The organism is Massilia sp. NBRC 108631, from assembly GCF_059704565.1.
In genome coordinates, this window is sequence record NZ_BAAKJE010000077.1 from 1 (window position 1) to 47,577 (window position 47,577).

The 47,577-nt window shown below is 66.4% G+C and carries 39 protein-coding genes; 9 read left to right on the forward strand and 30 right to left on the reverse strand.

Features of this window, described 5'->3' with window-relative positions:
* The 8 genes from AC6H42_RS09925 to AC6H42_RS09960 all read right to left on the reverse strand — a co-directional run.
* The coding region (locus AC6H42_RS09925; RefSeq protein WP_497547929.1) for a CHASE3 domain-containing protein at positions 1-884 on the reverse strand (884 nt) is incomplete at its 3' end.
* A 117-nt stretch (positions 885-1,001) separates the two neighbouring features.
* The gene (locus AC6H42_RS09930) at positions 1,002-2,234 is read right to left on the reverse strand and encodes an argininosuccinate synthase (RefSeq protein WP_057155222.1); all 1,233 of its coding nucleotides are present in this window, start codon (positions 2,232-2,234) and stop codon (positions 1,002-1,004) included.
* 87 nt (positions 2,235-2,321) lie between these two features.
* Positions 2,322-3,248, reverse strand: coding sequence for an ornithine carbamoyltransferase (gene argF / locus AC6H42_RS09935; protein ID WP_057155223.1), 927 nt, complete (start codon positions 3,246-3,248; stop codon positions 2,322-2,324).
* 374 nt (positions 3,249-3,622) lie between these two features.
* Entirely contained in the window at positions 3,623-3,868 is a 246-nt protein-coding gene (locus AC6H42_RS09940) for a hypothetical protein (RefSeq protein WP_157200918.1), read from the reverse strand.
* Positions 3,869-3,955: 87 nt separating this feature from the next.
* The gene (locus AC6H42_RS09945; protein ID WP_497547930.1) at positions 3,956-6,820 is read right to left on the reverse strand and encodes an ATP-binding protein; all 2,865 of its coding nucleotides are present in this window, start codon (positions 6,818-6,820) and stop codon (positions 3,956-3,958) included.
* Between the two features lie 94 nt (positions 6,821-6,914).
* On the reverse strand, positions 6,915-7,853 hold the full coding sequence (gene rsgA, locus AC6H42_RS09950; RefSeq protein ID WP_057155228.1) for a ribosome small subunit-dependent GTPase A: 939 nt from the start codon (positions 7,851-7,853) through the stop codon (positions 6,915-6,917).
* Complete coding sequence (locus AC6H42_RS09955; protein WP_057155230.1) at positions 7,850-8,200, reverse strand: 4a-hydroxytetrahydrobiopterin dehydratase; 351 nt, start codon at positions 8,198-8,200, stop codon at positions 7,850-7,852. Before AC6H42_RS09955 ends, rsgA begins: the two co-directional genes overlap by 4 nt.
* 11 nt (positions 8,201-8,211) lie before the next feature.
* A complete protein-coding gene (locus tag AC6H42_RS09960) occupies positions 8,212-9,480 on the reverse strand; it encodes a M48 family metallopeptidase (protein ID WP_057155232.1) in 1,269 nt (422 codons plus the stop codon).
* 47 nt (positions 9,481-9,527) lie between these two features.
* On the opposite strand from AC6H42_RS09960, the gene orn reads away from it, so the two are divergent.
* Both orn and AC6H42_RS09970 read left to right on the forward strand, forming a co-directional pair.
* Entirely contained in the window at positions 9,528-10,112 is a 585-nt protein-coding gene (orn, locus tag AC6H42_RS09965; RefSeq protein ID WP_056397682.1) for an oligoribonuclease, read from the forward strand.
* Positions 10,113-10,119: 7 nt separating this feature from the next.
* Entirely contained in the window at positions 10,120-10,578 is a 459-nt protein-coding gene (locus AC6H42_RS09970; protein WP_497547931.1) for a heme-degrading domain-containing protein, read from the forward strand.
* 9 nt (positions 10,579-10,587) lie between these two features.
* On the opposite strand, the gene AC6H42_RS09975 is transcribed toward AC6H42_RS09970, so the two are convergent.
* The 4 genes from AC6H42_RS09975 to AC6H42_RS09990 form a co-directional block, all read right to left on the reverse strand.
* Complete coding sequence (locus tag AC6H42_RS09975; protein ID WP_057155236.1) at positions 10,588-10,992, reverse strand: hypothetical protein; 405 nt, start codon at positions 10,990-10,992, stop codon at positions 10,588-10,590.
* A gap of 82 nt (positions 10,993-11,074) precedes the next feature.
* Positions 11,075-12,451 (reverse strand): DUF1501 domain-containing protein, encoded by a 1,377-nt coding sequence (locus AC6H42_RS09980; protein ID WP_497547932.1) that lies wholly within the window; start codon positions 12,449-12,451, stop codon positions 11,075-11,077.
* A 48-nt stretch (positions 12,452-12,499) separates the two neighbouring features.
* Complete coding sequence (locus AC6H42_RS09985; protein ID WP_497547933.1) at positions 12,500-13,771, reverse strand: DUF1800 domain-containing protein; 1,272 nt, start codon at positions 13,769-13,771, stop codon at positions 12,500-12,502.
* A gap of 173 nt (positions 13,772-13,944) precedes the next feature.
* Complete coding sequence (locus AC6H42_RS09990) at positions 13,945-14,643, reverse strand: UPF0149 family protein (protein WP_057155241.1); 699 nt, start codon at positions 14,641-14,643, stop codon at positions 13,945-13,947.
* An 86-nt stretch (positions 14,644-14,729) separates the two neighbouring features.
* On the opposite strand from AC6H42_RS09990, the gene AC6H42_RS09995 reads away from it, so the two are divergent.
* The 3 genes from AC6H42_RS09995 to AC6H42_RS10005 all read left to right on the forward strand — a co-directional run bounded on the left by AC6H42_RS09995 (position 14,730) and on the right by AC6H42_RS10005 (position 19,050).
* Positions 14,730-15,728, forward strand: coding sequence for a serine/threonine protein kinase (locus tag AC6H42_RS09995; protein ID WP_497547934.1), 999 nt, complete (start codon positions 14,730-14,732; stop codon positions 15,726-15,728).
* A gap of 102 nt (positions 15,729-15,830) precedes the next feature.
* Entirely contained in the window at positions 15,831-16,586 is a 756-nt protein-coding gene (locus tag AC6H42_RS10000; RefSeq protein ID WP_497547935.1) for an SDR family oxidoreductase, read from the forward strand.
* Between the two features lie 121 nt (positions 16,587-16,707).
* Positions 16,708-19,050: a coiled-coil domain-containing protein gene (locus tag AC6H42_RS10005; protein ID WP_057155245.1), complete on the forward strand. Its 2,343-nt coding sequence runs from the start codon at positions 16,708-16,710 to the stop codon at positions 19,048-19,050.
* 121 nt (positions 19,051-19,171) lie between these two features.
* Here the strand turns inward: AC6H42_RS10005 and AC6H42_RS10010 are convergent, their stop codons facing one another.
* Together AC6H42_RS10010 and AC6H42_RS10015 are read right to left on the reverse strand one after the other, a co-directional pair.
* A complete protein-coding gene (locus tag AC6H42_RS10010; protein WP_057155247.1) occupies positions 19,172-19,549 on the reverse strand; it encodes a DUF8785 domain-containing protein in 378 nt (125 codons plus the stop codon).
* 37 nt (positions 19,550-19,586) lie between these two features.
* Entirely contained in the window at positions 19,587-20,618 is a 1,032-nt protein-coding gene (locus tag AC6H42_RS10015) for a DUF475 domain-containing protein (protein WP_057155249.1), read from the reverse strand.
* A gap of 137 nt (positions 20,619-20,755) precedes the next feature.
* On the opposite strand from AC6H42_RS10015, the gene AC6H42_RS10020 reads away from it, so the two are divergent.
* The 4 genes from AC6H42_RS10020 to AC6H42_RS10035 all read left to right on the forward strand — a co-directional run bounded on the left by AC6H42_RS10020 (position 20,756) and on the right by AC6H42_RS10035 (position 27,335).
* Positions 20,756-21,202: a divergent PAP2 family protein gene (locus AC6H42_RS10020; RefSeq protein WP_057155251.1), complete on the forward strand. Its 447-nt coding sequence runs from the start codon at positions 20,756-20,758 to the stop codon at positions 21,200-21,202.
* Positions 21,203-21,357: 155 nt separating this feature from the next.
* Complete coding sequence (locus AC6H42_RS10025) at positions 21,358-22,530, forward strand: efflux RND transporter periplasmic adaptor subunit (protein ID WP_057155252.1); 1,173 nt, start codon at positions 21,358-21,360, stop codon at positions 22,528-22,530.
* A 3-nt stretch (positions 22,531-22,533) separates the two neighbouring features.
* A complete protein-coding gene (locus AC6H42_RS10030) occupies positions 22,534-25,746 on the forward strand; it encodes an efflux RND transporter permease subunit (RefSeq protein ID WP_057155254.1) in 3,213 nt (1,070 codons plus the stop codon).
* 176 nt (positions 25,747-25,922) lie between these two features.
* A complete protein-coding gene (locus AC6H42_RS10035; protein WP_497547936.1) occupies positions 25,923-27,335 on the forward strand; it encodes an OmpP1/FadL family transporter in 1,413 nt (470 codons plus the stop codon).
* Between the two features lie 80 nt (positions 27,336-27,415).
* Here AC6H42_RS10035 and AC6H42_RS10040 read toward each other — a convergent pair whose 3' ends face one another.
* The 16 genes from AC6H42_RS10040 to AC6H42_RS10115 form a co-directional block, all read right to left on the reverse strand.
* Complete coding sequence (locus tag AC6H42_RS10040; protein ID WP_497547937.1) at positions 27,416-27,733, reverse strand: hypothetical protein; 318 nt, start codon at positions 27,731-27,733, stop codon at positions 27,416-27,418.
* A 138-nt stretch (positions 27,734-27,871) separates the two neighbouring features.
* Positions 27,872-28,804: an NAD(P)H-hydrate dehydratase gene (locus AC6H42_RS10045; RefSeq protein ID WP_497547938.1), complete on the reverse strand. Its 933-nt coding sequence runs from the start codon at positions 28,802-28,804 to the stop codon at positions 27,872-27,874.
* Positions 28,805-28,809: 5 nt separating this feature from the next.
* Positions 28,810-29,571, reverse strand: coding sequence for a histidine phosphatase family protein (locus AC6H42_RS10050; protein WP_057155262.1), 762 nt, complete (start codon positions 29,569-29,571; stop codon positions 28,810-28,812).
* A gap of 71 nt (positions 29,572-29,642) precedes the next feature.
* Positions 29,643-31,055: an L-cystine transporter gene (locus tag AC6H42_RS10055; protein WP_057155264.1), complete on the reverse strand. Its 1,413-nt coding sequence runs from the start codon at positions 31,053-31,055 to the stop codon at positions 29,643-29,645.
* A 71-nt stretch (positions 31,056-31,126) separates the two neighbouring features.
* Entirely contained in the window at positions 31,127-31,924 is a 798-nt protein-coding gene (locus AC6H42_RS10060) for a hypothetical protein (protein WP_497547939.1), read from the reverse strand.
* Between the two features lie 103 nt (positions 31,925-32,027).
* A complete protein-coding gene (locus AC6H42_RS10065; RefSeq protein ID WP_057155268.1) occupies positions 32,028-33,470 on the reverse strand; it encodes a sensor histidine kinase in 1,443 nt (480 codons plus the stop codon).
* A 49-nt stretch (positions 33,471-33,519) separates the two neighbouring features.
* A complete protein-coding gene (locus tag AC6H42_RS10070; protein ID WP_057155270.1) occupies positions 33,520-34,953 on the reverse strand; it encodes a sigma-54-dependent transcriptional regulator in 1,434 nt (477 codons plus the stop codon).
* 36 nt (positions 34,954-34,989) lie between these two features.
* A complete protein-coding gene (locus tag AC6H42_RS10075) occupies positions 34,990-36,204 on the reverse strand; it encodes an ABC transporter permease (RefSeq protein ID WP_057155272.1) in 1,215 nt (404 codons plus the stop codon).
* A complete protein-coding gene (locus AC6H42_RS10080) occupies positions 36,204-37,442 on the reverse strand; it encodes an ABC transporter permease (protein WP_497547940.1) in 1,239 nt (412 codons plus the stop codon). The genes AC6H42_RS10075 and AC6H42_RS10080 overlap by 1 nt, the downstream gene beginning before the upstream one ends.
* 9 nt (positions 37,443-37,451) lie before the next feature.
* Positions 37,452-38,117 (reverse strand): ABC transporter ATP-binding protein, encoded by a 666-nt coding sequence (locus AC6H42_RS10085; protein ID WP_497547941.1) that lies wholly within the window; start codon positions 38,115-38,117, stop codon positions 37,452-37,454.
* Positions 38,118-38,126: 9 nt separating this feature from the next.
* Positions 38,127-39,371 carry an efflux RND transporter periplasmic adaptor subunit gene (locus tag AC6H42_RS10090; RefSeq protein WP_057155276.1) on the reverse strand — a complete coding sequence of 415 codons (1,245 nt, stop codon included), beginning with the start codon at positions 39,369-39,371 and terminating at the stop codon, positions 38,127-38,129.
* Between the two features lie 186 nt (positions 39,372-39,557).
* Positions 39,558-40,976 (reverse strand): glycoside hydrolase family 19 protein, encoded by a 1,419-nt coding sequence (locus AC6H42_RS10095; protein WP_497547942.1) that lies wholly within the window; start codon positions 40,974-40,976, stop codon positions 39,558-39,560.
* 93 nt (positions 40,977-41,069) lie between these two features.
* Positions 41,070-43,391 carry a chitinase C-terminal domain-containing protein gene (locus tag AC6H42_RS10100; protein WP_497547943.1) on the reverse strand — a complete coding sequence of 774 codons (2,322 nt, stop codon included), beginning with the start codon at positions 43,389-43,391 and terminating at the stop codon, positions 41,070-41,072.
* Between the two features lie 19 nt (positions 43,392-43,410).
* A complete protein-coding gene (locus AC6H42_RS10105; protein WP_497547944.1) occupies positions 43,411-44,430 on the reverse strand; it encodes a cupin-like domain-containing protein in 1,020 nt (339 codons plus the stop codon).
* A 19-nt stretch (positions 44,431-44,449) separates the two neighbouring features.
* On the reverse strand, positions 44,450-46,135 hold the full coding sequence (locus AC6H42_RS10110) for a glycosyl hydrolase family 18 protein (protein WP_497547945.1): 1,686 nt from the start codon (positions 46,133-46,135) through the stop codon (positions 44,450-44,452).
* A gap of 256 nt (positions 46,136-46,391) precedes the next feature.
* Positions 46,392-47,577 (reverse strand): hybrid sensor histidine kinase/response regulator (locus AC6H42_RS10115; RefSeq protein WP_497547946.1); only part of this gene is annotated, 1,186 nt, incomplete at its 5' end.

Consider the following 47,577-nt stretch of genomic DNA (forward strand, 5'->3'; position numbering starts at 1 on the left):
CCCGTCAGGTCGCCGGAGGCGGCCTTGGACACCACTGCCAGCAGCGCATCGACCTTGGCGCGCAGCAGGTTGGTGTCGGCCAGTTCCCTGGCCTGGCTGTCCTGGATGGTTTGCGCCATGCGGTTGAACTCCGTGCCCACCTCGCCCAGTTCGTCGTTCGACACCACCACCACCCGCGCGGACTGCTCGCCGGCGGCGATGCGGCCCACTGCCTGCATCAGCAGGCCCAGTGGCGTGAGCAGGGCGCGCAGCAGCAGCCAGCCGATGCCGATGGCCAGCGCCACGGCCACCGCGCCGCCGCCGCCCAGCAACCAGGCCTGCGCCTGCTGCATCTCGCGCGCGTCGGCGGAGCGCTGGGCCAGCAAACGGTTTTCATCGGCGGACAGGTCCGCCAGCAGCTTGCGCACGTCGGCAATCACCTTGGCGCCGTTCAGCACATCGGCCGCCGTGGCCACCTGCTGCGACACGCCCACCTGCTTGTTCAGCGCACGCCGTTTATCGAGCAGCGGATGGATCACGTTCTGCACCCAGTCCTCGGCCATGGGGCCGATCTGCTTCAGGCGCGCCTGCTGCTGCGGATTGTCCTGCGTCAGGACCAGGGCGCGCGCCACATGGCGCCGCATGGCTTCCTCTTCGCGCGGGATGATCTGCACCAGGCTCTCGTTCCCGGTCAGCATGAAGCCGCGCGTGGAGTTCTGGATCTGCAGCACGGCGTTGGCGATCTGGTCGGCCTCCAGCAGCACTTCCAGCGAATGGCGGTCCCACGCGTTGGCGGCGGCCAGGCGGCTGAACTGGTTGTAGGAGAGCCCGAGCAGCAGCAGCAGGGTGGCGACGATGGCGCCGAAACCGGCGGTGAGCTTGGTTTTTATGCGCATGTCTTTCATGGGTTCTCCCGGCGGCGATATGGCAATGTAGCACCCTCGGCCGGAAAAACAAAACGGGCCGCACATGGCGGCCCGCTCGGGTACAGCGCCGTGACAGCGCCGGTACAGCCTATCGTATTACTGGCCGCGCTTCAGGCGGGCGTTGGCGGCGATGCGCATGCGCAGCGCGTTCAGCTTGATGAAGCCGCCGGCGTCGGCCTGGTTGTAGGCGCCGCCGTCTTCGTCGAAGGTGGCGATGGTCATGTCGAACAGCGAATCGGTCTTCGAATCGCGCGACACGACAATCACATTGCCCTTGTACAGCTTGACGCGCACCCAGCCGTTCACGGTGGCCTGGGTGTGGTCGATCAGGGTCTGGATCGCCACGCGCTCAGGCGCCCACCAGTAGCCGTTGTAGATCATCGACGCGTAGCGCGGCATCAGGTCGTCTTTCAGGTGGGCCACTTCGCGGTCCAGCGTGATCGATTCGATGGCGCGGTGCGCCTTCAGCATGATGGTGCCGCCAGGGGTTTCGTAGCAGCCGCGCGACTTCATGCCGACGTAGCGGTTTTCCACCAGGTCCAGGCGGCCGATGCCGTGCTTGCCGCCCAGGCGGTTCAGTTCCGTCAGCACGGTGGCCGGCGACATGCGCACGCCGTTCAGGGCCACGATGTCGCCCTTTTCGTATTCGATGTCCAGGTATTCCGGCTGGTCGGGAGCCGCTTCAGGGCTCACGCTCCAGCGCCACATCGATTCCTCGGCTTCGGCGCTCGGGTTTTCCAGGTGGCGGCCTTCGAAGGAGATGTGCAGCAGGTTGGCGTCCATCGAGTACGGCGCGCCGCCGTTCTTGTGCTTCATGTCGATGTCGATGCCGGCGTCTTCCGCGTACTTCAGCAGTTTTTCGCGCGACAGCAGGTCCCACTCGCGCCATGGGGCGATGATCTTGACGCCTGGTTTCAGCGCGTAGGCGCCCAGTTCGAAACGCACCTGGTCGTTGCCCTTGCCGGTGGCGCCGTGCGAGATGGCGTCGGCGCCGGTCTCGTTGGCGATCTCGATCAGGCGCTTGGCGATCAGCGGACGCGCGATCGAGGTGCCCAGCAGGTATTCGCCTTCGTACACGGTGTTGGCGCGGAACATCGGGAACACGAAGTCGCGCACGAATTCTTCGCGCACGTCGTCGATGTAGATGTTCTCAGGCTTGATGCCGAACTTGATCGCCTTGGCGCGTGCCGGCTCCAGCTCCTCGCCCTGGCCCAGGTCGGCCGTGAAAGTGACGATTTCGCACTTGTAGTTATCCTGCAGCCACTTCAGGATTACGGAGGTGTCCAGGCCGCCGGAGTAGGCGAGGACTACTTTTTTGATGTCGCTCATGGTCGTTCCATTCTTGATAGGTGATTCGGTATTTTATCTTGCCGGGCGGCGGCGCCGGCGGGTTAGCGCAGCGTAACCCGCCCTGCGTCACTTGCCGTCCAGGCGGCCCAGCAGCAGGTATTCGATCAGCGCCTTCTGGATATGCAGGCGGTTCTCGGCTTCGTCCCAGACTACCGACTGCGGGCCGTCGATCACGTCGGCCGACACTTCCTCGCCGCGGTGAGCGGGCAGGCAGTGCATGAACAGCGCGTCCGGCTTGGCGCGCGCCATCTTGGCCGAATCGACGATCCAGCCGTCGAAGGCTTTCAGGCGGGCCGCGTTCTCGTCCTCGTAGCCCATGCTGGTCCACACGTCGGTGTTGACCAGGTCCGCGCCTTCGCAGGCGTCGGACGGGTTGGCGAAGAAGGTGTAGCGGTCGGTCGACACCAGCGACATGTCCATGTCGTAGCCCTTGGGCGTGGACACGTTGACGTGGAAGCCGAACACCTCGGCAGCCTGCAGCCAGGAGTACAGCATGTTGTTGGCATCGCCCACCCAGGCCACGGTCTTGCCGGCGATGGAGCCGCGGTGCTCGTAGTAGGTGAAAATGTCGGCGAACACCTGGCAGGGGTGGTGTTCGTTGGTCAGGCCGTTAATCACCGGCACGCGCGAGAAGGCGGCGAAACGCTCGATGATGTCCTGGCCGAAGGTGCGCACCATGATCACGTCGCACATGCGCGACATGACCTGGCCGGCGTCTTCCACCGGCTCGCCGCGGCCCAGCTGGGAGTCGCGGGTGTTCAGATAGATGGCGGCGCCGCCCAGCTGGTGCATGCCGGCCTCGAAGGACAGGCGGGTGCGGGTGGAGTTCTTGTCGAACACCATCACCAGCGTACGGTCGACCAGCGGGTGATAGATCTCGTAGTTCTTGAATTTGCGCTTGATGACGTGGGCGCGTTCGATCACGTATTCGTATTCATCCAACGACAAGTCGGAAAACTGCAGGTAGTGCCGAATCGGTTTTTGGGTAGACATAGTGACAACGATTTGTTGGGCTGGCAGTGGCGGGGGTGCCGGAAACGCCAGCTTAGCAAAACATTATACGGCTAAATTGTGGGCGCGGCAGCAATGAAGGCTGGGGACACCTGGCTGCGGCTGCCGCGCGTCGCGGGTCGCACCGCTCCCCGCAACTTGCCGCACTGTATCGTGCGGAATGCGCGCCGAGTTTCTGCTCCAATCACTGGGTATTATTTTCGCAACGCCGCTGCCGCGGAGGCAGCGGGGCCGGTTGCGAATGGGAGGATTGCGGGTGCTGGTCTACAACCGGGCGTTCATGTGCTCGCTCACCATGCGCTGCTTGCCGACGGGCCGGCAAGCGAGAGCGGCGCTGGGCGCCGCGTCGGCGTGGTTTAGCGGCTGCTGGCGCTGGACGGCGCAACCGGGACGAATTGCAGCTGGCGCTGGGCGTCTTCGGCGGACATGGACTGCATGCGGTCGGCGGCGTCCTTGTTCTTGCGCTTCAGGTTGGTGCCCGTCGGGATGTAGGCGTCGGTGTCGTAGTTGGAAACAATCGGCGTGCGAGGCTCGTCGGGGGAGGTGGCGCAGCCTGCCAGTAGCGGGCTGGCCACAACTGCGGCCAGAATGAGTGATTTCATGGGCGTCCTTGTAGACGGGCCGAGACCGGGTTGGCGCGGCTCCGTGCCGCCCAGTTTAATATCAAATCGGCACGTATAGACAATTTTTTAATGATAGATCGCCACCGGCCCGGTGTCGTCCTGCATCGGCGCGGTAAGCGGCAGGTCGAGCGTGAACACGGTGCCGGCCGGGCTGCTGGAAACGCTGATCTGCCCGCCCAGCAGCGAGGTGACGATGTTGTAGCTGATCGACAGTCCCAGACCGCTGCCGCCCTGGCCCAGCTTGGTGGTGAAAAAGGGATCGAAGATGCGCGACTGGTGCTCGGCCGGGATGCCGCCGCCGTCGTCGCTGAACACCAGCAGTGCGCGCCCCTCGGCGGGCGTGCTGGCGCTGAGCCGCATGCGGCCATGCTGGCGGCCTTCGAAGGCGTGCAGCAGCGCGTTGTTGATGAGGTTGGCCAGCACCTGGCCGAACGGCCCCGGATAGCTGTCCATGGCCAGCGTGTCCGGCACCTCGTATTCGATGCTGTGGTTGGCGTTGCGGATGCGGTTCATCATGGTGGCGACCACCTCGTGCGTCACTTGCTGCAGGTTGAACATGCGGCGCTGCTCGGTGGTGCGGTCCACCGCCACCTGCTTGAAGCTGTTTACCAGGTCGGCCGCGCTGGTCAGCCCGCGCATCACCAGCTCGGACGCTTTTTGCGCGTCGGCCACGTAGGCGGCCAGCTCGGAGCGGCGCAGGCCTGCGCCGTTCATTTGCTGCTCGATCTCGGCGGTCTTTTGCTGCAGGGTGCTGGCGATGAGCAGGCTGTTGCCGATCGGCGTGTTCAGCTCGTGCGCCACGCCGGCCATCAGCGAGCCCAGCGCGGCCAGCTTTTCCTGCGACACGAGCTGGGTCTGCGCGTCCTGCAACTGGCGGTAGGCTTCCGCGTTGTCGAGCGCGATGGCGCCGTAGGCGCACAGGGTGCGGAAGATCAGCCGTTCGCGCTCGCCGTAGGCGTTCAGTTCCAGCGACTGCGCCGTCATCACGCCCAGCACGCGCTCGCCCACCCGCAGCGGCACGTACAGCGCGCTGCGGTTGGGGCAGGTGCCGGGGATGACGAAACTGTGATCGGTGCCGTTCAGGTCGGGCACGTACACTTCGCGCCGTTCGTTCAGGCAGCGCACCGAGTACGAGTGCGGATGCGACAGCGGGATCACATTGGTGGGCAGCGCGCAGCCGCCTTCCACGCCGAAGGCGCGCGTCAGCGACTGGGCGCCGTGGTCGTAGAGGTAGATGGCGAAGGTGTGCGTGTGCAGCAGCGCCTCCACGTGCCGGTCCAGCGCCTGGAACACGGCGGCCGCGTCCAGGTGGGTGGTGATCTCCTGGCCGATGGCCGACAGGCGCTCCAGCATGGCGCTGGTTTGCAGCAGCAGTTCGGCGCGCCGCGCTTCGGACGCGGCCAGCTCGCGGTGGTGCTGGCCCTCGGCGCGCGCGTGCTCGGTCTGGTGGTGCACCTGCATGGCCACGGCGCGGTTGGTGGCTTCCTGGCTGTGCGTCTTCTCGCGCGCCGCGCTGGCCGACACCGCCATCTGGTAGGCCTGCTGGTAGCTGCCGGCACGGGCGTACTCGCGCGCCAGCGCATCCAGCAGGTCGCCCGGCACGGTGTAGCCGTCGATGGCGGACGCCACCGCCAGCGCCTTGTGCAGATAGTGCAGCGTGGCGTTCAGCTCGGTCATGCCGTCCGGGCTGGTCAGCGCGTGGCGGCCGTGGACCAGCGACAGCACCCGCAGCGCGGTCACCTGGTGATGCATATTGCATTGCTCGCCCGCCAGCCGCACCGCTTCGTGCGCGGCGCGCAGCGCTTCCTGCGGCCGGTCCAGGCCGGACAGGGCGTGCGCCTGGCCGCGCCGCGCCACGGTCTGGAAATCGGCTTGCTGTAGGGCGTCGGCGCGGCCTTCCAGGCGCTGGAAGGCGTCCAGCGCGGCGGCGTAGTCGCCCCGGTCCAGCGACAGGTCGCCCAGGTATTGTAGTGCGATGGCGTAGCTGCGCGCGCCCGACAGCGGCGCCAGGATCTCCAGTGCCTCGTGCAGCAGTTCCTCGGCCGCGTCCAGCCGGCCCAGGCGGCGCATGGTGTCGGCCGTGTGCATCAGGCAGGCGCCCACGCTGCGCGGCCAGCCGGTGGGACGGGCCAGGTCCAGCGCGCACTGCATCCATTCCAGCGCGGCGTGGTGGTCGTTCAGGTTGGTGAAGTCTTCGCCGATATTGGTGGCGGCGGTGATGGCCACGCGCAGCTGCCCGGTGGCCAGCGCGCTTTCATAACAGCGGATGTAGTGGCTGGCGGCGGTGGCGAAGTCGCTGGACAGGCTGGCGGCCACTCCGAGGTAGTCGTGGCGCCAGGCGGCCGGGCCCGGCGGTTCCGCGCCGCCGTCCGCCTCTGTCCCGCTTGCCGCGTGCGGGTCATGCCTGGGCCGGGCGTTCCAGCCGGCGGCGCAGTTGGGGTCGCGCAGGATGGCCCAGCGCGCGGTGGCCGCTTCGATGATGTGCTGGCGCTCGCGGTCTCGCGCCAGGCCGGCGGCATCCAGGGCCAGCGCCAGTTCAAGGTCGCACCGCGCGTGGTCGCCCCGGTCCACCGCTATCGAGGCCTGCAGCCAGTGGGCGTCGGCGCAGGCTTCATGGTCGCCCAGCGTGCATAGCTGCTCGAAGCCGAGCTGGGCGTGCGCCTCGGCCTGGTCCAGTGCGCCGCGCAGCCACAGCACTTCGCCCTGCACCAGCTGCATGCGGGCGGCGATGGCGCTCTGGGCGTTGGGATCGAGATTGGTCTGCGGCAGCAGGGCCAGCGCTTCGGCGGCGAGCGCTTCGGCCCGGTCGCTGTCGCGCTGGCGCACGTGCCAGGCCAGCGGCACCAGGACGGGCAGGCGCGCGACGCCGCGCAAGGGAAGCAGTGATACTTCCCATTGAGCAACATCATCCTCGACCGCGAACATGTCCATGGCCTTCCTCAGTTTTTCGCTACCTTGCTAATAATGCTCCACAGCATCGAAAGCTGCAATCGACTTTTTGAACAGATGCCAATTCAATTGTTTTTTAATACAGTGTTTGCGCCGACTCGTGCAGCAGCTGGCCATACAGTTCGTGGCGCAGCCTGCTGATCTCGCCGGCCTTGACCGCGTCCAGTACCGGGCATTGCGGTTCGTTGAGGTGGCGGCAATTGTAGTATTTGCAACCGCCCAGGTAGGGCTTGAAGTCGCGGAAGGCGCGCTCCAGCATGCCTTCGCTCAGGTGGTACAGGCCGAATTCCTGGAAACCGGGCGAATCGATGATGGACGTGTCCGGCCCCAGGTCGGGCATGGTGTACAGGCGGGTGAAGGTGGTGGTGTGCTTGCCGGTGTCGAGCGCGGCGGAAATTTCGCGCACGGCGATATCGGCGCCCGGCACCAGCAGGTTGATCAGCGAGGACTTGCCCATGCCGGACTGGCCGATCAGGATGGACGAATTGCCCTTTAGCAGCGGCTGCAGCGTGGCCACGGCGTGATCGGGATTGCCCTTGGCCGACACCTCATGCACCGGATAGCCCAGCTTCGAATACATCTTCAGGCGCTCGCGGGTGCGCGCCAGCGACTCGGTGACGTCCACCTTGTTCAGGATCAGGTGCACCTCGATGCCGGCCGCTTCCGCCGCCACGGTGGCGCGCGAGACCAGGTCGTCCGTATAGCCGGGCTCGGTGGCCACGACGATGAACAGCTGGCTCACATTGGCCGCCAGCAGCTTGGACTTGTACTGGTCGGAGCGGTACAGCAGCGTCTTGCGCTCGGTGATCTCGTCGATCACGGCCTGGTCGGCCGAGGTGGCGGTCAGCTTGACGATGTCGCCTACGGCGACGTTGGTCTTCTTGCCGCGCGTAACGCATTGCACGCGCTCGCCATGCACCTCGGCCAGGTAGTGGCGGCCGTGGGCGGCAATGATGGTGCCGGTCTGCTGTGCCGGCTTGCTGGACGCTGCTTTGGCCTGGGTTTGCTGCTTCATGCGCGCTCCGCCAGGGCGTCGGCCTTGGCCGCGCAGATGAAATCGTTGAGCGACAGGCCGCCCTGGCCCTGGTTCACGGAGTGGGTGTCGTAGCGGGCGACGCAGCGGTTGTAGGTCACAGTCAGTTCCGGGTGGTGGTCTTCGGCATGCGTGACATAGGCCAGCGCGTTGACGAAGGCCAGGGTTTCGTAATAGTCGGCAAAGCGGAACTCGCGCACCAGCTTGCCGTTTTCCAGGCGCCAGTGCGGCAGCAGGGCCGCCAGGCGGCGCGCTTCCTCGCCGTCCAGCGCGTCCTTGGCGGGTGAACAGTGCAGCGCCTGCAGGTGTTGTGCGTCCAGGATCGTCATGGTCGGGGTCCTCATTGGAGCGCCAGGTTCAGCTGGCGGATGCGCACGCTGGCCGGCGGATGGGAATCATAGAACGCCGAGTGCAGCGGGTCCGGCGTCAGGGTCGAAGCGTTGTCCTCGTACATTTTCACCAGCGCCGACACCAGGTCGCGCGGGTCGGTATGCTTGGCGGCGAAGGCGTCCGCCTCGAACTCGTGCTTGCGCGAGCTGAGCGAGGTGAGCGGTCCCAGCAGGAAGGTGAAAACCGGCAGCGCCAGCGCGAACAGCAGCAGCGCCATGGCGTCGTTGCTGGCGCCCGGCAGCAGCAGCGGGTCCACGCCCAGGCCGGTGTAGAACCACAGCTGGTTCTTCAGCCAGCCCAGCAGTGCCAGAAACGCCAGCGAGATGGCGAACAGCATGCCGATGCGCTTGACGATGTGCTTGAGCTTGAAGTGCCCCAGCTCGTGCGCCAGCACCGCCTCGATTTCCTGCGGCGCCAGGCGCGACAGCAGGGTGTCGAAGAACACGATGCGCTTGTTGGCGCCGAAGCCGGAGAAATAGGCATTGCCGTGCGCGCTGCGCTTGGAACCGTCCATCACGAACAGGCCCTTGGAAGCGAAGCCGACGCGCTGCATCAGTCCTTCGATGCGCGATTTCAGCGATTCGTCGGCCAGCGGCGTGAACTTGTTGAACAGCGGCGCGATCACGGTCGGGAACAGCACCATCATCAGCAACTGGAAGCCGCTCCACACCAGCCAGGCGTACAGCCACCACAGCGCGCCGCTCTTGTCCATCAGCGTCAGCACCACCCACACCAGCGGCAGGCCGATCACGGCGCCCAGCGCCACGCCCTTGAGCATGTCGGCGAAGAACAGGCCGCGGCTCATCTTGTTAAAGCCGAAGCGCTGCTCCAGGCCGAATTGCTTGTAGTAGTCGAAGGGCAGATCGACCAGGCCGGAAATGGCGGCGTAGGCGACCAGCAGGCCGATCTGGTAGCCCATGCCGGGGCCGGCCAGCTTGTACACTTCCACCGACAGCCATTGCAGGCCGCCCAGCAAGGTGAAGGCGACCAGTACGGCGGCGTTGACCACCATGCCCAGCATGCCGAATTTGGTGCGGGCGATGGTGTAGTCGGCGGCCTTCTGGTGCGCCGCCAGCGGGATTTTTTCGGCGAATTCGGGCGGCACGGCGCTGCGGTGGGCGAGCACGTGGCGGATGTGGCGCGAGGCCAGCCAGAAGCGCACGGCCAGCGTCAGAACCAGGAAAGTAACGAACAAAATCGAAAACGCGTGTGAATACATTCTATGCCTGTGAGAAAATGGCGGATTGTTTAGGCCAAGAGAGAATTATGTCACAAGCGACCGAAATCCCGACGACTACCCCGCAAGAGCGTCCGAATGAGACCAACCTGGTGTGGGTGGACATGGAAATGACGGGTCTGGAACCCGAAACCGACCGCATCATCGAAGTGGCCATCATCGTCACCGACATGCACCTGAACTTCCTGGCCGAAGGCCCGGTGTTTGCAATTCATCAATCCGATGAAACGCTGGACAAGATGGACAACTGGAACAAGGGCACCCACGGCCGTTCCGGCCTGACCGAGCGCGTCAAGGCGTCCACCATCACCGAGGAATTCGCCGAAGCCGAGCTGATCGCCTTCCTGAAGAAGTGGGTGCCGGCCGGCAAGGCGCCGATGTGCGGCAACACCATCGGCCAGGACCGCCGCTTCATGGTCAAGTACATGCCGAAGCTGGAGGCGTTCTTCCACTACCGCAATATCGACGTGTCTACGCTGAAAGAGCTGTGCAAGCGCTGGAAGCCGGAGATCGTCGGCGGCTTCAAGAAGCACCAGAAGCACACTGCGCTGGCCGACATCGTCGAGTCCATCGAAGAGCTGAAGTACTACCGCGAACACTTCATCAAGCTGTAAGGACGCCATGGACGCCGACCTGCTCGCAGCCCTGGCGCGCCAGGAACAGGAACTGCAGTTTTCAGCCTTTAGCAATGACACGGCGCTGGCGCTGGGCTTGAGCCTGGTCGGCGCGGCCAAGGCGAAGGGCAAGGCCATCACCGTGAATATCACGCGCAACGGCCAGGTGCTGTTCCACCATGCCATGGACGGCGCCAGTGCCGACCAGGCGGACTGGATACGGCGCAAGAACAATGTGGTGAACCGCTTCGGCCGCAGCTCGTTCTACGTGGGCAGCGATCACAAGCTGCGCGGCGTGGATTTCGAGGCGGTGCCCTACCTCGACAGCAAGGACTACGCGGCGCACGGCGGCGCTTTTCCGCTCACTATCAAAGGCGTGGGCGTGGTGGGCACCATCACGGTGTCCGGCTTGCCGCAGGCGGAAGATCATGCACTGGCGGTGGAAGCCATCCGCGCGATGATGTAGCCGGTCGAATTAGTCGCTGGATACTTCCAGCAGCGCTTCCAGGAAGTTATTCTCGTTAAAGTCCTCAAAGGCCGGGTACTCCCCGTCCTTGGTGGCAATCTTCCAGTCCGACGCCAGGTCGGGCAGTACAAAGCGCACTTTGCCGCGATGGCCTTCCAGGTCCAGGCGGCCGCCGCCGGTATCCAGCATCACGCCCACCGGGCGCAGCACCACGTGCTGTTGCCCCAGGCTGATGCCCAGCGTGCGGGTGGTGTAAGTGCCCAGCAATTCCTCGGTCAGCACCAGCGCGTGGAAGTCGTATTTCACCTGGCCTTTCTCCGCATAGCGCGCCAGCCACTGCTGCACCAGCCCATACAAGCTGTCGATGCGCGCCAGCCAGTGCAGCTTGCGCTGCTGATAATCGTCATGCCCCATTGCGAACTCGCTGAAAATGACTCCTACACTGATTGTAGGCGGTCCAGCGGCCGATGCGGCGCGAGCTTCGCGCAGCGCGCACTCAGCCCATGAAGCCCAAGTCCTTGACGGCGAAGTTGGCCAGCTCGTGCTTGAATACCTGCGTTTCCAGCATGGCCTCGTCGGCGCCGAACCAGCGCCCCAGGGTGGCGCCGTATTGCTGGTTGGAGATCTGCGGGATCCAGACGCCGCGCCCGGTGGCGTCGTCCTTGCCGCCCAGCGTGAAGTCGGGGAACTGGCCATACAGGCCGCCCCTGACGGCGCCGCCGACCACCAGGTGGTGGTTGCCCCAGCCGTGATCGGTGCCGCCGCTGTTCGGCTGCAGGCTGCGGCCGAAGTCCGACAAGGTGAACGTCGTCACTTGCTGCTGGGCGCCGATTTCGGCCAGCCCCTGCTGGAAGGCGGCCAGCGATTGCGACACCTGGCGCAGCAGGTCGAACTGCTGGTAGGCCTGGCCGCCGTGCGTGTCGAATCCGCCTTGCGAGACGAAGTACACTTGCCGCCCCGGTCCCTGCGCCGCGCGCAGGCGGATCAGCTGGGCCACGGTCTTCAGCTGCCGCGCCAGACTGTGGCCGGGGAAGGGCGTCGCCAGCGCGGGCCCGCCGGTGGCGGCCTTCAGGTCGGACACCAGCTCCATGCCGTTGAGCAGCGTGCGGTTGGCGGCGCCGGCCACCATGTTGGGATGGCTGGCCGACAGCAGCGCGGCCAGCGCGGCGCGGCGCTGTTCCGCTTCCGCCTGCGGCCAGAAATTCATGCCGGCCAGGTTGAGCTGGCCGTTCGCGGGGATCAGGTTGCCGTGCGTCTTGCCGCCTTCGATGAACAGGCCGCCGCCGCCCAGCGCCACCGCGTCCAGCTCGCCGCCGGTGCCCAGCAGGTCGACCAGGCGCCCGCCCCAGCCGGTGCCGGCCAGCGATGGCGTGCCGGCCTGGTTCTGCAGTTGCTGGTCCGGGTGCGAGAACAGCTGCGGCGGCACGGCCACGCCGGCCTGGTACTGCGCCTTGCTGAGCGGCTGGCGCAGGCTGCCCACGTTGAGCAGTGCCGCCACCTGGCCCTGGCCGAACAGCGCGTCCAGCTCGGCCATGCCGTAGTGGAACGCGAACGGCTGGTCCACCGGGTCGGACACGGCTTGCAAACGCGCGCGGCGCTCGCTCACCAGCGTCTTGCTGGCCACGGATAGGGCCAGCCCCTGGCTGCCGCGTATCGCGCTGTATTTGCCGTAGCGGATGGTGTCGAGCGGCACGATCATATTGTTGCCGTCATTGCCGCCGTACATGTACAGGCACACCAGGGCCTTGTAGTCGCCCACGGCAGCATGCGCGGGATTTGCGCCCAGCAGGCCCAGCGCGGACAACGCGCCCAGCATGCCGGCTTGCGCGCCGAGCCCGAGGAAGCCGCGGCGGGACAGGTGGTTGTCGTTCATGGCAGTCTCCGGTGTCTTCGTGGTCATTGCTGCAGCGCGAATTCGGCGCTAATGGCGGTCAGGTAGAGCGCGGCCAGGGCGCGCTGCGTCTTGTCCGTGGTGGCGTTGACGGAGCCTGCGATGGCGCTGCGCGCGGCGGGCGACATGCAGCCCCGTCATTGGAGAATAGAAATTGAACACACTGGGCGCGTTCAGCAGCTTCTGGCCCAGTTGCGAATATTCCCAGAACGCGTTGGTGGGGTTGAGAACTGCCGCATCCAGCGCGCGGAACAGGCTCAGCGAGTGCAGCATCGGGTCTTTCAGCTTGCCCTGGCTGGCGCTGGGCGTATCCATGCGGGCTTCCGGGTCGGTCAGCACGGCGGTCAGCGTGGCTTTCAGGTCGCCGCGTCCGGCCGGCCCGTTGGCGAACACGCCTGCCACGCGTTCGATGTAGGCCGCGCTGGGATTGCTGCTGGTGAAAGCGCGGATCAGGCGGGTGGCGATGAAGGGCGGCAGGTTGGGGTGCTGGAACAGGTTCTCCATCACCGCGTCGAAGTCCTGCACGGTGCTCTGCCCGGCCGGCAGCACCAGGCCTTGCAGCAGCGTCTTGCTGCCCTTGTCGTGCAGGCGCTCGCGCGGCTGCAGCGGACCGGTGAACTTTTCCCAGTTGGCGCCGGTCGTGCTGGCGCCCTGGTAAGTCCAGCCGCTCAGGGCGCGCGAGATGTCGGCGATGCGGGCCTGGTCATAGCTGGGGATGGGATCGCCGTTGCGGTCGGCCTGCACGCTGCCGTCCTGGTTCAGCATCACGGGACCGATGGTGAACAGCTGCATCACCTCGCGCGCATAGTTCTCGTTCGGCGCGGGCGCCTTGCTGTTGGCCAGGTCCAGGTATTTGCCCATGGACGGGTTCAGCGTCATTTCACGCAGCAGTGTGTCGAAGTTGCCGAAGGCGTGGGCCGACAGCGTGGCCAGCCAGGGCTGCATTTCGTTGGCGTAGGGGTTCTTGTCGGCCGAGACCACGAACAGCTGGGACAGCGCGAAGATCATGCGCTGGCGCAGCTGGTCCTGGCCGCCGGCCATGTTGGTGAACCAGTTGGCGCGCAGCACGTTCATGTCCGCGGTGGCGGGCAGGGCGCTGGCGGGCAGCTCGAACTGCTGCGCCAGCCAGGCGTGCTGGCCCATGGCCTGGACCTTGGCGATGTCGGTCGCGGTGGGGCCGAACGTGGCGTGTTCAAGCAGCCGCGCGGCGGCCACGGTGGCCGGGTCGGGCGCGGCCCAGCTGCCGGCGGCCAGGCTCATCAGGCAGGCCGCGGCCCAGGCCCGGCTCAGGATTCCACGCATGACATCTCCTTGTTGTCTGGATACTTGTTTCCAAACAGCAATTCGCGTGCCAGGCATGCCAAACGAAAAAGTGACAATTTCCGTACGCTTGCGAGGTGCAAGGCGACAAAAACTGTCACTCGGGTCAAACCGGGGTCACACTGGGCGCCGAAAAGTGTCAGCGCCCGGCGGCGTTACTCGGCGCCGCCTTCCGCACCGTGGCATTTCTTGTACTTCTTGCCGCTGCCGCAAGGGCAGTCGTCGTTGCGGCCCACTTTCGGCTCGTCGCGCACCACGGTGCTGACCGGCGCTTTGCGGCGCGGTACCCAGAACTTGTGGATGGCCGGCAGGTTGGCTTCCAGCTCCTGGCCCAGCTTGTGCGCCTTGACCGGATCTTCCACCAGCGGCAGTTCGTCTTCTTCGATCTCGTCCGCACCCAGCAGGTAGATCGGCCGCATCAGGTCGCCCACTTCCGAATCCCAGATCGCGTCCCACGAACCCGGGCGCAGTTCCATGCCTTCCCAGAAGCCCCAGCACCAGGCTTCGGCGTCGATCAGGGTCTGGCCTTCGACTTCGTGCTCCACGAACAGCGGCTCGAATTCTTTCGGCGCCACTTCGAACGTCACCAGCACTTCGTTCATGAAGCGCATGATCAGGTTGACGATGCGTTCTTCTTCCTTGGCATTCTTGAACTTGGGAGCGTCGTTGCCGTCCGGGCCCCACACGCGCGGCAGCCACTCGGCCGGCATGATCGGCTCCGGGCCGATGGCGATGGCGGTCAGGTAGCCGTGCAGGTGGTCCATGGTCATGGAATCTTCCGGGCTGCGCTCGGACAGCAGGAAGTTGTCCAGTTCGTCGAATTCTTTTTCGCTCAGAGGCTGATCGAGTTGCATATGCTTTCCTTCTTATTGAAGCTGCCAGTATACGCTGCGGCGCAGCGTTGCGGGCGGAAGAATGCGGCGGCGCTTACAATGGCGCCATGACAACCGACACTCCAGACACCACCCTGCACGCCTACGCCGCCCTCGGCCCGGACTGCGTGCTCGACGCGCTCGACAGCATAGGCCTGCACGGCGACGGCCGCCTGCTGGCGCTGAACAGCTATGAAAACCGGGTATACCAGGTCGGCATCGACGACGGCAAGCCGCTGGTGGCCAAGTTCTACCGGCCGGGCCGCTGGAGCGACGCCGCCATCCTGGAAGAACACGCTTTCGTGGCCGAACTGGCGGAGCGCGAAATCCCCGTGGTGCCGGCGCTGACGGTGAATGGCCGGACCTTGCATGAATACCAAGGTTTCCGCTTCTCCGTGTTCCCGCGCCACGGCGGCCGCGCGCCCGAACTGGGCGACCCTGCCGTGCTGGAGTGGACCGGGCGCTTCATCGCCCGCATCCACGAGGCCGGCAAGCTGGGCGTGTATAAAGAGCGCCCCGCGCTCGACCCGGCCACCTTCGGCACCGAGCCGCGCGACTACCTGCTGGCCAATAACTTCATCCCGGGCGAACTGCTGGCGGCCTACAGCAGCGTGATCGACCAGGCGCTGGACGGCGTGCGGCGCTGCTACGACAGGGCGGGCGGCGTGTCCATCCTGCGCCTGCATGGCGATTGCCACGGCGGCAACGTGCTGTGGACCGACGCCGGCCCGCACTTCGTGGACTTCGACGACAGCCGCATGGGCCCGGCCATCCAGGACTTGTGGATGATGCTGTCCGGCGAGCGCCACGAGCAGGTGCGCCAGATGGGCGACATCCTGGCCGGCTACGAGGACTTCTGCGACTTCGATAGCCGCGAAATGCACCTGGTGGAAGCGCTGCGCACCCTGCGCCTGATCCATTACTCCGCCTGGATCGCCCGCCGCTGGGACGACCCGGCCTTCCCGGCGGCCTTCCCCTGGTTTAACACCCAGCGCTACTGGCAGGACCGGGTCCTGGAGCTGCGCGAGCAGATTGCGCTGATGGACGAGGCGCCGCTGCCGGTGTAAAAAATAGCCGATTGCCTGTCACAAGTCGCTTCCTTGCACCGTCTTATATGCAAGGAGCGGCCACTTGGGTCGCCGAATTTGACATCCAATTGAAAGGCAATCATGAAAATCGTCGTTATCGGTGGCACCGGCCTGATCGGCTCCAAAACCGTTTCCATCCTGCGCCAGGCCGGCCATGAAGCCATTGCCGCTTCGCCCAGCCAGGGCATCAACAGCTACACCGGCGAAGGCCTGCGCGAGGCCTTGGCCGGCGCGCAGGTGGTGATCGACCTGGCAAACGCGCCCTCATGGGAACCCGGCGCCGTGCTGGACTTCTTCCAGGCCACCAGCCGCAACTTGCTGGCGGCGGAAGCCGAGGCGGGCGTACAGCACCACGTGGCGTTGTCCATCGTCGGCACCGACCGCATGCTGGACAACGGCTACTTCCGCGCCAAGGCGGCGCAGGAGCAGCTGATCCAGGCCGGCGGCATCCCGTACACCATCGTGCGCGCCACCCAGTTCATGGAATTCCTCGGCGGTATCGCCGACGCCGGCGCGGCAGGGGAGGTGGTCAAGCTGGCGCCCGGCCAGTTCCAGCCCATCACGGCGGACGACGTGGCCGCCGTTGTTGCTGAAGTGGCAACGGTGGCGCCGCGCAGCGACACCATCGACATCGCCGGCCCGGAACGCGCGCCGCTGAACCAGTTCATTGCCCGCTACCTGAAAGCCGTGGACGACCCGCGCCAGGTGCTGGCCGATCCGGAGGCGCGCTATTTCGGCGGCCGGGTAGCGGAGCTGTCGCTGGTGCCGCTGGGCGAGGCGCGCCTGGGCCGCATCAACCTCGACGAATGGCTGCGCCGCGCGCAGGCCGCCGCCTGATCGGCAGAAATGGCGGGGTTTTCCGGCTCTGCTTGGGGCTAGGTCTGCCGGGCTGATGTTTGATAATGCTTATTCAGAAGTCCCGGCGGGTGCCGGGGCGCACGACTAAGCGAGAACCACCATGCAAGCACAACTGGCACAGCCCCTCGACGCAGCAACTGAAGCAGCCGCTCAGGCCAATGATGCCCCCGTCCTGCCTCTGCAAGAGTCCGCTGAACCGGCGCCGCGCGGCGCCATGGACATGAGCGCCATCAAGGAAGCCATCGCCCGCGTGGAAGCCGAAGCCAAGGCCGCCTGCGCCGCCGAGAGCCGTGCCCACGCCGAAGCGCGCGCCCGCGCCCTGGCCGACGACCGCGCCGCCATCGACGCGGCCGCCGCGGCCGCCGCGCAGCAAAGCGCGCAGGCGGCCGAGGAAGCCATTGCCGCCAACCGCGAACGCCTGGAAAGCCTGCGCGCCGCCGCGCAAGCCAGCATGGCGCGCCTGGAAGCGGTGAAAATGGAAACCGCCGAACTGCGCGCCCGCGCCGAAACCGACACCCAGATCCGCCTGGCCGCCGAGCAGCGCGCCCGCGCCGAGGAAGAAAGCCGCAAGCGCGCCAGCGAACAGATCGCCACCGAATCCGAACTGGCCGAGCAGGCCGCGCGCGCCGCCGACGAGCTGAGCGCGCAAACCGAACAAGCGCGCAAGCAGGCCGCCGAGCGCCTGGCCGCCGTGCAGGCCGCACGCGAAGAGATGGTCGGCATCGCCTCCGCCGACGCCCGCCTGGCCACCCTGGCGCGCGAACGCGAGCGCCATGCCTATGGCGCGCGCCAGACCGCCGACGCGCTGGCCACGGCCGAAGCCGAAGCGCTGGAACTGACCGTGCAGCGCGAGCGCGCCGACCAGATCGCGCTGGAAGCGGCCTTCAACCGCGCCGCCGCCGAAGCGCGCGCGCTGGAAGAGGCCCGCGCGCTGGCGCACCTGGAGCAGGAGCGCGAAGCCATCGCCCTGGCCAAGGCCGAGTCCGAGCGCAGCGCCGCGCAGTCGCTGCACCTGCGCCTGCAGACCGAAAAGGAAATCCGCGACGCGGCCGTGCAGCGCGAGCGCCTGGAAGCGGTGGCCGCCGCCAGCGCCCAGGCCCGCCGCGACGCGGACGCGCGCATCATCAGCGCCACCGAAGCGCGCATCGAAGTGGACCGCCAGTTGCGCGCCGTCGCGCTGGCGCGCTTCGAGGCCGAGCAGCAGGCAGAAATCGACACCCTGGCCAAGGTGGAAGCCGAAGCGCAGGCGCTGGAGCAGGCCCGCCTGCGCCAGGCCGCCGAGCAGGCCGCCGCCGAAGCGGCCCGCGCCGACAGCCTGGAGCAGCAGCGCGCCGCCCAGCTGGCCGACGAGCGCACTGCGCTGTCGCGCGCCGCCGTGGAACTGGCGGCCGCGCAGAATGCCGCGCAGCAGGCTGAAGTGGCTACCCTGGCCGCCCAGGTCGAGGCGCAGAACGCCGCCACCGCGCTGGCCGAAGAGAAGGCTGCCCGCGCCGCCGAGTTGCTGGCCGCCGAGCAGGCCCGCGCCGCCGCCGAGCAGCAAGCCATCGCCGCGCTGAAACAGCGCCTGCAAGCCGAAGAGGGCGCCGCCGCAGCCGCCCAGGCGCGCAGCGCCGCCGAACAGCAGCAGGCCGAAGCGCTGCGCCTGCAGCAGGCCGCCGACGAAAGCCTGGCAGCGGCGGCCGGCAAGGAAGCCGCCGCGATGCAGCTGATGGCGGAGCAGACCACGCTGGAAGCCGATCAGAAGGCGGTCGCCGCCCAAGCCGTGGCCGCGCAGGCGCGCCTGGCGGTGGAGCTGAGCGCAGTGCATGTGCAGCGCGCGCAGGTGGAAGAAGAGAAGGCCGCCAAGGCCGCCGAGCTGTTGCAGGCCGAGCAGGAGTTCGTGGAAACCGAACGCCATTCGCTGGCCGTGATCGACCAGAAACTGACCCAGCAGCGCCTGGCCAACGCCGCCGAGGCGCGTGCCGCCAAGTCCATCGAAAGCCGCCTGGAGTCCGAGCGCGCCGCCACCGCCGCGCTGCGCGCGCAGGCCGATGCGGAACAGGCGCAAGCCGATCTGGCCCGCGAGCATGAGCGGGCGGTGCTGGCCGCCGCCCAGGCCGCGCAGGACAAGGCCAATGAGCAGAAGGCGTTGGTGGAAGCGGCGCAGGCGCACGCTGCGATGCAGCGCAAGGTGGCCGACACCACCCAGGCCATGACGCAGGCGAAGCAGAAGCTGCTGGAACTGGAAACCCGCCGCCAGCACGCCGCGCAGAATGCACTGAACGCGATTGAAGAGAAATTGGCAGCCGACGCGGCGCAGACCGCGCTGGTGGAGGAGAACGCCTTTGCCGCAACCCTGGCCGCGGCGCGCGCGCGCGCCGAGCACGAGCAGTCGGAAACCATGGCGCGCGACGTGATCGGCCGCTTGAAGGAGACTGCCGGCGCGGTGTGGCGCGGCCGGTGAGACGCTGGCGGGTTGCGCGGCCCTGCCGCTCGGCGCGCCCCGCTAACCCGCCTTGCGCAACACGGCAGGCTGTGACGGGATGTAGGGCGGGTTGGCGCGGAAACCGCGTAACCCGCTTTTGTTATTGCGCCGGGACTTGCAGGCGTTCTGCGTAGTACTCGGTTTCGCCGAAGCAGTCGGTCGGCACGCCTTTGTGCTGGGCGTAGGTAAGCAGGACGCGCTTGCCGGTGGCGGCGGACATCTGCTTGGCCAGCTCGGGGTCGCGCACGCTGAACTGGAATTTTTCCGGAATGGCGCCCGGCATCGACGTCAGCAGCAGCTCGCCTTCCCAGGTCTTGCAGATCCAGCCCCGTTTGGAGAATTTCTGCAGGTAGCCTGCGCGTTCGCCTTCCGAATAAGACACGCTGAGCGTGATCCAGGTGTAGGCGGCGAACAGCAGGCCGGCGCCCAGCACGAGCGCCAGCAGGAGATATTTGATGCGGGAAGTTGGTTTGATCATGTGATTCGCTGGTTTGGGTGGCAACCTTGCGATCTTATCATTCCCCGGCCATCCGGCGGCGGTATCGTACCGACGACCACAGCGACACCAGGATGAACGCCACCCCGGACAGCCCCGTGAACCATTCGGGAATGTGGTACTTCACGCTGGCCAGCATGATCAGCGCCAGGATGCCGATGGCATAGTGCGCGCCGTGTTCCAGGAAAACGAACTCATCCAGTGTGCCCTTGTGCACCAGGTACACCGTCAGCGAGCGCACGTACATGGCGCCGATGGCCAGCCCCAGCATGATGATGACCACGTCCGAGGTGATGGCGAAGGCGCCGATCACGCCGTCGAAGCTGAACGAGGCGTCCAGCACTTCCAAATACATGAAGCCGCCGATGCCGCCCTTGGCCAGCGCCACCCCCGTGACCGGGTCGTGTTCCTTGCTCTCGAGCAGGCTGCTGATCCAGTCCACCGCCACGTAGACCGCCACCCCGATGACCCCGGACGACAGCACGCTGAGCTTTTTCGCTTCCGGCACCAGGCCCACGCAGGCCAGGATGCCCAGCAGCGTGAGCAGGATGGCCAGGCCGGCGGTGCCCAGCGCGCCCAGCTTTTCCTCGATCCAGCCCAGCCAGTGCAGCTCCTTTTCCTCGTCGAACAGGAAGTTGAGGAACACCAGCAGCAGGAAGGCGCCGCCGAAAGCCGCCACCTCGGCGTGCACGCCGTTCAGGTAGCGCGAGTATTCGTCCGGCGTGGCGAGCGCCATATCCCACACCTCCAGCAGACCCAGGCCGGTGGCGAAGGAGACGATCAGCAGCGGGAACAGCAGGCGCATGCCGAACACCGCCACCAGGATACCCACCGTGAGAAACAGTTTTTGCCAGAACGCGTTCCAGTCGCGCAGTACGGCGGCGTTGACGACCGCATTGTCGAACGATAGCGACACTTCCATCACGCCCAGCACCGCCGTGATCCACAGCGCGGTCAGCATGCCGCTGACGCCGCCCCGGCTGTAGCCCCACCAGCAGGCAGCCAGCATGAGTACGATGGTGACCAGGATGGATATTCTGAAATGTTTCATGTGGGTCCTTATTGGTTCCTTCTGTGGTTTTTCCGCTGTGGTTGCCCAGCAAAGCCGGCATGTCGATTTTATATGACTTGCTATCGCCGTCCACAGCCATTCTGCGATAATGGATGGATTGCCACAAAGGAATTCCGATGGATCTCGCCTATTTGCTTACCCCTGTCATTACCTGGACCGCCGTCGGTCCAATCAAATTTTTGATCAATAGCGCCAAAGCGCGCCGCTGGGCCTTCAACCTGGTCGGCAACGGCGGCTTTCCCAGCAACCACAGCGCCGTGGTGTCCAGCATGGCCACCCTGATCGCGCTGCGCGAGGGCATGGGGCATCCGGCCTTTGGCGTGGCGGTGGCGCTGTGCTTTATTGTCATCATCGACGCCAACAGCCTGCGCCAGCACGTGGGACGCCAGGCCGCAGCCATCAACCGGCTGGCCCAGGAAGGCGCCGGCGCGCAGGACGGCAAGCAGCCGGGCGCGCATACCTGGCTGCGCGAACGCATGGGCCACACGGTGGTCGAAATCATCGGCGGCCTGTGCACCGGCATCGCCATCGGTCATTTGGTCCACGCTTTGTTTAGCCGATGATTTGCGGTCTATCCGCTATTTCAGCATTCCAGCCACAAAAACCCGCAGTCTGGCCCCCTGCGAATTGACACTGCCATCTGCTCCCCGGATACTCTGCGGCTTGCAGAAACATGCATTTAATAACAGCAAAGTAGTCCTATCCTCTGGAGATTTATATGTTGCGTAAAACCCTCATAGCTTTCGCCGTCGCTTCAGCGCTCGTCGCTTGCGGCAAGTCAGACAAAGCGCCGGAGGCCGGCAAGGCCAGTGCGTCGGCCAAGGCCGACGATAAGAAGTTGGCTACGCTGCAAATCGCCCCAGAGGATCTGGTCACGCTGGAAACCAATGCCCTGGCCTCCGGCCCGGTCATCACCGGTTCCATCGAGCCGGAACGCAAAGCCGACATGCGCGCCGAAGTGGGCGCCGTGGTGATGCAGGTGCTGAAGGAAAACGGCGAGGCGGTGAAGAAGGGCGACCTGCTGGTGCGCCTGGACGACACGTCGCTGCGCGATTCCATGAGCTCGGCCAGCGAGGCGGTACGCGCCTCCACCCAGTCGCTGGAGCAGGCCGAGCGCGTGCTGGCGCGCCAGAAGACGCTCAAGTCGTCCGGCATGGTGTCCTCGCAGGTGCTGGAAGACGCCGAAGTGCGCCGCAACAATGCCCAGAGCGACCTGTCGGCCGCCAAGGCGCGCCTGGTGGCGGCCAACCAGCAGCTGTCGCGCACCCTGGTGCGCGCGCCGTTCGACGGCATCGTCTCCGAGCGCAAGGTGTCGGCCGGCGATACCGCCCAGGTCGGCAAGGAACTGGTGAAAGTGGTCGATCCGTCGTCCATGCGCTTTGAAGGCCGCGTCTCGGCCGACAAGGTGGGCGTGGTGAAAACCGGCCAGAACGTGGTGTTCGCCATCAACGGCTACCCGGGCCAGAACTTCAGCGGCAAGGTCAAGCGCGTCGATCCGGCCGCCAACTCGGTCACCCGCCAGGTGGAAGTGCTGGTGGAATTTGCCGACAAGGCCCGTCCGGGCGTGGCCGGCCTGTTCGCCGAAGGCCGCATCGAGGCTGCCAGCACCGCTGCCCTGATGATCCCGGAATCGGCGCTGGTCAAGCAGGGCGACGACACCTTCGCCTGGAAGATCAAGGACAAGGCCCTGGTGAAAGCCCGCCTGGACATCGGCGCGCGCGACGCGCGCAGCGGCGCCTGGCAGGTGGAAAAAGGCCTGGCTTCGGGCGATATGGTGCTGCGCGCGCCGTCGTCGGCCTTCCGCGACGGCCAGAAGGTTGAAATGCAGCAGCCCAAGGCGGTGGCCTCGGCCGGCGCGGCGGCGCCTGCGGCAGCCAGCAAAGGAAACTAAGCCATGTTCCTCTCCGATTTCAGTATCAAGCGCCCCGTCGCCATGATCGTGCTGATCGTGGCGATGATGGCCATGGGGCTGCTGGCGCTGTCCAAGCTGCGCGTCAACCAGAACCCGGACGTCGACATTCCCGTCCTGATCGTCAACATCCCGTATCCTGGCGCCTCGCCGGAAACCGTGGAGCGCGAGATCGTCAACCGCCTGGAGAAATCGCTGCAAAGCATTTCCGGCGTGACCGACTCGTACAGCACCTCGCGCGAGGGCAGCGCCACCATCGAACTGCGCTTCGCCTTCGACAAGAACCTGATCGAAGCCTCGGACGAGGTGCGCAATTCCATCGCCTCGGTGCGCTACAAGCTGCCGACCGAGATGCGCGAGCCGATGATACAGCGGGTCGACGACTCGGCCCAGCCGGTCATGCAGATCTCGCTGTCGTCCAAGAACCTGTCGCACGCGGGTATTTCGCGCCTGGCGGAAGACAAGCTGGCCGACCGTTTCCGCGCGCTGGACGGCGTGGCGGTGGTCAACGTCAACGGCGCGCTGCGGCGCGAGCTGTCGGTGCTGCTGCGCGCCGAGAAGCTGCGTGAATACAATGTGTCGGTGGCCGAAGTGGCCAGCGCGCTGCGCATGCAGAACACCAACGCCCCGGTGGGCAAGGTGCGCGGCGCCCTGGACGAGAAGGCGATCCGCCTGGTCGGGCGCATCGAGCGTCCGGAAGAGTTCCAGGACGTGGTGGTCAAGCGCCGCGGCGACGAACTGATCCGCCTGGGCCAGCTGGCCACGATCGAAGACGGCTTTGCCGAAATCAACAACATCAGCCTGCGCTCGGGCAAGTCCAACGTCGGCCTGTCCATCATCCGCTCGCGTGAAGCGTCCACCGTCAGCGTGGCCAAGGAAACCCGCGCGCTGGTGGCTGAAATCAACAAGGAACTGGGCGAGACGGCGTCGCTGGAAATCACCCAGGACGGCGGCGAAGACGCGCAGGATTCCCTGAACAATGTGATCGAGGCGCTGGTGTTCGGCGCCGTGCTGACCATTTTCGTGGTGTACGCCTTCCTCAATTCGTGGCGCTCGACCCTGATTACCGCGCTGTCGCTGCCGACCTCGGTGGTGGCGGCCTTTATCGCGGTGTGGCTGTGCGGCTTCACCCTGAACTTCATGACCCTGCTCGGCCTGTCGCTGGCGATCGGCGTGCTGATCGACGACGCCATCGTGGTGCGGGAAAACATCGTGCGCCACATGCAGATGGGTTCGGACCGCCGTAAGGCCGCGCTGGACGGCACCGCCGAAATCGGCCTGGCCGTGGCCGCCACTACCTTCTCCATCATGGCCGTGTTCATTCCGGTGGCCTTCATGCCGGGCATGCCGGGCGAATGGTTCCGTCCGTTCGCGCTGACCGTGACCTGCTCGGTGGCCGTGTCGCTGTTCATTTCCTTCACGCTGGACCCGATGCTGTCGGCTTACTGGGGCGACCCGGCCGACCACCACACGGCGCAGAAGAAAGGCATCGGCAAGGTACTGGACAAGTTCAACCACTGGTTCGACCACCAGGCCGACCGCTACGGCAAGGTGATCGCCTGGGCGTTGCACCACCGCCGCTGGATGGCCGTGATCGCCTTTGCCACCTTTGTCGGCGCGATCGCCCTGCAGGCGAAATGGGGCGGTACCAGCTTCCTGCCGAAGTCGGACTTCGGTTCGCTGGCCATCGAGGTGCGCACGCCGTCCTCGTCGAGCCTGGAATACACCAAGATGAAGATGTCCAAGGCGGCGCAAATCGCCCACACCATCAAGGAAGTGGAAGCGACCAGCACCTATGTGAACCTGTCGGGCGGCCGCATCTGGGTCGACATCGGCAAGCGTTCCAAGCGCGACCGCGACGCCACCGAGATCGGCGTGGAACTGCGCCAGAAACTGGCCGGCCTGGTGGGCGGCGAGTTCGTGGTGCTGGACGACCTGTCCAACAACGCCCGCAAGCCGGTGCAGATCGACTTCGTCGGCCCGGATTCGCGCAAACTGATGGAAATCACCAACACCTTCATGGACAAGCTGCGCCAGGTGCCGGGCGCGGTGGACGTCGGCCTGTCCGAGCAGGATCCGAAGGACGAGCTGCAGATCGAACTGAACCGTTCGCTGGCCAACTCGATGGGCATTTCGGCCGGCGACGCGGCGCAGGCGCTGCGCGTGGCCTTCGCCGGCATCGAAGTGGGCGACTGGGTCGATCCGACCGGCGAAACGCGCGACGTGGCGGTGCGCCTGCACCCTGAAGACCGGGTCAGCCTGGACAATATCGAGCGCCTGCCGATCGGCGTGTCCAACACCAATATGATGGTGCCGCTGGACCAGATCGCCCGCGTCACCATGGGCAAGGGCCCATCGACCATCCGCCACAAGAACGGCAAGCGCACCATTTCGGTGTCGGCCAACGTGGAAGGCCGCGCGCACGGCGAAGTCATTTCGGACGCGATGAAGCTGGCCAAGTCGCTGGACTACCCGCCCGGTTTCGGCCTGGCCGTGGGCGGCTCCGGCAAGGACCAGCAGGAAGTGTTCACCCAGATGGGCATTTCGCTGGTGGCGGGTATCGGCCTGATGTACCTGGTGCTGGTGATGCAGTTCGGTTCCTTCACGGCGCCGGGCGCGGTGATGCTGTCCCTGCCGCTGTCGCTGATCGGCGTGGTGGTGGGCCTGCTGCTGACCGGCGGCACCCTGAACCTGATGAGCTTTATCGGCGTCATCATGCTGATGGGCCTGGTGGCCAAGAACGCCATCCTGCTGCTGGATGCGGCGCGCAAGCGGGAAGAGGAAGGCTACGGCCGCGAGGATGCGCTGATGTATGCCGGCCGCATGCGGCTGCGTCCTATCCTGATGACGACCTTTGCGCTGATCGCCGGCATGATGCCGGTGGCCATCGGCATGGGCGAGGGCGGCGAGTTCTACCGCCCCATGGCGATCGCCATCATCGGCGGCACCATTACCTCCACCTTCCTGACCCTGCTGGTGGTGCCGACCTTCTACGACAGCATCGAGATCGCCCGCGACCGTATGGTGGCCAAGTTCCACCGCCGCGATGCGCGCTGGGGCTCGGCGCTGGCCTTCTTGCTGACCTTCGTCGAGGCGCTGCTGACGCTGGTGTTCGTGCGCCTGGTGTACCGCCTGCTGAAATGGGTGGTGCTGAAGCTGACCGGCCGCGGCGGCGCCAGCCTGAAACCCGCCGCCTGATCCGCCCGCCCGGGCGCCGCGCTGACAAGGACCCTGCGGGGTCCTTTTTTTATCGGTTTAGTAACTCAAGGCAACTGCTTCATAAATGTAGTATGCTACGCCCCCGCCTGGCGCCGGCGATCCGCCGCCGGGATAACACATAGCAAACGACATCGCACTGCTCCTTGAGACTGACATTGAAACCTGACTACCTGCCCCTGATCGTGGCCGCCGCGCTGGCCGCCATGTCCACCTCCGCCGCCGCTTCCGGCTACCGTTTCGGTTCCCAGAGCGTGGCCGCGCAAGGCACCGCCGACGCCAACGCGGCCGAAGCGGCCGACGCCAGCACGCTGTTCTACAATCCGGCCGGCATGAGCCGCCTGCCGGGCCAGCACTTCAGCGCCGGCACCACCGCCGTGGTGCCGCACTCGACCTACACCGACACTGGCTCCAAGCGCTTCACCGGCACCGCCACCGGCGGCGCCGCCACCGACGAGTACGCGCCGGACTTCGTGGTGGCTCCTTCGCTGTACTACACCAAGCAGATCAACAGCCAGTGGACCGCCGGCATGGGCCTGTTCGTGCCTTACGGCACCAAGCTGAACTACGGCGACAACTGGCACGGCCGTTACGCGCTGACCAATATCAAGCTGGAAGCCATCGCGCTGAACCCGTCCGCCTCGTTCAAGCTGAATGAGCGGCATTCCTTCGGCTTCGGTGCGACCGCCGAGTTCATGAAGGCCGAGCTGGGCCAGGCGGTGGACGTGCCGGGCACCGTGGCCGCGCTGGCGGGCACGCCCAACAGCGCCGCGCTGGTGCGCCAGATCGTGGCGCTGGGCGGCAATCCGGCCGCGCTGGCGGCGGTGAAGGACGGCCGTGGCGAGAACGACGGCAAGGACTGGGGCTTCGGTTTCAACCTGGGCTATATGTTCCAGCTGAACCAGGACACCCGCTTCGGCATGTCCTACCGCTCGCCCATCTCGCACAAGCTGAAGGGCTCGACGGTATGGGACTTTTCCCGCGTGACAAGCGACCAGGTGGTGAACAAGGTGCTGGCGGCCAGCTCGCGCAAGGTAAATTCGGCGGCCCTGGTGGCGCTGCGCACGCCGGAAACGCTGTCGCTGAACGGCTTCCACCAGATCAACGCGCGCTGGGCCGCCATGGGCGACGTGACCTGGACCCGCCACTCGCGCCTGGGCGACCTGCACATCGAGTTCCCCGGCACGGACGAGGGCGACGAAGTGATACGCCAGCAGTGGAAGAACACGGTGCGCGTGTCGCTGGGCGCGAACTATCAGTTCGACGACAAGCTGACCCTACGCGGCGGCATCGCGCACGACCAGACGCCGGTAAACGGCGACCAGCTGCGTCATCCGGCACTGCCGGACAGCGACCGCAACCAGTTGTCCTTCGGCGCCAACTACACGCTGTCGCCGCGTGCGTCGATCGACCTGGCCTACAGCTACCTGCACTTCAAGGATGCCCATGCCGACTACCGCAACAACTGCTCGCCGCTGACGGCTGCTTGCACCGGTAACGGTGAAACCACGCGCGGCACCTACCAGACCCGTTTGCAACTGCTGGGCGTGGCGTTCAACTACCGGTACTAAGCAGTTTTAACCGGTGCCCGGCCCCGTGGGGCGCAAAGAGGCAGGCTGTCCCGCGAGGGCAGCCTGCTTTGTTGTTGTGCTTATTGCTTGGGCGGCTGCGTATCCTTGTTGGTGCCGCTGCCGGTGGTGCCCGAGGTGCCGGACGTGCCGCTGGATGGCGGCGTGGTTGGCGTAGCGCTTGGATCGGTCGGCGTGGCCGGTGCCGGCGTGGTGGTGTCGGGCGCCGGAGTTGGCGTGGGCGTGGCGGCCGGCGGGGTGGTGGTGGCCGGCGTGGCCGGCGCGGTAGTGTCGGTGGCGCCGGTGCTGGTACCGGTGTCGGCGGCGCGGTCCTTGCAGCCCGCCAGGGTGGCGGTGGCGAGTACTGCGCTCAACAGCAGCGTGGTGCTTAGTGCTTTCATGATCTTTCCTTTCACGGTGAGTAAGTCAACTTGCCTATGGAAATGCTCGCCAGAATAAGTCCTATCGTTTGCCTGCTTGTTGTTTGCCGGCTATTAGAGTCCTTTGCGGTGCGAAGGTTCCGCTCGTCGCTTGCGTTTTCAGGCCGGCGCCAGCGTGCGCAGCAGCGCCGGCACTTCGGCCGAGATTTCGCGCGCCAAGTAGCCCAGCGTGCCATAGCGCAGCGCCAGCTGGTCGCCGGCCGCTGCGTGCAGCGCCACGCCCCATGCGGCCGCCTGTTCCAGTGCGCAGCCGCGCGCTGCCAGGCCGGCAATGATGCCGGCCAGCGCGTCGCCCGAGCCCGAGATGGCCAGGCCGATGTTGCCGCCCTCGTGTTCCCACAGCTCGCCGCCGGGGGCGGCGATCACGGTCAGCGGCCCCTTCAGCGCCACCACCGCGTTCCAGCGTGCCGCGTAGCGCAGCGCCATGCCGTGCGGCTCGGCCTGCACCGCCTGCCGGGATTGCCCGCACAGGTGGGCCAGTTCGCCTGCGTGCGGCGTCAGCAGCACCGCCTCGTCGAAGCGGAAGTGCTCGCTGTCCACCGGCTCGGCCAGCAAGTGCGGTTCGGCCGGCGGGCGCAGCAGCTCCATGGCTCCCGCATCGAGGATGATCTTGCAGCCCGCGAAGCGCGGCAGCAAGGCGCGCACCAGCTCCGTGCTGGCGGCCTCGTCCTGCATGCCGGGTCCGACCAGCAGCGCATCGACCTTGGGGGCCAGTTCGCCCAGCTTGCGCGCGGCCTCGATGGAAAAGCCGCCGCCGGCCGTTTCCGCCAGCGCGATCACGCGCGCTTCCGGCAACGCGGCCGCCACGTGCGGCGCGGTGCTGGCGGCCGTGGCCAGGGTCAGCTTGCCGGCGCCCGCGCGCAGCGCCGCCGTGGCCGCCAGCAGGGCCGCACCCGGCATTTCGCGCGAGCCGGCCACCACCAGCACGTGGCCGCGCAATTCCTTGTCGCTGTCGAAGTTGGGCAGCGGCAGCGGCCATTCGCGCAAGGTGCGCAGGCTGATATCGATGGCGTAGGTCTTGTTGCTGGGCATGGCGGTCAGGATTTGGGAGCGGCCGGCATGTCCGGCTTGGCGGTGACCGGCGTGCCGGTCTGTTCCAGCGGCGCCACGAAGTTGGCGCCCTGTAGCACCAGCTTGCCGCGCTTGCCGGCCGCCGGATCGAAGACATATGAGGTGACGCCGCAGTTGGGCACGTCGGCCTCGCGGTCCACCGCCAGGATTTCGGACTCGTCCATGCGCTCCAGCAGGTAGCGGAAGCAGTTGACGATGACCTGGTGGCCGACGATGAGCACGCGGTCGCCCCGGTACTCGCGGGTGATGGTGTCGAGCACGCTGCGCAGGCGCAGGATCACGTCGCACCAGCTTTCGCCGCCCGGCGGGCGGAAATAGAACTTGCCCACGTGCTTGCGCTGCTCGGCCAGTTCGGGGAATTTGTCGGCAATGCCCAGCGGCGTGAGCCGGTCCAGGATGCCGAACTCCTTCTCGCGCAGGCGCTCGTCGGCAATCACCGTCAGGCGCTCGCGGCCCAGCTGTTCGATGACGGCGGCGGCGGTGCCGGCCGCGCGCACATAAGGGGAATGCAGCACCACGTCGGGCTGCTGCGCGGCGGGCAGGGCGCCGAACCAGGCCGCCAACGCGCGCGCCTGGCGTTCACCCAGCTCGGACAGGGGCACGTCGACGTCGCGGTGGGCGATATCGATCAAAAACTGCGAGGCCGCCTCGGCCGCCTCGCGCGCCACGTTGCCCGCGCTCTGGCCATGCCGCACGAGCCACAGTTGCTGGGGCCACTTTTGTTCCATGCCGGCTGCTCCATTCGAGAAGAAGTCCGGCCCATGCTAGTCGAATTTACAAAAGTGTGTCGCGAGGATGCTTAGGCTGCTTTACTTTCCTGTTCCGTTTCGCCGTCCTCGCCCAGCTCGGCGTCGGCGTTGAACACGGCCATATCGGTTTCGCCCAGCGCGCGGCTGGTGAGGGTGCCGGCCATGATGGAGCCGCTCACGTTGAGCGCGGTGCGGCCCATGTCGATCAGCGGCTCGATGGAAATCAGCAGCCCGGCCAGCGCCACCGGCAGGTTCATCGACGATAGCACGATCAGGGCGGCGAACGTGGCGCCGCCGCCCACCCCGGCCACGCCTACCGACCCGACCGCGATGATGGCCAGCAAGGGCACGATGAAGCCGGCCGTAAACGGGTCGATGCCCACGGTGGGGGCGATCATCACCGCCAGCATGGCCGGGTAGATGCCGGCGCAGCCGTTCTGGCCTATGGTGGCGCCGAAGGAGGCGGCGAAGTTGGCGATGCCTTCCGGCGTGCCGAGGCGGCGCGTCTGGGTCTGCACGCTCATCGGGATGGAGCCGGCGCTGGTGCGCGAGGTGAAGGCGAAGGCCAGCACCGGGAAAATCTTCTGCACGTAGCGCAGCGGGTGCAGGCCGGCCGCCGCCACCAGCGCCAGGTGCACGCAGAACATCAGGATCAGCGCGCTGTACGAGGCCAGCACGAAGCCGATCAGGTTGAGGATGTCCGCATAGCTGGACACGGCCACCAGCCCGGCCATCAGCGCGAACACGCCGTACGGCGTCAGGCGCAGCACCAGGGTCACCATGCGCATCACGATGGCGTGCGCCACCTTGATGAAGTGGTCGAAGGAGGCGAACAGTTCCGGCTTCTTGTCGTGGATGCCGATGGCCGAGACGCCGACGAAGATGGCGAAAATGACCACCGCGATGGTGGAGGTCTTGCGCGCACCGGTCAGGTCGAGGAAGGGATTGGCGGGGATAAAGCTGATCAGCATGCTGGGCAGCGAAATGGCCTGGGCGTCGCCCAGTTTGCCCTGCAGGTAGGCGCCGCGCGCCGCCTCGGCCGCGTTGGCGGTCAGCCCCACCGCGCTCAGGTTGAACAGCTTGGCCATCAGGATGCCGATGCCGGCGGCCACGATGGTGGTGGCAATCAGGGTGCCGATGGTCAGCGCACTGATCTTGCCCAGCGAGGAGGCGTTCTTGAGCTTGAGTATGGCGCCGATGATGGAGACCATGATCAGCGGCATGATGATCATCTGCAGCAGCTTGACATAGCCGGTGCCGACGATGTCCAGGTACTCCGTGGTGGTCTTCAGTTCCGGATGGCCGGCGCCGTAGATGGCCTGGAGGGCGGCGCCCAGCAGCACACCCAGGCCGAGGCCGGTAAATACGCGCACGGTGAAGCTGGCGTGGCGGCTCTGCTGGCGATACATGAAGGCAAGCAGCGCCAGCGCTGCCGCGAGATTGAAAATTACATTGAATGCCATTCGCCGGCCCTGGACTTGTGGTGGTGGATAAACAGTTGCCGGGCCATTTTAAGGCAATTCCTACGCCGGTGTCAGACCTCTACCTTGTTGTACTTGAGCCAGCGCGCCATGGCGTCGTCGCGCACCGGGCCGGGCGGCTGCTCCTGCACGCTGAGCTGGGTTTGCAGCAGCCAGCGGAACAGCGCCTCTTGCGCCTTGAAGGCGGTGGCCGGCGCGTGGATGGTCAGGCAGACCAGCGCCTGCCGCGTCCACAGGCTGAGTACCATATAGTGGCTGACGTCGTCCACGCCCGGCAACGCACCCTGGTATTCGGTGGCCACGCCCTGCACCCGCATGCCCCAGTTCTCGCCTTCCAGGCGGTAGGGACGCTTGACCTGGCTCAGCCACGGCATTTCCTCGGCCACCTTGCGCAGGCGCAGTTCGTTCCAGTCGTGCACGGTCAGGCTGGTGTTGGCCACGCCGATGGCGGCCAGGTGGCTGCCGCTGGCAATGTCGAACAGCTGGTACACATGGCCGTCCACATTGTCGCACCAGCCCTGCGGCGCGTTCAGCACGATGCCGATGCCGGGGCTGGCGAAGCGCTTCAGGGGCAGGGCGCTGAAGTCCGGCGCCTCGGCTTCGATATGGCAGGCGCAGCCGCACTGCTCCAGCGCCCGGGTGAACTGCTGTGCGCTGTCCAGGTCGATGCCCTTTTTCACGATGGCGGACGGCGCCGCCAGCAGGGTGTGCATCTGCTGCACGCTGCGCTGGAACAGCGCGGCCAGGCGCGCCGCGACTTGCATGGCGTCTTGTCCCGGCTTGGCGCCGCGCGCGATGACGCGGTAGCGTGAAGGCAGGCCAGCTGCGGCCTGGTCGACGGAGTTTGGCATTGCAAATGGAATATTTAACAGAATTGCCGCAAGGATAAAATAAACAGGGGCGCGCAAAATGCACGCATTGTCACTTTCCCAAAAAAAGTTTGCGTGACGGGCGTCAGGACGGTGTGAGCCAGATATCGAAGCTGGTTTCGCCCTGGCCGGTGGCGGCCAGCTTGTGCGCGTAGCCGTGCCGGTTCAGCACTTCGCGCGCGAACAGCAGGCCTATGCCCTGGCCGCCCTTCTTGGTGGTGAAGAAGGGCGTAAACAGCTGGCTGGCGGGCACGCCGCCGAGGCGGTCGCCCGAGTCGATGATGCTCAGGCGCGCGCCGGCGCCGCCCCTGCCGTCTTCCGCTGCCAGCGACAGGTGCACGTGGCCGTCTGGCAGGCCGTGTTCCTGCATGGCTGCTGCCACCGCCTCCATGGCGTTCTTCACCAGGTTGAGCAGCGCCTGCTCCATCAGCTGGCTGTCCATCGGCAGCGCCGGCACCTGGTCGCGCCGTATCCAGGCCAGCTCGATGCCGCGGCTGCGGCACGGCTCGCGGTACAGGCTTACGATGTCGTCCAGGATGGCGCCAATGGCGGCCGGCCGCAGTTCGGGCGCAGGCATTTTTACCACGCGCGTGAAGCGCTCGATGAACTCGCCCAGCCGCACGTTGCGGCGCTTGACGGCCACGATGGCGGTGCTGAAGTCGTCGGCGTCGCGCTCGGCCAGCTGGCTGCGGTAGTACAGCAGCGACTCAAGCACCGAGCCGGTGGCGGCCACGGTGTTGTTCACTTCGTGGCCCAGCACCCGTATCATCTTGTCGTAGGTGGCGTGTTCGGAGTCGGCCAGTTCGGCGGTCAGCTCATCGATCAGCAGGAACTGGCGCGCAAAGCCGCGGTCATGGAAGTGACCGCGCTGGCCCCGGTAGCGCCGCCCGTCGGCATCGCTCAGCAGGCGGCTCGCGCCGAGCGGCAGCGCGTCGAGCTGCTCCAGCAGGCTGCGCGCCCGCGCCCGCGCGGCTGAGGTGGCGGCGACAGCGGCGCTGCCGGTAGCCGCAGCGCTGGTGGCATCGGCGCCGCCGTCCAGCCAGGCGCGCAATGGCTTGCCGAGCGGGGCGTCCAGGCCGAGCAAGGCGCCGGCGCTGGGGTTGATCAGGCTGATATGGCCGTCGAAGTCGAATACGACCACGGCACTGGGGGTTGCCTCCAGCAGGCGGTCCAGAAAGCCGCGTTGCTCGCCCAGGCGCAGGCGCTCCTGGTACAGCGCGTCCAGCATGCTGTTGAACAGGCCGACCAGTTCGCCCAGCTCGCCTTTTTCTTCTCGCCCGCCGGGCTGCGTGCGCAGGCGCGCCGCATAGTCCTGGTCCTGCAGCAGGCCCTGGAAGCGCTGCGTGTAGTCCAGCGGCTCGAGCGCCTGGCGGATCAGGCGCAGGCCCAGCAGCCAGCTGGCCAGCAGCAGCGCTTCCAGGCCGATAAACAGCAGCGGCTGGCTGCGGTAATGCAGCAGCACCGCAGCCAGCAGCAGTGCGTGCAGCGCCGCCAGGTAGAGCTGCAGGCGGCGCCGCAGGCTTAGCATGCCGGCGCTTTCATACCGTGCGCACCGGCGTGCGCGCTCGGATGGCCGCTCACGCGCGCTCCTGGCCCGGCAGCTGCGCTGCGCCGTCGCCGGGTGCGCCGCCCATGCCGTGCCGCTCCAGGCGGCGGTACAGCGCATTGCGGCTCAGCCCCAGCGCCTTGGATACGCGCGAGATATTGCCCTGATGCTGCTGCATCGCCTTTTCTATCATGTGGCGCTCCACCTGCTCCAGCGTCATGCCATCGACGCCCAGGCCCGGGCCGCGCCCGGTGGCCGTGTCGCGCTGCTCGGCATCGAGGAAGTCGGCCTGCGCCAGCTGGCGCTTGCCGGACAGCAGTATGGTGCGTTCCAGCGTCTGCTTGAGCTGGCGGATATTGCCCGGCCATGGCTGGGCGCTGAGCCAGTCCAGCGCGGACTGCGCCAGGCCGATCTCGGCCAGCCCGTAGCTGGCCGCCACCTCGGCCGCGATATGGCGCGCCAGCAGCGGTACATCGCTGCGGCGCTCGCGCAGCGGCGGCAGGCGCAGGGTGATCAGGTTGAGGCGGTAGTACAGGTCTTCGCGGAAGTCGCCGGCGGCCACTTGCTCGGCCAGTTCGCGGTTGGTGGCGGACACCACGCGGATGTCGGCCTGCTCGCTGCGGCTGGCGCCCACCGGCAGGTAGCGCTGGTCCTGCAGCACGCGCAGCAGCTTGACCTGGTCGGCGCGGTTCAGTTCGCCGATTTCGTCCATGAACAGGGTGCTGCCGTGCGCCGCCGCCACATGGCCCTTGCGGCCGGTCTTGGCGTCGGTGAAGGCGCCGCGCACGTGGCCGAACATCTCGCTCTCGAACAGCGAAGGGGTGATGGCGCCCATATTGATCTTCACGGCGGCGTGCGCGGCGCGCGGGCTGTTGCGGTGGATGGCGTCGGCGATCAGCTCCTTGCCGCTGCCGCTTTCGCCCAGGATCAGCACCGGCGCGCGCGTGGCCGCCACCTGGCCCACGGTGGCCAGCAGCTTGAGCAGGGCAGGGTGCTCGCCGACGATGCCGCGAAAGTCGAAATGCCGGTCCAGCGCGGCGCGCGTGGGGGCGGCCGAGGGCGGCGGCGCATTGCCGGCATGGCTGTCCAAAGTGGCGCGGATCAGCGCCACCAGTTGCGCGTTGTCCCAGGGCTTGGTGAAGAAGTTGGCCGCGCCCGCCTGCATGCCTTTCACGGCCAGCGCGATCGAACCCCAGGCGGTCATCAACAGCACCGGCAGGTCGGGATACTGCTGGCGGATGCGGCCCAGCAGTTCCAGGCCCTCCTCGCCACTGGTCTGCAGCGAGAAGTTCATGTCCTGCAGCACCAGGTCGAAGGGTTCGGCCGCCAGCAGTGCCAGCGCGCGGCGCGGCTCGTCGCAGCTGTGCGGCGCCATGCCGGACTGCTTGAGCAGCAAGGCCAGCGATACCAGGACGGCACTGTCGTCATCGACGATGAGGATGCGGGGCTTGCGGGATGATTCCATTGGGGCCATTGAAGCTGGTTGTCCGTTACGGTTGGTCTACTCGTAGTGCAGCGCTTCGGTCGGGCTGAGGCGGCTGGCGCGCCAGCCAGGATACACCGAGCAAAGCAAGGATAGCAGATAGATAATGAGCATCGCCAGCCCCGCCGCCGCGAAAAAAACCTGCCAGTTCAGGCCCGCGCCCAACGCGCCGGTCAGCGGCAATTGCACCAGCAACGCCAGTCCGGCCAGCATGGCCACGCTGCTGAGCAAGAACTGTTCGGCGATGATCTGGCGGTAGATGTCGCCGGCGCTGGCGCCGATGGCGCGCCGCAGGCCGATCTCCGGGATGCGCCGCGTGGTGTTCTGCCACAGCACGCCGAACAGGCCGAAGGCCACCATCAGCAGCAGGAAGGCCGCCACCACCGACAGCACCAGCAGCGGCGCCATGTCCACCTTGTGCATGGCGCTGCGCAAATCGTCCAGCGGCGAGATGGCGAACTCCCAGCCGGGGCGCATGCCTTTCAGCTGCGCCTGCAACACCGCCTCGAAGCTGCGCGGGGTGCCGGCTTTCATGCGCAGCAGGATGGTCTGCGCACCGTGCATGGTGGCGTCCGGGCCGAAGCGCAGCAGCATGTAGGGGCGCGGCGTGGAGAACTCGCCCTGCTGGCGGAAGTCTTCCACCACTGCCCGCACCACGTAGCGGCTGGGAGTGCCGGAGTATTCGCTGCTCATGTATATCTTGCCGACGGCGCGCCCGGCAGCGTCCGGCCCGGGCGCCAGCTGTTCGGCGAACAGGCGGTTGATCACGACCGGCGTGTCGGCCAGCCCGTCGTCGGCAGCCGAGTACCACGCGCCGGCCAGCGCCTGCATGCCGAGCACGGGAAAGAAAGCGTCGCTGGTTTCCATCATGCCGACGCGAACGGCGCGCGCATCCGGCGGCAGGCGGAAGGTGCTGCTCATGTTGGCGTGCTGAAACGGGGAGAAATTGCTGAAGGCGACGTCCTCCACTTGCGGCAGCGCGGCCAGCGTGCGCCTGAAATGGTCGCGCAGCTGGGCATCCCCTTTCATCGGCGGCGTGTCCCTGCTGGTCTTGATCGTCACCGACCACACGTTGCCTGGCTGGTAGCCGAGCGGCATCCGGTACAGCTGCCAGCTGCGCGCACCGAAAGCGGCAATGGCGAACACCAGCACGAAGGCCAGCAGGATTTCCAGCGTCAGCATCAGGTTGCGCGACTTGCGCTTCCAGATCAGTTTCAGCAGATGGCGCAGCATCAGGCGGTTCCCTTCAGGGCATGGACAGGATCGAGGCGGGACATTTTCCAGGCCGGCACCACGCCGGACAGCAGGCCGAACACGGTGGTGACCAGCAGGCCGTAGCCGAACACGGTGAGGTTGAGCTGCACTTTCAGGTAGGGAATGATGGCGGACGCTTCCAGCCAGGCCAGCAAGCCCCAGGTGCACAGCAGGCTCAATCCGCCGCCGGCGAGGCACAGCAGTACATTCTCCAGCAGCAGCTGGCCGGCCAGCTGGGCGCTGGTGGCGCCGAAGGCCTTGCGCACGCCGATCTCGCCGCTGCGCTCCATGATGCGGCCCATGTTCAGGTTCACCAGGTTGAGCGCGGGCAGCAGCATGAACAGCAGCATCAGCACGGCGATCACCGCCAGCACAGTGGTGGCGCCGGAGTCCTCGCTTTCGCTTTGCGTGAGCATGCGCGAGAACAGCTCCAGCTTGCTGTCGGCCCAGAAGTGCGCGGTAGCCCACGCCTTGGGGTCGTCGAACTGGAAGTTGCGCGCTGCGCGCATCACGTCCTGCTTGATCAGTGGCAGGCCGGCCTGGTCGTGCGCCATCAGCAGCGCGGTGAAATTGCCGAACTGCTGGTTGCGGTACTCCGTGGACGCGTAGGTGGTGTGCGGTACCCAGATATCGGAGAAGGCGTTCAAGTGCAGCTCGTCCTGCACCACGCCGATGACCTTGAACAGCTGGCCGCCAGTGCTGAGCGGCTGGCCCAGGGCCGACACGCCGGGGAACAGCTTGCGCGCGGTGGCCGCGTTGATGACAGCCACCATGCGGCCCTGCGCCATGTCGTCCTCGTGCAGCACGCGCCCGGCCAGCAGCGTGAAGTCCAGGATCTGCCAGTACTCGGCATCGGTGCGGCGCAGCAGCAGTTCGCTGACGCGCTCACCCTGGTAGACCGACACCGTTTCCGGGCTCGTGACGGCCGACACCAGCTGCGCCGATTTGATCGGCTTGAGCGATTGTTCGATCAGCTTGAAGCCCAGCGGGCTGCGGCTCCTCTGCTGGTTGTCGGGGCCGCGCGCCTCGATCTTGTGCACTTGCAGATAGCGTCCGCTGCGGCCTTCCACGCCGCTGGGCTGGAAGGCGTTCTGCAGCAGCGCGGTTACCACCAGCAGCACCACCAGCGTGAGCACGATGCAGGCCAGGTTGATGGCGGTGAACAGTTTGCGCCGCATCAACACCTTGAAGGCGGTAAGCAGATAGTTGCGTAGCATGCCGTCCCCTTACGCCACCAGCTGGCCGTCGAACACGCGCACGATGCGATTGGCGCGCCGCGCTTCGGTTTCGTCGTGCGTCACCATCACCACCGTGGTGCCTTCGGCGTTCAGCTTGAGCAGGATGTCCATGACCTCGGCCCCCATCTTGCTATCCAGGTTGCCGGTCGGCTCGTCGGCCAGCAGCACTTGCGGGCGGCCCACAATGGCGCGCGCGATCGCCACGCGCTGCTGCTGGCCGCCGGACAGTTGATTGGGGTAGTGTTCCATGCGCGCGCCCAGGCCCACCTTCTCCAGCGCCTCGCGCGCCAGGCGCTTGCGCTCGGCCGCCGTGACGCCGCTGCGGTAGAGCAGCGGCAGTTCCACGTTGTCGATCACGCGCAGGTCGGCAATCAGGTGGAAGCTCTGGAAGATGAAGCCGAAGGTGCGGTTGCGCAGCCGCGCCACTTCCTTGTCGCGGTAGGACTTCACCGGCGCGCCGCCGACGCGGATGGTGCCCGAGCCGGGCCGGTCCAGCAGGCCGATAAGATTGAGCAGGGTGCTCTTGCCGCAGCCGCTGGGACCCATGATGCAAACGAATTCGGCTTCCTTCACATGCAGGTCGATGTCCTTCAGCGCCAGGGTTTCCACCTTATCGGTCTGGTAGGTCTTGCTTACTTTTTCAAGCTGGATCATGGTCTTCCCTTATTCGACGCGGATGCTGTCGTGTTCCTGGTAGCGGCTGGTGTCGGAGATGATGACGCGCTCGCCAAGCTGGGCGCCGCCGGCGATCTCCACCGCCTTGCCGTCGCCGGCGCCGATGTCGAGCATGGTCTTGCGCGCGACGCCGCCGCGCAGCACGAACACGGCCTGGCGCCCCTTGCCGTTGAAGGCAGGTCCGCTGTCGGCCACCAGCACGTTGGCCTTCTGTTCGATGACGATGTTCACGTCCACGCGCAGCTTGTTGCGCAGCAGCGGGTGGCTGGGCTGTTCGAGCGCCACCAGCAGCTTGACGCTGCCGTTCTGGATTTCCGGCAGAATGGTATGCACGCGCCCCGCCAGCAGCTGCTTGCCTTGCTCCACGCGCACCGCCTGGCCGGGACTGAGCAGGCGCGTGTGGAAGTCCGACAGCGTGGCTTCCACGCGGTAGTTGGCCAGGTCGGACACCTTGGCCACCAGCTGGCCGACGGCGACCGCCGCACCTTCCTCGGCCGCGAGGGAAGTCAGCATGCCGGCGAAGGGCGCCCGCACCCGGGTTTGCGCCAGCAGGATCTGCTGCTGGTCCAGCTGCTTTTGCAGGATGGACTTCTGCAGCCGCGCGCCTTCGATGCCGCTGGCGGTGCTGCGGCGGTTGTCTTCGATCAGTTCCTTCTGCTGGCGCAGCTGCACCTCGATGCGCTGCACGTTCAGCTCCGCCGTCAGCATGTCCTCGCCGGACACCGCGCCAACCTTGCGCAGGGTGGCGTAGCGCTCGCGCTTGGCGCGCGTGCTTTGCAGGTCCAGCTCCAGCAGCTCGATGGCGCTGGCATACTGTTTGCGCTTCTGGTCCATCTCCAGCGTCAGGCCGAGGATGCGGTTGTCCTGCTGCGCGATCTGCTCCTGGATGGCGTCGATGGCAAGGCGCACGCTGCGGTCGTCCAGTTCCAGCAGCAGTTCATGCGCCGCGACCTGCTGTCCCAGCTTGGCGTGCACCTTGGCCACGCGGCTCTGGATCGGGCTGGGCACCAGTTCCTCGTGCTCGGGCACCACAATGCCGGAGGCGCTGACGGTGCTGGCGATGCTGCCGCGCCGGATCTCGGCCACGCTGATGTCGTTCCTGCTCACGCCGGGACTGGCCGCGCGGTTGATCCCCCACGCGGCTGCGCACACCAGCACGAGGGCGCCGATGCCGGCGGCCAGCGTGCGGCGCCGGCGGCGGTTGATGATGCGGGGATCGAGGGCAGTGTCCATGGCGGTGCGCGTTGCAAGAGATGCTGCTCCTGTTGCAAGGCCTGTGCCAGGACCGCGTGCGGGTGGTTTTTTGCCGTGATATCAAGGGCTTGGATGCGCTGCGGGCGTGCCGGGCGCGGCGCTACGGCCGGGACGATTGCCCGCCACAGGGCAGGACTGCCCGGAACCGGGCAGTCCCTTGCGGCTTTAGTTCAGCACCACGTTCCAGTTTTTCTCCACGCACCTGGCATAGTTGCCGGGAATGAGGGCGCTGTACGGGGTCTGGTAGCTCACCAGTTGGCACTGGTAGTCGCCGCCGCTGTTCCAGTTCTTTTCCCAATAGATGCTGTAGGCGGCGGAACTGGATGGGCCGAAGCGCTGCATGGTGGCGCAGGAGAGCTGCTCGCCCGCCGTGTTCCAGCCCAGGTCCGCCGCGAACTGCTGGTAGTAGTCGATGCGGTTCTGCGCCGCCGCCTTCTCCGTGCCGGTGCCGCATTCGGCGTTGATGATCATGATGGTGGTGGCGAAGTTGTTGCCGGCGCCCGCCGCCGCGTCGGCCGCATTCGGTATCCAGGTGCCGTCGATCACGTGCAGCATGGACGGCTTGGGCGGCTGCGGGTAGACGAAAAAGAAGGTCGCGGAAGCGAGGTTGAGCCAGGTCGATGCCACCAGGTCCGGGTCCTTCAGCAGCACGGACTGGTCGCCGTCGTGCATTACCTGCGAGAAGGGGCCGTAGTTGTAGTTGTAGGAGAGCTGCTTGGCGCCGCGTCCGAAATACTTCTTGTAGCTGCCATCGGCGTTTTTGCCGCAGGTCCAGACCGAGTTGAACACCGGGTCGGCGCATTCTGTGTTGTAGCCGCAGCCGGTGCCGGTTTCGTCGCAGCCCATCTCGCGCAAGTACTTCAGGCCCTGGCGCCACTGCGGCAGCGGGATGCTGGCGTTATGGTCGCCGGTTTCCTGGGCGAAGTGGGCGAACATGGTGGCCAGCGTGCGGCGGCAGATGTTGTCGGCGTTGCGGCTGTCGGTGTAGTCATCGCAGACGGCGGGGAACTTGGCCACCGCCTGCAGGAATCGGCGGTAGGTGTAGCTTGGCTCGCGCATGCCGAAGTAGAAGTCCCACCTGGCGGACGACAGCAGGCGCTCGACGCGCTTGACGTTGACCGGGTTCGCGGCGGCGCCGGGCGTGACCGCTTCCACGGCGGGGTTGTCCAGCGTGCGGATGCTGGCTTTCACCTTGCGGAAGAAGTCGTTGTTGGTGAGTTCGGCTTCGCGTGCTTCGGCCTGGGCTTTCGTGGGGATGCCGCCGGGCGGCGTGCCGGGGCCGGGATCCGGCCCCGGGTCGGTGGCCTCGGCGATGTATTTCCAGGGACCGTAGGTGTCGGCCGTGCTGGGGGCGCTACTTTGGGTCCACCATTTGGCTTCGTATTGCTTGCCAAGGTGGATGGCGCACATGCCGGCGGTGTAAACCTGGGTGGTCGACCAGGTGGGGCAGGATGCGGCCGCGGCTGAGGTCGAGGCGGTGCCGGCCAGCAGGCGCCGGGCGGCGCCGGTTTGTGACGCGGTGTCGCTGCCGCCGCAGGCCGCGAGCAGGGCGGCAAGCAGCGGCGCGTAAAATCGGATGGGCATGGTGTCTCCGTTGTTGTGATGCCGTACGGGACGGCGTTGGGCGCGCAGGCGGATCAGGCCGGAGGCCGTAACCCGCCATGAGCCGCCGCAGGCTTACTTGAGGACCACCGGCAGGTCCGGATATTCGTCAGCCAGCGCGTAGCGCACGCCGTTGACGGTGATGGTGTAGGCGGATGGCCCGGAAATCGGCAGCGTGTAGTTCAGGGTGAGCGATACGGACGCTCCCGGCGCCAGCGACTGCCATGCCGGTATGGTGAACTTGGCGCGGTTGAAGTTGGACTTGAAACCGCCGATATTGTTCGGCCCCGTGTAGCCGGCCTTGATCACGGCCAGCCCGTAGCCCGACTGGTCGCTCATGCTGGCCGGGGCCGACACCGGATAGTCGAACTCCACCACCGAGCCGCCCGGGATGGTGGCGGTGCTGTTGTTCGTCACTGTCATCACTGGATTGATCGGGTAGTTGCTGTCACCCAGCTTCCAGCCGCCCAGTTCGATGCTCACCTTGGCGCTGCTGGCCGGAATCACCGATTCGGCGCGCGCAGCGCCGTATGGGCCCGCTGCCTTGAAGGCGTTGTAGATATTGGTGGTCAGCGTGTAGCCCATGAAGTACTCGCCCTGGCCGCCGCGCTTGGTGGCGTCCCACGCGTAGTCGCCCGCCAGCTCCCAGATCATGATGCCGCCGATGTTGTTGTCGATGACGTACTGGGTCTTGGCGGCCATCGACTGCGCCGTCTCGGTGGACAGGAACACCTTGCGGGTGGCGTTCCACAGCCATGGCGCGGCCATGGTGGCGCTGTAGTTCGGCACGTAGGTGCCGGTCAGCGTTTTCTCGGTCACGCCGTAGGCGCCCAGGTAGTCCGGCACGATGGCGTTCTGCAGGTTGAGCGCGTGCCACAGCGGGTTGCCGCCGCCGGGCACCGGCTGGCCGTTGCTGTCCAGGTCATGCCAGACATTGTCGATGCCGGTGGCGCCGCTGCCGCAGGTTTTCACGCCCGCGCAGGTGACCGTGTTGCTGACCAGCGGACTGGTGCCCCACAGGCCGCTGCTGCCGCCGGTGACGTCCTTCCAGCCGCGCGTGTAGTAGGGCACGCCGATATTGATGCGGCCGGCCTGCAGCGCACCACGGTAGTAGCGGTAGGCCCAGTCCACGTTCAGGTAGCCGATGCCGCCGTACTGGTAGGCGTTGCCGGCCTTGAGTTCGGCGTCGTTGCCGTCGTCGAACAGGGCGGCGTTGGGGCCGACGTACTGGTTCCAGCCGCCGTGCAGGTCATACGACATCAGGCTGGCATAGTCCAGGTACTTCAGGCCGGACAGGTTTTCCTCGCCGCGCAGTATCCACGCGGAGGCGGAGCCGGCGATGGTGAGCATGTAGTACTTCTGGTCCGCCACGGCGGCGTTGTCGAGCTTTTCGCGCACGGTCTTGAGCAGCACGTTGTAGCTCTTCATCAGGCCAGCCAGGCGCGGTTTCGATGCGCCGAAGTCGAGCGGGTTACCGGCTTCGTTATTGGTGGTGGGGTGCTCGTAGTCGATGTCGATGCCGTCGAAGAAGGTGTACTGGCGCAGGAAGGCGACCATGGAATCGGCCAGGGTGTTGATGCCTGCACTGTTCAGCGTACCGTCGGCGTTGGTGGTGGCGGTGTAGAAGCCGCCGCTGCCCGCCCAGCCACCCACGGACAGCATGATCTTCACGCCAGGGTGCTTCTTCTTGTACTGCGCGAGCAGGTTGAAGTGGCCTTTGTAGGGCAGTGCCGGATCCATCGCGGCTGCCGGGTTGCCGGGCCAGGTCAGGCCGGTGTCCGGGTTGGCGGGGCCGCTGCCGATCTGCACCTTGTTGGCGCTGTCCACCGCCGCGAAGGCGTAGTTGACGTGGGTGATCTTGTCCCAAGGGATGTTGTTGACCAGGTAGGACGGCGTGCCGCCCCCGCCCGTACGCCAACTGGTGAAGTAGCCGACGATGCGGCGGTTCAGGCCATTGGCCAGCTTCTCGCGGCCGTTGGCATCGTAGACGCTGCAGTAGGGTACGTTGGTGACCGGCGAGGCGAGGCCGTCGGGGCGGCAGGCAACCGGTGTCGGCGTCGGCGTCGGTGTGGGTGTGGGCGTTGGCGTTGGCGTGGGCGTCGGGGTAGGCGTGGGCGTCGGCGTGGTTGCCTGCAGCTCCCATGGGCCCCACTGTTCGGCGCCGGGCACGTTGTTCTGGGTCCACCATTTCGCGTTGTAGGTCTTGCCTTGATAGGTGACGCAGGCGCCGGCGGTGTACACGCTGGCGGCCGCCCATTCGTCGCACGCTGCGGCGGCAACGCCGGCAGTGGCGCCGGCGAGTTTTTTTGCGGTGGGGGTGGTGGTGGTGTCGCCCGCGCCGCCGCAGGCCGCAAGGGCGCCGCTCAGCAGCATGAGCATCAGCATATTGGTTTTCATTGTGTCTCCGATTGTCGATTTAGAAATCGTGATGTTGTGGGTAGTTGCTGTAGAAGTCGTTGTCCCAGCGGAAGTTGGTGGCTGAGACGGTGATGGAGACGTCCAACGCCTCCACGAAGTGCCACCAGCCCACCGGCAGGAACAGGATCTCGCCCGGCGCCAGCACGCAGTCCAGCACCGGCACGCAGGCCATGGCCGGGAAACGCTGCAGGTCGATGGCGCGGCCGTCCACCGGCGTGAAACAGTGCCGCTGGTTGTACAGCCGGGGCGTATCGCACGGCGCGATCAGGCGTACGCGTTTGCGGCCCGAGATCTGCACCATGAAGTTGTTGGTCAGATCGTGATGGAAGGGGGTGATGGTGCCCGCCGGACCCAGCCAGAAAAATCCCGCACGCTCGCCTGTCAGGTAGTCGGGCAAGGCGGGGACGTCGGCCCACAGTTCGTGCAGCGCCTGGCGGTTCTGCGTGTCGTTGTTGGCCGTCATGTAGAAGTCGTTGGTCACGCCGCTACTGCGTACCAGCGCCGCGTACTCGCCGAAAGGCATGCGACGCTTGTGCGCGAGGCTGTTCATTTCGTAGTCCGGATCCGCATTGCGGCCGAACTGTACTTCCACCTCGCGGTCCGCGAAGCGTTCGCCCAGCGTGTCCAGTGTCCACTCAGCGCGCGCAACGCTGCCGTCCAGCATGCCGGTGATGATGACGGGCCGGTTGAGGCTGTAGTGCTGGTGCAGGAAGTCCTCCGTCGACAGGCGCTCGCGGCGCGGGATCTGCGCGGCCTCGGACGCCAGGCGGTTCAGCTGCGACTGGATGCCCAACACCCAGTCGCGCTTGGCGAGACGGTTGTGCAGGCGCTGTACGCCTTGCAGGTAGGGGCTGCGCAGCGCGGCCTGGATCTCTGCGTGCGCATCGCGCGCAATGACGCCGGACTTGACCAGGATGCCGGCCAGCGTGTCCGGGTGGCTGCCGAGGATGAGGTTCTCGGCGATCCAGCATTTCCATTCATCGCTGATGCCGGCGGTTCGGACGACTGCCCGTGTCATTGCGCGCGTCTTCATGGGCTTACCGTCCTTTCCACACTTCGCTGGTCAGGGCGCCGCTGGCGTCGCCGTCCAGCTCCCAGGAGAAGGCGCCGCGCAGGCCCTCGTCCCGCACGTACTTCATCTTGGTGCCGATGACGGCCGGGTCGTCGTAGCTCCACCATTCGCCGGTGCCGGTGTACAGGAACAGCTGCTTGGTGGCCGGGTGCATCCAGCGCTGGCCTGCCTTGGCGATCAGCACTTTGTAGTCCTCGATGCCGGTCTCGTAGGCGCCGGGTGCACCGCCGGTAGCGGACTGGTACAGGCCATTGCCGTTCGGGCCCGCCGTGACGCCTTTCCAGCCGCGTCCGTAGAACGGCACGCCGAGCAGGATCTTATTCTTCGGCATGCCGGCCGCCACCAGGGCAGTGATGGCATCGTGCGCGTTGTATTTGGCGACGTTGCCGGTCGATGGATCGGCGGGATCGTGGTATAGCGCGGCGTGGAAGTTGGTGCTACTTTCCCACGCGCCGTGGAAGTCATAGGTCATCAGGTTGATCCAGTCCATGTACGGGCCGTACAGGGCGGGTTCGGTCTGCGCGATCTTGTCCGCACCGGCCCCCACGGCGGCGGTCAGCGGGTAGCGCTTGCCGTCGATGGCGCCTTGCGCGTCAAGCTGGGCGCGGAACTCGGCCATCAGCAAGGTGAAGTTGTGCTTGTCGTTCACCGTGTCGACCGTGTTGTAGGGCTGGCCGCCGCCGCCCGGGTATTCCCAGTCGATGTCGATGCCGTCGAACACGCCCTTGGCGGAGCCGGGACCGCCGCGTCCGTCCTGTACCGGCAGGTCGCCGGCGATGAACATCTTCACGCAGGACTTGGCCAGCTGCTTGCGCAGAGCGTCGGTCTTGGCTGCTGCCGAGAAGAACTTGGACCAGCTCCAGCCGCCCAGCGAGATGAACACCTTCAGGTTGGGATGCTGCGCCTTGAGCAGCTTCAGTTGCAGGAAGTTGCCGGACAGCGGGGCGTCCCACGGCACCGGCTGGCCGTTGACGGTGCGGGCAGGCTGGCGCTGGTAGTCGGCATAGGCGTCGCCGCCGGTGCCGGCCGCAGGCGAGGTGGGGTTCTCGTTGCCGGTTTCGGCGCGCGTCACCATGTCGCACTCGTAGCCGCCGTTCTTCTGGTAGACGTTGCCGAAAGCGTAATTGATGAAGGTGAGCTGGTCGGCGATGCTGGTCTGGACGCCGTTGACCGGGGTCTTGGTGGTGTGGATGTCGGCCACTTCGTAGCCGCGCCCGTACACGCCCCACTGCGCGAAGTAGGAGCCGATTTCACGGCCGTTCGGGGTGGGAGTAGGGGTGGGAGTAGGCGTTGGCGTCGGAGTCGGAGTCGGGGTGGGGGTGGGGGTGGGCGTCGGCGTAGGGGTGGGTGTCGGGGTCGGGGTCGGCGTGCTGGCCTGCAGTTCCCATGGGCCCCACTGCTCGGTGCCCGGCACATTATTCTGGGTCCACCATTTGGCCTTGTAAGTGGCGCCGTTGTGCGTGACGCACATGCCCACGGTATAGACCGCCCCGGCGTCCCAGGCGGGGCAGCCGGTGTCCGCCGCCGCCATCGCGAGCAGGCGCATGGCCTGCGGTTGTGCTGTAGTGTTGCTGCCGTCGCCGCCGCAAGCGGCGAGTACGCCGCCCAGCAGGCCGGCCAGCAGGTGATTCGCCTTGATCGCGCTTCCCATACATGCTCCTTGGTCTAGGTATTATTTCTGGATTTGTCTCCGGCTTTTGTTGCTAAGCCAGGAACCAGAATGCGAGCATGAAAAGTGGTAGTCAAGTGGTTTTAAAAATTACTGCCAATCTAAGACCAGTGGTGGATTCGCAATAGAGAGCGGATCATCCCCGCCATCGCTTAAAAGGGTGAAATGCCATAGCACAGCAACAGAATGTCTCAAATGGGACATTCTGTTATTTCGTGCGTACCAGTTGGTATTGGATTTAAAGTGGTATGGCAGCGCGCGGAAGTGCCACGGTCAAAGTGGTGCGGTTCTGGGCGTCGTCGGTGGCCATGGCTATGCTCCCGCCTTGCGCTTCGGCGAGCAGCCTGGCCGAATAGGTGCCGATGCCGCTGCCGCCGGTTTTGCCATAGGAAGCGTAGCGCTCGAAGAAGCGTTCCCTTATGGCGGGCGGTACGGCGCCGCTGTTTTCAACCGTGACCGTCAGCGGCATGGCGTCGTGCAGGGTGATGCGCACTTGCCCGTCCGGCGCGGCTGCCGCAGCCTCGCAGGCGTTCTTCACCAGGTTGTGGAAGATGGCCTGGCACAGCGTGCCGTCGGCATGTGCATGCCCGGCACTTGCCGGGGCGTCCACGGCGATGGATACGCCGCTGCCCGCGCAGGCGGCGCCCGTGGCATGCGCCACCTTGTGCAGCAATGCGGACAGGTCGACCGGCTCCGCCACCAGCTGGAAAGTGCCGGTCTCGATCATGAACAGGTCGGCCGAGAGCCTGACGGTGTCCAGCGCCTGTTGGGCTGTGGCGGCGATGAGCTGCGCCTGGTGCGCCGGGCTGGCGGCCGATGCCGACGCCGATGCGGGCGCGCCGTCGAGCTGCTGCGCCAGCTGCTGGGCCATGCCGAGCACGCCGGCCAGCGGTCCCTTGATGTCGTGCCGCAGCATGCGTTCCACGTCTTCCCGCAGGCGGGCCGTCTCCAGCAGCGCGTCGTACTCGGCCTGCCGTTGCAAGTGCACGGCGATGTAGCGCATGAAGTTGTGCACGCGTAGTTGCAGGATGTCCGGGTCCACCGGCTTGCTGACGAAGTCGACCGCGCCCAGCGTCAGGCCGCGCCGCCGTGCCGCCTCGTCGGTGAGGGCGGTGACGAAGATGATGGGGATGTGGGCGCTGGCCGGATGCTCCCGCAGGCGCTGCGCCACTTCGAAGCCGTCCATGCCCGGCATCATCACGTCCAGCAGCACCAGGTCGGGCGGATTGTCGGACGTGCACATGGCCAGCGCCTTGGGACCGTTGTGCGCCACGCGCACACGGTACTGGCCTTCGAACAGGTCGGCGATCAGGCGCAGGTTTTCCGGCGTATCGTCCACCACCAGCAGCGTGGGCTGTGGCGCTGCAGCCGCAGTTCCCGCCGCTTGCCGCGCCGCCTCCGGTGGCGCCGTGCCGGGGGCGCGC

Coding starts and splice junctions, on each gene's coding strand:
- AC6H42_RS10015 (WP_057155249.1), bottom strand. CDS start 20,618: ATGAAACATTTCAGAATATCCATCCTGGTCACCATCGTACTCATGCTG.
- AC6H42_RS10010 (WP_057155247.1), bottom strand. CDS start 19,549: ATGATCAAACCAACTTCCCGCATCAAATATCTCCTGCTGGCGCTCGTG.
- AC6H42_RS10050 (WP_057155262.1), bottom strand. CDS start 29,571: ATGGAACAAAAGTGGCCCCAGCAACTGTGGCTCGTGCGGCATGGCCAG.
- AC6H42_RS10105 (WP_497547944.1), bottom strand. CDS start 44,430: ATGACACGGGCAGTCGTCCGAACCGCCGGCATCAGCGATGAATGGAAA.
- AC6H42_RS10075 (WP_057155272.1), bottom strand. CDS start 36,204: ATGCTGCGCCATCTGCTGAAACTGATCTGGAAGCGCAAGTCGCGCAAC.
- AC6H42_RS10070 (WP_057155270.1), bottom strand. CDS start 34,953: ATGGAATCATCCCGCAAGCCCCGCATCCTCATCGTCGATGACGACAGT.
- AC6H42_RS10030 (WP_057155254.1), top strand. CDS start 22,534: ATGTTCCTCTCCGATTTCAGTATCAAGCGCCCCGTCGCCATGATCGTG.
- AC6H42_RS10090 (WP_057155276.1), bottom strand. CDS start 39,371: ATGGACACTGCCCTCGATCCCCGCATCATCAACCGCCGCCGGCGCCGC.
- AC6H42_RS09995 (WP_497547934.1), top strand. CDS start 14,730: ATGACAACCGACACTCCAGACACCACCCTGCACGCCTACGCCGCCCTC.
- AC6H42_RS09985 (WP_497547933.1), bottom strand. CDS start 13,771: ATGCGTGGAATCCTGAGCCGGGCCTGGGCCGCGGCCTGCCTGATGAGC.
- AC6H42_RS10025 (WP_057155252.1), top strand. CDS start 21,358: ATGTTGCGTAAAACCCTCATAGCTTTCGCCGTCGCTTCAGCGCTCGTC.
- AC6H42_RS10100 (WP_497547943.1), bottom strand. CDS start 43,391: ATGAAAACCAATATGCTGATGCTCATGCTGCTGAGCGGCGCCCTTGCG.
- AC6H42_RS10095 (WP_497547942.1), bottom strand. CDS start 40,976: ATGCCCATCCGATTTTACGCGCCGCTGCTTGCCGCCCTGCTCGCGGCC.
- AC6H42_RS10020 (WP_057155251.1), top strand. CDS start 20,756: ATGGATCTCGCCTATTTGCTTACCCCTGTCATTACCTGGACCGCCGTC.
- AC6H42_RS10040 (WP_497547937.1), bottom strand. CDS start 27,733: ATGAAAGCACTAAGCACCACGCTGCTGTTGAGCGCAGTACTCGCCACC.
- AC6H42_RS09955 (WP_057155230.1), bottom strand. CDS start 8,200: ATGACGATCCTGGACGCACAACACCTGCAGGCGCTGCACTGTTCACCC.
- AC6H42_RS10060 (WP_497547939.1), bottom strand. CDS start 31,924: ATGCCAAACTCCGTCGACCAGGCCGCAGCTGGCCTGCCTTCACGCTAC.
- AC6H42_RS09990 (WP_057155241.1), bottom strand. CDS start 14,643: ATGCAACTCGATCAGCCTCTGAGCGAAAAAGAATTCGACGAACTGGAC.
- AC6H42_RS10055 (WP_057155264.1), bottom strand. CDS start 31,055: ATGGCATTCAATGTAATTTTCAATCTCGCGGCAGCGCTGGCGCTGCTT.
- orn (WP_056397682.1), top strand. CDS start 9,528: ATGTCACAAGCGACCGAAATCCCGACGACTACCCCGCAAGAGCGTCCG.
- AC6H42_RS09975 (WP_057155236.1), bottom strand. CDS start 10,992: ATGGGGCATGACGATTATCAGCAGCGCAAGCTGCACTGGCTGGCGCGC.
- AC6H42_RS09930 (WP_057155222.1), bottom strand. CDS start 2,234: ATGAGCGACATCAAAAAAGTAGTCCTCGCCTACTCCGGCGGCCTGGAC.
- AC6H42_RS10000 (WP_497547935.1), top strand. CDS start 15,831: ATGAAAATCGTCGTTATCGGTGGCACCGGCCTGATCGGCTCCAAAACC.
- AC6H42_RS09980 (WP_497547932.1), bottom strand. CDS start 12,451: ATGAACGACAACCACCTGTCCCGCCGCGGCTTCCTCGGGCTCGGCGCG.
- AC6H42_RS09945 (WP_497547930.1), bottom strand. CDS start 6,820: ATGGACATGTTCGCGGTCGAGGATGATGTTGCTCAATGGGAAGTATCA.
- argF (WP_057155223.1), bottom strand. CDS start 3,248: ATGTCTACCCAAAAACCGATTCGGCACTACCTGCAGTTTTCCGACTTG.
- AC6H42_RS10005 (WP_057155245.1), top strand. CDS start 16,708: ATGCAAGCACAACTGGCACAGCCCCTCGACGCAGCAACTGAAGCAGCC.
- AC6H42_RS10085 (WP_497547941.1), bottom strand. CDS start 38,117: ATGATCCAGCTTGAAAAAGTAAGCAAGACCTACCAGACCGATAAGGTG.
- AC6H42_RS10045 (WP_497547938.1), bottom strand. CDS start 28,804: ATGCCCAGCAACAAGACCTACGCCATCGATATCAGCCTGCGCACCTTG.
- AC6H42_RS10065 (WP_057155268.1), bottom strand. CDS start 33,470: ATGCTAAGCCTGCGGCGCCGCCTGCAGCTCTACCTGGCGGCGCTGCAC.
- AC6H42_RS10110 (WP_497547945.1), bottom strand. CDS start 46,135: ATGGGAAGCGCGATCAAGGCGAATCACCTGCTGGCCGGCCTGCTGGGC.
- AC6H42_RS10080 (WP_497547940.1), bottom strand. CDS start 37,442: ATGCTACGCAACTATCTGCTTACCGCCTTCAAGGTGTTGATGCGGCGC.
- AC6H42_RS09940 (WP_157200918.1), bottom strand. CDS start 3,868: ATGAAATCACTCATTCTGGCCGCAGTTGTGGCCAGCCCGCTACTGGCA.
- AC6H42_RS09960 (WP_057155232.1), bottom strand. CDS start 9,480: ATGTATTCACACGCGTTTTCGATTTTGTTCGTTACTTTCCTGGTTCTG.
- rsgA (WP_057155228.1), bottom strand. CDS start 7,853: ATGAAGCAGCAAACCCAGGCCAAAGCAGCGTCCAGCAAGCCGGCACAG.
- AC6H42_RS09970 (WP_497547931.1), top strand. CDS start 10,120: ATGGACGCCGACCTGCTCGCAGCCCTGGCGCGCCAGGAACAGGAACTG.